Annotated in this window: 51 protein-coding genes (2 of these 51 running past the window's edge); 31 read left to right on the plus strand and 20 right to left on the minus strand. The window is 62.8% G+C overall.

The features are described 5' to 3' along the window. The 3 genes from RE4_RS23830 to RE4_RS23840 all read right to left on the minus strand — a co-directional run. Positions 1–30: the beginning of an ABC transporter permease gene (locus RE4_RS23830; protein WP_060939466.1), read on the minus strand. Its footprint begins 744 nt before the window's first position; only the first 30 of its 774 coding nucleotides appear in the window; its start codon is at positions 28–30; its stop codon lies off the left edge, out of view. After that, positions 27–1,028 carry an ABC transporter ATP-binding protein gene (locus tag RE4_RS23835; RefSeq protein ID WP_060939467.1) on the minus strand — a complete coding sequence of 334 codons (1,002 nt, stop codon included), beginning with the start codon at positions 1,026–1,028 and terminating at the stop codon, positions 27–29. The genes RE4_RS23830 and RE4_RS23835 overlap by 4 nt, the downstream gene beginning before the upstream one ends. 68 nt (positions 1,029–1,096) lie before the next feature. Continuing rightward, a complete protein-coding gene (locus RE4_RS23840; protein ID WP_029538444.1) occupies positions 1,097–1,846 on the minus strand; it encodes a hypothetical protein in 750 nt (249 codons plus the stop codon). Between the two features lie 154 nt (positions 1,847–2,000). Here RE4_RS23840 and RE4_RS23845 point away from each other — a divergent pair, with 154 nt between their 5' ends. After that, the gene (locus tag RE4_RS23845; protein WP_003945129.1) at positions 2,001–2,411 is read left to right on the plus strand and encodes a VOC family protein; all 411 of its coding nucleotides are present in this window, start codon (positions 2,001–2,003) and stop codon (positions 2,409–2,411) included. 10 nt (positions 2,412–2,421) lie between these two features. Here RE4_RS23845 and RE4_RS23850 read toward each other — a convergent pair whose 3' ends face one another. Further along, positions 2,422–3,456 (minus strand): glutathione S-transferase family protein, encoded by a 1,035-nt coding sequence (locus tag RE4_RS23850; protein ID WP_029255797.1) that lies wholly within the window; start codon positions 3,454–3,456, stop codon positions 2,422–2,424. 35 nt (positions 3,457–3,491) lie between these two features. Beyond that, positions 3,492–4,181, minus strand: a complete 690-nt coding sequence (locus RE4_RS23855; protein ID WP_060939468.1) for a GNAT family N-acetyltransferase — start codon at positions 4,179–4,181, stop codon at positions 3,492–3,494. Positions 4,182–4,325: 144 nt separating this feature from the next. Here RE4_RS23855 and RE4_RS23860 point away from each other — a divergent pair, with 144 nt between their 5' ends. Then, complete coding sequence (locus tag RE4_RS23860; RefSeq protein ID WP_019749322.1) at positions 4,326–4,949, plus strand: PadR family transcriptional regulator; 624 nt, start codon at positions 4,326–4,328, stop codon at positions 4,947–4,949. 2 nt (positions 4,950–4,951) lie between these two features. Beyond that, complete coding sequence (locus RE4_RS23865; protein WP_019749321.1) at positions 4,952–6,436, plus strand: DHA2 family efflux MFS transporter permease subunit; 1,485 nt, start codon at positions 4,952–4,954, stop codon at positions 6,434–6,436. Here the strand turns inward: RE4_RS23865 and RE4_RS23870 are convergent. Further along, positions 6,396–7,754 carry an FAD-binding oxidoreductase gene (locus tag RE4_RS23870; RefSeq protein WP_060939469.1) on the minus strand — a complete coding sequence of 453 codons (1,359 nt, stop codon included), beginning with the start codon at positions 7,752–7,754 and terminating at the stop codon, positions 6,396–6,398. The two genes, RE4_RS23865 and RE4_RS23870, sit on opposite strands and share 41 nt — an antisense overlap. Before the next feature lie 40 nt (positions 7,755–7,794). Between RE4_RS23870 and RE4_RS23875 the strand changes: the two genes are divergently transcribed. From RE4_RS23875 to RE4_RS23890, 4 genes are all read left to right on the plus strand, one after another. Next, the gene (locus RE4_RS23875) at positions 7,795–8,595 is read left to right on the plus strand and encodes an enoyl-CoA hydratase/isomerase family protein (RefSeq protein ID WP_021344976.1); all 801 of its coding nucleotides are present in this window, start codon (positions 7,795–7,797) and stop codon (positions 8,593–8,595) included. Positions 8,596–8,688: 93 nt separating this feature from the next. Then, positions 8,689–9,882, plus strand: a complete 1,194-nt coding sequence (locus RE4_RS23880; protein WP_029538443.1) for a class I adenylate-forming enzyme family protein — start codon at positions 8,689–8,691, stop codon at positions 9,880–9,882. A 35-nt stretch (positions 9,883–9,917) separates the two neighbouring features. Further along, the gene (locus tag RE4_RS23885; RefSeq protein WP_019749317.1) at positions 9,918–10,679 is read left to right on the plus strand and encodes a crotonase/enoyl-CoA hydratase family protein; all 762 of its coding nucleotides are present in this window, start codon (positions 9,918–9,920) and stop codon (positions 10,677–10,679) included. 7 nt (positions 10,680–10,686) lie between these two features. Continuing rightward, positions 10,687–11,652 carry an adenosine deaminase gene (locus RE4_RS23890; RefSeq protein WP_060939470.1) on the plus strand — a complete coding sequence of 322 codons (966 nt, stop codon included), beginning with the start codon at positions 10,687–10,689 and terminating at the stop codon, positions 11,650–11,652. 3 nt (positions 11,653–11,655) lie between these two features. On the opposite strand, the gene RE4_RS23895 is transcribed toward RE4_RS23890, so the two are convergent. Beyond that, positions 11,656–12,969, minus strand: a complete 1,314-nt coding sequence (locus RE4_RS23895; protein WP_019749315.1) for a D-arabinono-1,4-lactone oxidase — start codon at positions 12,967–12,969, stop codon at positions 11,656–11,658. A gap of 78 nt (positions 12,970–13,047) precedes the next feature. Between RE4_RS23895 and RE4_RS23900 the strand changes: the two genes are divergently transcribed. Continuing rightward, positions 13,048–13,695 carry a TetR/AcrR family transcriptional regulator gene (locus tag RE4_RS23900; protein WP_020908434.1) on the plus strand — a complete coding sequence of 216 codons (648 nt, stop codon included), beginning with the start codon at positions 13,048–13,050 and terminating at the stop codon, positions 13,693–13,695. Positions 13,696–13,765: 70 nt separating this feature from the next. Beyond that, complete coding sequence (locus RE4_RS23905; RefSeq protein ID WP_020970184.1) at positions 13,766–14,941, plus strand: amino acid deaminase/aldolase; 1,176 nt, start codon at positions 13,766–13,768, stop codon at positions 14,939–14,941. A 45-nt stretch (positions 14,942–14,986) separates the two neighbouring features. On the opposite strand, the gene RE4_RS23910 is transcribed toward RE4_RS23905, so the two are convergent. Beyond that, positions 14,987–18,430: a TM0106 family RecB-like putative nuclease gene (locus RE4_RS23910; protein ID WP_060939471.1), complete on the minus strand. Its 3,444-nt coding sequence runs from the start codon at positions 18,428–18,430 to the stop codon at positions 14,987–14,989. A gap of 83 nt (positions 18,431–18,513) precedes the next feature. On the opposite strand from RE4_RS23910, the gene RE4_RS23915 reads away from it, so the two are divergent. Further along, positions 18,514–19,155, plus strand: a complete 642-nt coding sequence (locus RE4_RS23915; RefSeq protein ID WP_020970182.1) for an alpha/beta hydrolase — start codon at positions 18,514–18,516, stop codon at positions 19,153–19,155. A gap of 5 nt (positions 19,156–19,160) precedes the next feature. Here RE4_RS23915 and RE4_RS23920 read toward each other — a convergent pair whose 3' ends face one another. After that, complete coding sequence (locus RE4_RS23920; RefSeq protein WP_174531783.1) at positions 19,161–19,778, minus strand: cysteine hydrolase family protein; 618 nt, start codon at positions 19,776–19,778, stop codon at positions 19,161–19,163. Positions 19,779–19,870: 92 nt separating this feature from the next. Between RE4_RS23920 and RE4_RS23925 the strand changes: the two genes are divergently transcribed. From RE4_RS23925 to RE4_RS23935, 3 genes are all read left to right on the plus strand, one after another. Then, entirely contained in the window at positions 19,871–20,572 is a 702-nt protein-coding gene (locus tag RE4_RS23925; RefSeq protein ID WP_021344968.1) for a FadR/GntR family transcriptional regulator, read from the plus strand. After that, complete coding sequence (locus RE4_RS23930; RefSeq protein ID WP_060939473.1) at positions 20,569–21,939, plus strand: FAD-binding oxidoreductase; 1,371 nt, start codon at positions 20,569–20,571, stop codon at positions 21,937–21,939. Before RE4_RS23925 ends, RE4_RS23930 begins: the two co-directional genes overlap by 4 nt. Before the next feature lie 88 nt (positions 21,940–22,027). Further along, the gene (locus RE4_RS23935; protein WP_060939495.1) at positions 22,028–23,014 is read left to right on the plus strand and encodes an NAD-dependent epimerase/dehydratase family protein; all 987 of its coding nucleotides are present in this window, start codon (positions 22,028–22,030) and stop codon (positions 23,012–23,014) included. Between the two features lie 56 nt (positions 23,015–23,070). On the opposite strand, the gene RE4_RS23940 is transcribed toward RE4_RS23935, so the two are convergent. The 4 genes from RE4_RS23940 to RE4_RS23955 form a co-directional block, all read right to left on the minus strand. Next, on the minus strand, positions 23,071–24,858 hold the full coding sequence (locus RE4_RS23940) for an AMP-dependent synthetase/ligase (protein WP_060939474.1): 1,788 nt from the start codon (positions 24,856–24,858) through the stop codon (positions 23,071–23,073). A gap of 139 nt (positions 24,859–24,997) precedes the next feature. Beyond that, on the minus strand, positions 24,998–25,696 hold the full coding sequence (locus RE4_RS23945; protein WP_019749306.1) for a DUF8548 family protein: 699 nt from the start codon (positions 25,694–25,696) through the stop codon (positions 24,998–25,000). Between the two features lie 126 nt (positions 25,697–25,822). Then, complete coding sequence (locus RE4_RS23950; RefSeq protein WP_024487772.1) at positions 25,823–26,449, minus strand: phosphoribosyltransferase; 627 nt, start codon at positions 26,447–26,449, stop codon at positions 25,823–25,825. A 55-nt stretch (positions 26,450–26,504) separates the two neighbouring features. Further along, a complete protein-coding gene (locus tag RE4_RS23955; protein WP_060939475.1) occupies positions 26,505–27,332 on the minus strand; it encodes a carbon-nitrogen hydrolase family protein in 828 nt (275 codons plus the stop codon). Positions 27,333–27,434: 102 nt separating this feature from the next. Here RE4_RS23955 and RE4_RS23960 point away from each other — a divergent pair, with 102 nt between their 5' ends. Continuing rightward, a complete protein-coding gene (locus tag RE4_RS23960) occupies positions 27,435–29,210 on the plus strand; it encodes a DEAD/DEAH box helicase (RefSeq protein WP_003945121.1) in 1,776 nt (591 codons plus the stop codon). Positions 29,211–29,311: 101 nt separating this feature from the next. Here the strand turns inward: RE4_RS23960 and RE4_RS23965 are convergent, their stop codons facing one another. The 4 genes from RE4_RS23965 to RE4_RS23980 form a co-directional block, all read right to left on the minus strand. Further along, a complete protein-coding gene (locus RE4_RS23965; RefSeq protein WP_060939476.1) occupies positions 29,312–31,210 on the minus strand; it encodes an ABC transporter ATP-binding protein in 1,899 nt (632 codons plus the stop codon). A 92-nt stretch (positions 31,211–31,302) separates the two neighbouring features. Then, positions 31,303–31,893 (minus strand): AMIN-like domain-containing (lipo)protein, encoded by a 591-nt coding sequence (locus tag RE4_RS23970; protein ID WP_019749302.1) that lies wholly within the window; start codon positions 31,891–31,893, stop codon positions 31,303–31,305. A gap of 56 nt (positions 31,894–31,949) precedes the next feature. Continuing rightward, positions 31,950–32,360: a YchJ family protein gene (locus RE4_RS23975; RefSeq protein ID WP_060939477.1), complete on the minus strand. Its 411-nt coding sequence runs from the start codon at positions 32,358–32,360 to the stop codon at positions 31,950–31,952. 22 nt (positions 32,361–32,382) lie between these two features. Next, complete coding sequence (locus tag RE4_RS23980; RefSeq protein ID WP_060939478.1) at positions 32,383–33,945, minus strand: long-chain-fatty-acid--CoA ligase; 1,563 nt, start codon at positions 33,943–33,945, stop codon at positions 32,383–32,385. Between the two features lie 260 nt (positions 33,946–34,205). On the opposite strand from RE4_RS23980, the gene RE4_RS23985 reads away from it, so the two are divergent. The 5 genes from RE4_RS23985 (at position 34,206) to RE4_RS24005 (ending at position 40,454) form a co-directional block, all read left to right on the plus strand. Then, on the plus strand, positions 34,206–34,979 hold the full coding sequence (locus RE4_RS23985) for an ABC transporter ATP-binding protein (RefSeq protein WP_003945134.1): 774 nt from the start codon (positions 34,206–34,208) through the stop codon (positions 34,977–34,979). 4 nt (positions 34,980–34,983) lie between these two features. Then, entirely contained in the window at positions 34,984–37,518 is a 2,535-nt protein-coding gene (locus RE4_RS23990) for an ABC transporter permease (RefSeq protein WP_060939479.1), read from the plus strand. A gap of 67 nt (positions 37,519–37,585) precedes the next feature. Further along, a complete protein-coding gene (locus RE4_RS23995) occupies positions 37,586–38,032 on the plus strand; it encodes a hypothetical protein (RefSeq protein WP_020970172.1) in 447 nt (148 codons plus the stop codon). 107 nt (positions 38,033–38,139) lie between these two features. Continuing rightward, positions 38,140–39,315: an acyl-CoA dehydrogenase family protein gene (locus tag RE4_RS24000; protein ID WP_007736177.1), complete on the plus strand. Its 1,176-nt coding sequence runs from the start codon at positions 38,140–38,142 to the stop codon at positions 39,313–39,315. 8 nt (positions 39,316–39,323) lie between these two features. Continuing rightward, complete coding sequence (locus tag RE4_RS24005; RefSeq protein ID WP_060939480.1) at positions 39,324–40,454, plus strand: acyl-CoA dehydrogenase family protein; 1,131 nt, start codon at positions 39,324–39,326, stop codon at positions 40,452–40,454. A gap of 57 nt (positions 40,455–40,511) precedes the next feature. Here the strand turns inward: RE4_RS24005 and RE4_RS24010 are convergent, their stop codons facing one another. Together RE4_RS24010 and RE4_RS24015 are read right to left on the minus strand one after the other, a co-directional pair. Further along, positions 40,512–41,858 (minus strand): DUF5691 domain-containing protein, encoded by a 1,347-nt coding sequence (locus tag RE4_RS24010; protein ID WP_060939481.1) that lies wholly within the window; start codon positions 41,856–41,858, stop codon positions 40,512–40,514. Between the two features lie 54 nt (positions 41,859–41,912). Then, the gene (locus RE4_RS24015) at positions 41,913–42,674 is read right to left on the minus strand and encodes a GntR family transcriptional regulator (protein ID WP_047888053.1); all 762 of its coding nucleotides are present in this window, start codon (positions 42,672–42,674) and stop codon (positions 41,913–41,915) included. A gap of 202 nt (positions 42,675–42,876) precedes the next feature. On the opposite strand from RE4_RS24015, the gene RE4_RS24020 reads away from it, so the two are divergent. The 10 genes from RE4_RS24020 to RE4_RS24065 all read left to right on the plus strand — a co-directional run bounded on the left by RE4_RS24020 (position 42,877) and on the right by RE4_RS24065 (position 53,699). Then, a complete protein-coding gene (locus tag RE4_RS24020; protein ID WP_060939483.1) occupies positions 42,877–43,635 on the plus strand; it encodes an inositol monophosphatase family protein in 759 nt (252 codons plus the stop codon). An 11-nt stretch (positions 43,636–43,646) separates the two neighbouring features. Continuing rightward, entirely contained in the window at positions 43,647–43,925 is a 279-nt protein-coding gene (locus tag RE4_RS24025) for a hypothetical protein (RefSeq protein ID WP_047888033.1), read from the plus strand. A gap of 1 nt (position 43,926) precedes the next feature. Then, the gene (locus RE4_RS24030) at positions 43,927–45,468 is read left to right on the plus strand and encodes a sodium:solute symporter family protein (RefSeq protein ID WP_024488216.1); all 1,542 of its coding nucleotides are present in this window, start codon (positions 43,927–43,929) and stop codon (positions 45,466–45,468) included. Further along, entirely contained in the window at positions 45,461–46,705 is a 1,245-nt protein-coding gene (locus tag RE4_RS24035; RefSeq protein WP_024488217.1) for a M20 family metallo-hydrolase, read from the plus strand. The genes RE4_RS24030 and RE4_RS24035 overlap by 8 nt, the downstream gene beginning before the upstream one ends. Then, a complete protein-coding gene (locus RE4_RS24040) occupies positions 46,705–48,111 on the plus strand; it encodes an amidase (protein WP_060939484.1) in 1,407 nt (468 codons plus the stop codon). Before RE4_RS24035 ends, RE4_RS24040 begins: the two co-directional genes overlap by 1 nt. Continuing rightward, entirely contained in the window at positions 48,108–49,064 is a 957-nt protein-coding gene (locus tag RE4_RS24045; RefSeq protein ID WP_060939485.1) for a phosphotransferase, read from the plus strand. The genes RE4_RS24040 and RE4_RS24045 overlap by 4 nt, the downstream gene beginning before the upstream one ends. A gap of 13 nt (positions 49,065–49,077) precedes the next feature. Next, complete coding sequence (locus tag RE4_RS24050; RefSeq protein WP_047888051.1) at positions 49,078–50,064, plus strand: choline/ethanolamine kinase family protein; 987 nt, start codon at positions 49,078–49,080, stop codon at positions 50,062–50,064. A 48-nt stretch (positions 50,065–50,112) separates the two neighbouring features. Next, positions 50,113–51,462, plus strand: coding sequence for an aspartate aminotransferase family protein (locus RE4_RS24055; protein ID WP_060939486.1), 1,350 nt, complete (start codon positions 50,113–50,115; stop codon positions 51,460–51,462). Positions 51,463–51,562: 100 nt separating this feature from the next. Beyond that, positions 51,563–52,792 carry a hypothetical protein gene (locus RE4_RS24060; protein ID WP_060939487.1) on the plus strand — a complete coding sequence of 410 codons (1,230 nt, stop codon included), beginning with the start codon at positions 51,563–51,565 and terminating at the stop codon, positions 52,790–52,792. A gap of 136 nt (positions 52,793–52,928) precedes the next feature. Beyond that, complete coding sequence (locus RE4_RS24065) at positions 52,929–53,699, plus strand: hypothetical protein (RefSeq protein WP_060939488.1); 771 nt, start codon at positions 52,929–52,931, stop codon at positions 53,697–53,699. A gap of 2 nt (positions 53,700–53,701) precedes the next feature. Here RE4_RS24065 and RE4_RS24070 read toward each other — a convergent pair whose 3' ends face one another. Further along, a complete protein-coding gene (locus RE4_RS24070) occupies positions 53,702–54,649 on the minus strand; it encodes an aldo/keto reductase (RefSeq protein WP_060939489.1) in 948 nt (315 codons plus the stop codon). A 183-nt stretch (positions 54,650–54,832) separates the two neighbouring features. On the opposite strand from RE4_RS24070, the gene RE4_RS24075 reads away from it, so the two are divergent. Both RE4_RS24075 and RE4_RS24080 read left to right on the plus strand, forming a co-directional pair. Beyond that, positions 54,833–55,258 (plus strand): hypothetical protein, encoded by a 426-nt coding sequence (locus RE4_RS24075; RefSeq protein ID WP_020908416.1) that lies wholly within the window; start codon positions 54,833–54,835, stop codon positions 55,256–55,258. Beyond that, positions 55,258–57,671: the 5' portion of a cation-translocating P-type ATPase gene (locus RE4_RS24080; protein WP_060939490.1), read on the plus strand. It continues 1,690 nt past the right edge of the window; 2,414 of the gene's 4,104 nt are visible here — the first part of the coding sequence; its start codon is at positions 55,258–55,260; its stop codon lies beyond the right edge, outside the window. Before RE4_RS24075 ends, RE4_RS24080 begins: the two co-directional genes overlap by 1 nt.

A 57,671-nucleotide genomic window follows, 5' to 3' on the forward strand; every position in this document is an offset into this window, starting at 1 on the left:
GAGTGTCTCCGCGCGCACGAGCGTGGTCATCTGTGTCCTCCGGAAGGTCCGTATGCGGCAGGGCCGTAATAGCCCGGTCCGGAACCGGGACCGGGTGGGCGGTGGTATCCGACCTGGGGAACCGCGTACTGCGGTGTTGTCATCGCGAGGAACAACTGCTCGAGATCTGCGCCTTCGGTCGCGACACCGAAGATCGTGACACCGGCGGCGGATGCCACCGGTGGGAGCACCGACGTGTCGGTGCCGCCCACGGCGAGCCGTCCGTCCTGCGTGATCTGGGCGTCGATGATTCCGCGAGCGGCCAATGCCGTGGCGAGGAGCGCTGGGTTGGAACACGAGACGAGCAGTCGACTGCGCTGGGAGCGACGAAGTTCGTCCATGGTCCCTTGGTAGACGAGTGAGCCGGCGCTGACGATGACCACGCTGTCGACGGTCGCTTCCACTTCACGAAGCGCGTGGCTCGAGATCAGAACCGTTCGGCCGGAACCGGCGAAGGTCTGCAGGAACTGACGTAGCCACGCCATGCCTTCGGGGTCGAGTCCGTTCGCGGGTTCGTCGAGGACGAGGATCTCGGGATCACCGAGCATCGCGGTGGCAAGGATCAGGCGTTGGCGCATCCCGAGTGAGAAGGTGCCGGTCTTGTGGGCTCCGACCGAACTCAGACCGACCATGTCCAGAACCTGCGCTGCGCGCTGAGTCGGCATGCCGATAGCGGCCGCGTAGATCTCGAGGTGTCCGAGCGCCGTTCGTTTCGGATGGAGACTGCCGACGTCGAGTACTGCGCCGACGGTCCGGGCCGGGTTGGGCAGCAAACGCATCGGAGTGCCGTTGATCGTGGCCGATCCCGACGTCGGTGACACCAGTCCGAGGAGCATCCGCAACGTGGTCGTCTTGCCCGAACCGTTCGGGCCGAGAAACCCGGTGATCGAGCCCGCCTGAACGTCGAAGCTCAGGTCGTTGACCGCGCGCGCCGCCTTGAACGTCTTCGTCAACCCACGAATCTCGATGGGGACAGAGAAGGATCCCATTGCGGTGTTCGTCAATGCTGCTCCCGGGTCGGCGGCGAATACGTGATGCGAGCCTACGGCCCGGACGGCTATCTGCGGATGGCCCGGCGTGACTCCGTCTGGGGAAGCACTGCGGCATCGTCGGCAGGCATCACGATCAGGTGATCGGTCCACCTGGCCGGTGCGGGTCCGAAGGCTTCGCGCGCATTCTTGACGACGCCCTTGCCGATGGCTCGGTTACCCGCACCGCCGATGACCGCACCGATTCCGGCGGGAACGAGCTTGCCGAGGATCAGTGCGCTGCGCTTGGCGGCGTATTTGGTCACGAATTTCCGCACGAGGGTGCTGTTCATTCCCCTCATCGTGGGTCCGGGAATCTTGCTCGTGATTGCCGTTCCCCAGTTCTTGGCCGTGATCCCGGTGGCCTTCTGGACGATCTCCATGCCGGATTCGCCGAGTGCGACTGCCAGGACCAGGGCGCGTCGTTGCTGATGATCCTGCACGGAGATTCCGTGCACAGACGCGATTGCCAATGTGAGCAGCGCCGACGCTTCGAGGAAGAAAGCCGATTCCGCACCGACTGCAGCGATGGACGCGACTGTTCCGACGCCCGGCACCGCGGCCGTGGCGCCGACGGCACTGCCGCTTCCGGTCACGGCGAGAATGAACATCTTCTCCATCCGCTCGACGATCTGAGCAGGTGACTCGTCGGGGTGCGCCTTACGGACGTGGTTGACGTATTTGGCCACTGCGGGCGCTTGCAGGCGGCTTCCGTTGTCGAGAACGGAAACGAGGACCTTCTCGATACGCCCGCTGTCGTTGTTCGTCGACTTGCTCATTGCTGCCCCTCCACAGTTGTCCTCCTCTGAAGCGAGGTGGACCGTATCTCGAGAATAGGTGAAGTTTTCGGTAGCGGCGGTGATCGCAGGGGCCATAGGCTCGTACGAGACTCGTTTTTCTTCGTGAGTTTTCCCAGGCAGGAGTTCGAGTGTTATGACCGCCACTTCGGAATCTCGTTCGACGACCATCTGGCCGACACTGCGCTACCTCGACGCCCGGGCTGCAATCCACTTTCTGGTGAGCACCTTCGGTTTCGTGGAGAAGGCCGTCTACGGCGAGGGAGACGTGGTGGACCACGCCCAACTCGACTGGCCGGGCGGTGGCGGCATCATGCTGGGTTCGCCGCGCACCGATTCGGCGATCGCCGGCCTGCCGCCTGGAATCGGTTCGGTGTACATCGTCGTGGACGACGCGGACGCAGCTGATGCACTCCACGAACGCGCTGTCGCGGCGGGCGCCACGATCACGCAGGGATTGCGCGACGAGGACTACGGTTCGCGAGGGTTCACCTGCCGTGATCCCGAAGGTGTGTACTGGAGTTTCGGCACGTACGCAGGGGAGTAGCCGCCGCGACCTATCTGGTGGCCCAGTGCTCTGCTGGAACCACTTCCGATGGGATGGGCGGGTGAGGCGGTGTGCCGTCCCCGAACGGTCGGCCACCCAACTGTTCGCGGCCGTGCGGTTCGAGCCAGTGCGTCAATTCCGGTCCCTTGGGCACGATTCCGGAGGGATTGATCTCGGAATGCACGATGTAGTAGTGCGCTTTGATCTGTGTGAAGTCGATGGTGTCACCGAATCCGGGAGTCTGGAACAGATCGCGTGCGTAGTCCCACAGCACCGGCATCTCGCTGAGTTTGCTTCTGTTGCACTTGAAGTGGCCGTGATAGACGGGATCGAATCGCGCCAGCGTGGTGAACAGGCGCACATCGGCCTCGGTGATGGTGTCTCCCACCAGGAAGCGTTGCCGGGCAAGACGTTCGGTGAGCCAGTCGAGGCGGGCGAACAGCGTGTCGTATGCCTCGTCGTACGCCTGCTGTGAACCGGCGAAACCGCAGCGGTAGACGCCGTTGTTGACGTCGCGGAACACGTACTCGGCCACTTCGTCGATTTCGTTTCGCAGAGGCTCCGGGTACAGATCCGGTGCGCCTTCGCGGTGGTACTTCTTCCATTGCGTCGAGAAGTCGAGGGTGATCTGTGGGTAGTCGTTCGTGACCACCTTGCCCGTCGCGATCTCCACCATGGCGGGCACCGTGATTCCCCTGGGGTATTCGGGATCTCGGGCGAAGTACGCGTCCTGTAGTCGCGGGATCTTCAGTACGGGATCGACGCCGCCCGGGTCGAGATCGAAAGTCCAGCTTCGCTTGTCGTGAACCGGACCGCAGATGCCCATCGACAGTACGTCTTCGAGGCCGAGCAGACGGCGGACGATGATGGCGCGGTTTGCCCACGGGCAGGCACGTGCCACGATCAACCGGTATCGCCCCGGTTCGACGGGGTAACCGTCGCGACCGTCCTCGGTGATCCGGGTCGGGATGTAGTTGGTGTCGCGTTTGAATTCACGACCCTCTTCGACGAATGTCGGTTCGCTCGCGCCGTCTTCCGTACTCATCTGCGGTCCCTCTCGTTCGAGTGTCATTTCGAGTGTCAACTGGGCAGGTGCACGTGTACCCGAGCGTATGCCCCCAGAACGTCGAATTTGGCTTTACGTGGAAGCGTCGCGGCGATCGCGCTGCCGCGACTCGTGCGTAGCTGCGGGATCAACCCGGAATCGAGAGCGTCCTCCGCAGCGAGAAGCGTTACTGCGCAGCCGATTCCGTGACGGCGATGCGCAGGAGCAGTCAGGGTCGTGAGATCTGCCACGAATCCCTGAAATTCGGAGTACGCCGCGCATCCGAGCACCTCGGTGGAATCGGTGACGGCGGTGAACCACCGCGTCCGGTTCTCGAGGTCGGCCGTGGTGCTGTCGTCGGGTGGGCACAGCGCAGCGACGGCGAGGGCGTCGTCGACCTCGTGGGAAATCAGCAGTTGCTCGTCGGGTGGCGCGTCCGTGTAGTCGCCGAGGAAAGCGAGATCGACGGGACCGGTGATTCGCCCGCCGTGATCGCCGGCGATCTCGAGGAGACACGCCGGTTGCAGTAGTGCGTCGACGGAGATGCCCTCTGTGCGCTCGATGAACCACTGTGGCCCGACGATCGCACCGGAGCCTGCCAGATCGAGAACGTGGATGTCGTCGCCGACGACCCGGGCCGTGTGCGCCGGACGCAGTGCCGAGTCGCCGAGTCCCAGCTCACGCGCCCAGGCAAGTCGGATGATGTCGAGGTGATGATCGTCCACTCGCTACAGGCTAGTCCGATTCGAACGGGTTGATCGAGACGGACAGAGGGCGTATATTCCATGTGGACTATTTCGGGTGGAATAGTCAAGAAATGGTCAATTGCGGCTCGTCAGTCAACTACGGCTTGTCAGGGAGGGGGACTCATGGGTGACGTGTCACTGACGCCTTTGGGAATCACCGTGCTGGGCCTGCTGTCCGAGCGTTCGATGCACCCGTACGAGATGTACCAACTCGCCTCGGTGCGGCGGGGCGATCAGCTGGTGAAAATCAAGCCGGGATCGCTCTATCACACGGTTTCCCGGTTGGAGAAGCAGGAACTTCTGGCTTCGATCGGGACCGATCGTGAGGGCAACCGCCCGGAGCGGACGACGTACGAGATCACTGCCCGCGGCCGTGATGCCCTCGAACATCAACTACGCGAGATGTTGGCGGTTCCGGTGCGGGAGTATCCGCGGTTGCCACTCGCGCTTGCCGAGATGCACAACCTCTCCGCATCGACTGCGTGTCAGATGCTTCGGATCCGTCTCGCGCACCTCGACAAGACGATTGCGAAATTCGAGGTCGACTACGAAGCGGTGAAGGCCGCGGAGAAACCACGAATCTTCACGGTGGGCGCGGACTACGCCCACGCACTGACCGTCGCCGAAAGAGAGTGGATCGGCGCGTTGGTGACAGACATCGAGAGCGGCGAAATGCCCTGGCTCTCACAAGAACTTCTCGACCGGCTGGCCGGCTCCGCAGGCTCGTCCGCACTACCTAAGGACTGAAGATGGAAAAGCAGGTCAATCCCTGGCACGCGCTGTGGGCGCTGTGTATCGGGTTCTTCATGATTCTGGTGGACAGCACCATCGTCGCTGTCGCCAACCCCGCGATCATGGAGGACCTCGGCACCGACATCAACAAGGTCGTCTGGGTCACCAGCGCGTACCTGCTGGCGTACGCGGTGCCGCTGCTCGTCACGGGCCGACTCGGTGACAGGTTCGGTCCGAAGAACCTGTACATGATCGGCCTCGTACTGTTTACCGGCGCATCACTGTGGTGCGGTCTGTCCGGCAGCGTCGAGATGCTCATCGTCGCAAGGGCTTTCCAGGGTCTTGGTGCTGCAATGATGACGCCTCAGACGATGGCCGTCATCACACGCACGTTCGCGCCGAACAAGCGTGGCGCCGCAATGGGTCTGTGGGGCGCCGTTGCCGGTGTTGCCACCCTGGTGGGTCCGCTTGCCGGTGGCGTCCTGGTGGACAATCTCGGGTGGGAATGGATCTTCATCGTCAACGTCCCGGTTGGTGTCATCGCCTTCCTGCTCGCCTGGAAGCTCGTTCCGTCGTTGCCGACCAGCGAGCACAAATTCGACATCCCCGGCGTGATCCTCAGCGCCGCAGGCATGTTCCTTCTGGTGTTCGGAATCCAGGAAGGCAGTTCGTACGACTGGAACGGATTCGTCTGGAGCCTGATCGGCGCCGGTGTGGTGTTGCTCGCGGTGTTCGTGTTCTACCAGTCGCGCAACAAGAACGAACCCTTGCTTCCCCTGGAACTCTTCAAGGATCGCAACTTCTCACTCGCCAATGTCGCCATCACCGCGATGGGCTTTGCGATCACGTCGATGGTCCTTCCGCTGATGTTCTACACACAGGCAGTTCGTGGCCTCTCCCCGACGCAGTCGGCGTTGCTGCTCGTTCCGATGGCAGTGCTGACCGGTATCTTCGCCCCGATCATCGGCAAGCTCGTCGACAAGACACATCCGCGCTACATCGCCGGCACCGGCTTCCTGCTGTTCGCCGTCGCCTTGGGCTGGCTGGCACTGGTGATGTCTCCCGACGTCGCGATCTGGGAACTGCTCTTGCCGATCGGCCTGATCGGCTTCGCCAACGCGTGCATCTGGTCTCCGCTCGCGGCCACCGCCACACACAACCTGCCTCCGATGCAGGCGGGCGCGGGCGCCGGCGTCTACAACACCACCCGGCAGGTGGGTGCGGTTCTCGGCAGCGCTGCGATCGGCGCTCTGATCACCGCGCGATTGGCGGCGCAGGGACTGACCGGCGGCAGTTCGGAAGCCGGCGTTGGTCACCTCCCCGAGTTCGTCCGTGAACCGTTCAGCACGGCGATGTCGGAGTCGATCTGGCTACCTGCGGGTGTGCTGCTCATCGGTTTCGTCGCGTCGGTGTGCTTCGCCCGGCCGCTGCGCGGGGACGCGCACGACGACGCGATGGCCGTCAGTGCCGAAGCGCGTCGGGAAACATCACTGCGCGATTGAGATAGTCGCTCGGGTCAAGGGCTCGCTTGATCGCCCACATCGTGGCTATGTCCTGCGCCGAGAGGGCCAGGTCCAGATAGTTGCGTTTGAGCGAGCCCACCCCGTGCTCGGAACTGACGTTTCCGCCGTGATCGCGAACCAGTTCGAGGACACTGCGATACACGATGTCGGCGTTCGGACAGTTCAGGACGTTGAGGTGGATGTTTCCCTCGGCGACGTGTCCGAACAGGATCGGAATTGCCTCGGGCGCTCGGCTCGCGATCACCGCCGTTGCGTCCTCGGTGAAGGTGGCAAGCGAGTCCAGCGGTAGCGCCGCGTCGAATTTCAGTGGGGGACCGAACAATCCGACCACCTCGGCGAAGCATTCGCGTGCCGCCCACAAGCGCGTCGAGCCGTGGGCGTCGACCGCCACGGCCGGGGTCTGCGGTGGGCCGATGCGTTCGAGCAGCTCGGCCAGGTCTTCCAGCGGATCGTGGGCCGCGGACACCTCGGCGAGGAGGTACCACGGTCGCCCCGTCGGAACCGCGGCGTTCAAATGGCGTGCGGCCAGTTCGAGACCGCGCCCGTCCAACAATTCGAGTGCGTCGACGCCGTCGAGAGTGCGCAACACTCGCCCCGCCTCGACGACGTCTTCGAGTGTGTCGAAACCGGTCAGCGACGTCACGCGGTAGGTCGGTATCTTCCGTAATTTCAGGTCGACGGAAGTGACCACCCCTAGAGTTCCTTCGCTACCGACCCACAGTGCGGGCAGGTTGTATCCGGAGTTGTCCGACAGCACTTTCGGTGACCGACGCACAGTAGTTCCGTCGGGGAGTACCACCTCGAGGCCGAGCACCTGTTCGGCCATGTTCCCGTATCGAACCGTGTGCAGGCCACCGGCATTGGTGGACACCATGCCGCCGATCGTCGCAGTGTCCCGCGAGGCTATGTCGACACCGAACTTCAAACCGGCGGCGGCCGCCGCGGAATGTACCTGCGCGAGTGTCACTCCCGCCCCGACGGTGATCCGCCCGGCGGCAAGATCGACGTCGCCGATCGCCGCGAGGCGTTCGGTGGAGAGCAGGACGTCGTCGTGTTCGGGCACCGTGCCGGCGACCAGGCCCGTTCGCCCGCCCTGAACGGTGACCGGTACACCGCGGGAGCGGCACACGTTCAGCAGTGCAGCGATTTCGGCTGTATCGGCCGGTCGGACCAGGGCGCAGGCACGGCCCGCGTACCGGCCTGTCTGGTCGGTCGAACGGGTCGTCAACACGTCGGCGTCGGTGACGACGAACCGGTGTCCCAAAACGTCCGCGAGCGCATTTCTCAGACCGTCCACCCGACGATCGTAGGCCGGTTCGATGTGGCAGTGTGGCGGGATGACTGCTCCCGAATCGCATCCCACCCGTCTCGAGCGCTTCACCACCGATGGTGGTGCCGAGGTGGCTGTCCTGACGTTCGCGCACGGACCACTCAATCTGTTCGATCAGGCCATGTTCGACGCGGTCATCGCCGATGTTGCGGCGCTGACCGAAAACCCACCGCGCGCGGTGCTTCTGCGCGCCGAGGGCAAGGTCAACTCGGCCGGCGTCGACGTCCATGTGTTCGACGGCCTCGACCCGGAGCAGGGCGCGGAGTTGTGGCGCCAACTGTTCGCCCAGATCTGCCATCCGCTCGAGGCGTTGCCGTGCCCGGTGATCTATGCGGCGCACGGGTTGACGCTGACTGCTGCATTCGAGATCTCCTTGGCCTGCGACATCATCCTCGCGGCGCCCAAGGCGAAGTTCGGACTGGTCGAGACAGTGGTCGGACTGACGCCGTCCATGGGTGGACCGCAGCGTTTGGCCGAGCGTGCCGGTTCCGGACGGGCTCGGGAGTTGGTCATGACCGGCGACCTCTACGACGCCGTAACCCTGCACTCGTGGGGCGTCGTCAATGCAGTTCACGACGATGTCGATGCTGCGGCGCGTGCCCTGGCGACCAGGCTGGCGGACGGACCCACGCGAGCCCACGACGCCACCAAGCAGATCGTCGCGGCCTGGCGTTCCGGCGGGATCGCTCATGCGGATTCGGTGACTCCCGGAGTGTCCGGTGCGCTGTTCGCCACCGATGACCTACGCGGCGCTGTCCGCAGTTTCCTCGACGTCGGACCGGGCAAAGCGGTCTACTCCGGAAAGTAAGTTTGCGACGATTATCGCCAGAGACCTCCACGAACTGTGATCCACGTCATATAGTCGAATGGCCGGTGGGTTGTCAGTGACGTGGAGGTATCGATGCGGTCGACGCTTGTGGAATACCCGTGTTCGAATCAGCTCCTCGCCGACGCCCGCGTCACCCGCGCCGGTGACGGGGTGCTTCGGTACAGCCAACTGGACCCGTCGTTGTCCGAACTACTGGACATCGCCGTCCATCGGTTCTCCTCACGCGTCGCGGTCGAGGAGGTCGACGGCGAGCAGGTCACCTTCGCGGAGCTGTGGGCCGAGGCGTCGCGGGTCGCGGGAGGGCTGAAGTCGCGAGGCGTCGAGATCGGTGACCGTGTGGCCATTCGTGTCGCCGCTGGGGTGAGATGGATGGAGGCGTGCCTCGGCGTCATCCTCGCCGGCGGCGTTCCGGTCTCCGTCGGTGTGCACTTGAGTGATGACGCGGCGGACTTCGTCATCGCGGACAGTGGTTCGGTGTTGGTGCTCGACGGGGAACTCCCGCACGGTGTTCCGTTCATCGACGACGGCGCCGCCCCGGACGAGATGGCGGTCCTCGCGTACACCGCGGATTCCTCGGGCGAGATGCTTGGCGTCGAGTTGAGTAACGAGAACGTGCTTTCTGCCATCGTCGGAATTCTGCACTCGCGTGACTACGGCGTCGAAGGTGTGCGGAATCTGCTGGTGGACAACGACTTCAAGTCGGTGCGGCAGTTCGTGCACGTGCTCGCGACGTTGGTGGTCGGTGGAACGGTGGTCCTCGCCGGGGACTTCTGGCGTGAGAGTGTGCATACCGTCGACATCGTGACCGGGCGGCCCGAGGACTTGCTCGAGCCACGGTTGCTCACGCTCGGACCGGCGGCACGTGCCGGTTCGAGGTCGGTGCAGTGGATCGATTGCAGCGGGTCGCCGATCACGGCCGAACAGGAATCCAAGCTGCTGACTCTGTTCCCGGCCGCTCGGCATGTGATCGGGTGGGGTAAAACCGAAACCTGTGGGGCTGGTCTCATTCTGCCAACCGAGTCGGCGCCCACCCACCTCGGAAGCGTCGGAATCGCTTTCGGTGGAATGGAAGTGGCGTTGTACGGCCCGGATGCGCCAGGTGGTTTCGGCGAGTTGTTGTGCCGTGGACCGAGTGTCACGCGTCGGTATTGGAACTCGCCGCAAGCGACCTCGACGAGGTTCACCCAGGGGTGGTTCTGCACTCACGACACCGCGCAGATCGACCCCGATGGCTTCGTCCGTATTGTCGAACGCAACGTCGCGTAGTCACGCGAGCGTGGTCGACAAACGAGAGGGACATCATGGCGGACGAGGTTCTCACCGAGCGGCGCGGGCGGACACTGATCATCACCATCAACCGGCCCGAGGCGCGTAACGCCATCAACTCGGCGGTCAGTCACGCGTTGGCCGCCGCGGTCGAAGAGCTCGATGCGGACGACGATCTGTCCTTGGCCGTGCTGACAGGAGCCGGCGGAAACTTCTGTGCCGGTATGGATCTGAAGGCATTCGTGGCCGGCGAGAACGTCCTCGTGCCGGGACGCGGTCTCGGATTCACGGAAGGGCCACCGCGTAAGCCGATCATTTCGGCGGTCGAGGGCTTCGCGTTGGCAGGCGGCACGGAACTCGTGCTTGCCACCGACCTGGTGGTGGCGTCGTCCGAAGCGAAGTTCGGTATCCCGGAGGTCAAGCGAGGACTGGTTGCAGGTGGCGGCGGATTGTTGCGCCTGCCCAAGCGGATTCCGTACCAGAAGGCTCTGGAACTGGCGCTGACCGGCGACAGTTTCACCGCCGAGGAGGCATACCGCTACGGCTTCGTGAACACGTTGACCGAACCGGGCAAGGCGCTCGACGGCGCACTGGAGCTGGCTGATCGAATCACCCGCAACGGACCGCTCGCGGTAGCGGTCACCAAGGAGATCATCGTCAAGGCCGGCGGTTGGTCCGACGATGAAGCTTTCGCGAAGCAGTTGCAGGTCATGGCGCCGGTATTCGCATCCGAAGATGCACGCGAGGGTGCGACGGCGTTCGCCGAGAAGCGCGCCCCGGTCTGGAAGGGGCGGTAACACCGACATGGCTACACCTGTCGCAGAACTGCACATGCACATCGAGGGTTCTCTGGAGCCCGAACAGATTTACCGACTTGCCGAGCGCAATCGAATGGATCTGCCGTACAAGGACATCGACGATCTGAAGTTGAGGTACGAGTTCACCGACTTGCAGTCGTTCCTCGATCTCTACTTCGCCAACATGGCCGTCCTGCGCACCGCGGAGGATTTTGCCGACCTGACGCGAGCGTACTTCCGCCGGGCGGCTGCGGCCGGCGTCGCGCATGCCGAGTTCTTCTTCAATCCACAGGCGCACGTAGTCCGTGGTGTTCCGCTGACCGAGGTCCTGGACGGGATCATGGATGCGGTGGCATCGAGCGAGCGCGAGTTCGGGCTCAGCAGCGCGGCAATCGCCGCCATCCTCCGAGATCAGCCCGTCAAGGACGCCGAGGAGATCTTCTCCGAGATAATTCGCCTGCAGGCTCCGATCGTCGGGCTCGGACTCGACTCCGCGGAGGTCGGCAACCCGCCGTCACTGTTCGAGGACGTGTTCGCCCGCGCGCGTGCCGAGGGTTTGCACGTTGTCGCTCACGCCGGTGAAGAGGGACCGCCCGAGTACATCTGGCAGGCACTCGACATTCTCGGCGCCGAGCGGATCGACCACGGAGTCCGGGCACTCGAGGATCCTGCCCTGATCGAGCGTCTGGTCGACGAGGAGATTCCACTGACGGTCTGCCCGTTGTCGAACGTTCGTCTGCGGGTGTTCGATTCGCTGTCGGATCATCCGCTTCGATCGATGCTCGAGATGGGTTTGATCGTCACGGTCAACTCCGACGACCCGGCCTACTTCGGGGGATACGTCGACGACAATTTCACCGAACTGGGCCGAGCCTTGGGTCTGACCGAGGCCGAGCGAGACACCCTCGCCCGGAACTCGATCAAAGCCTCGTTTGCGAGCGATGCACGAAAAGCGGAACTGCTGCGGCGCTGACCGTCAGTCGCCGAGTACCTGACGCAAGTATTCGTTGTCGAACACACGATTCGCGTCGTACTTGTCTCTCACGGCGACAAAGTCGTCGAGTCGGTCGTACGTAGGACGCAGGTCGTCGACGGTCCGGTTGTGCATTTTTCCCCAATGCGGCCGGCCGTCGACGGCGCGGGCGATGGCTTCCACTGCGGCGAAGTATTCGGTTTCGGGTCGTCGGTGGTACTGGTGTACGGCGATGTATGCGGTGTCGCGTCCGTGAGCAGTCGAGAGCCAGAGGTCGTCGGCGGCAGCAAAACGTACTTCGACGGGGAACGCGACGTTAGTTCCGGACTTCTTCATCCAGCGGTCGATTTCGTGGAGTGTCTCGGTGACGTGTTCGCGGGGGATCGCGTATTCCATCTCCTTGAACTTCACCCGGCGCGAAGACGCGAATACTCGGTAGCTGCGATCGGTGAACTCCCGGGCGCCGAGCAATCGAGACGACACGTTGTTGATTCTCGGGATCGCGGCCGGTGCCAGGGTGGCAACGCGGTTGACACCTTCGAAGAGTGTGTTCGAGAGGAGTTCGTCGTCGACGAACGCGCGGACCTTGCCCACTGGATCGGGTTCGGTATCTCCGGGCAGTCGCGTATTGCTCTTCGTCAGGACACGGTCGGTGTGCGGAAACCAGTAGAACTCGAAGTGGTCCAAGCCCAGACGATCGCTCTCGAGGGTGTCCAGTATGTGAGACAGCGTGTCGGGTTCCTCGATTGCGCGAAGTGTGAATCGCGGGACGCAGGCGAGAGTGATCTTCGAAATGATGCCGATTGCGCCCAATCCGAGGCGGCCTGCTTCGAACAATTCGACGTTTTCGTCAGCGCTTGCGGTAACGACGGATCCGTCGGCGAGAACGATCTCGATTCCGCGAATCTGTGTGGCGATACCGCCGAATCGTGCGCCGGTGCCGTGTGTGCCGGTGGACGTCGCGCCGGCCAGTGACTGGACGTCGATGTCACCGAGATTGGCCATCGCATATCCGCGTTGCCACAAGGCGTCGTTGAGAGCATGAAGGCGAGTGCCTGCAAAAACAGTGACCAGCGCACCGTCGTCGGTCGGCGTGATCGAGTCGATTCCGCTCAAGTTGTCCAGGCTGACGAGGACACCGTCGGTGACCGCGACACCGGTGAACGAATGGCCGGCGCCGACGGCCTTCACGCGTTGGCCGCGCGCCGCGGCCTCGGCGACCAACGACGAAAGTTCACGGGTATTTGTCGGCGTCGCAAAGCGACGCGGCGCGGCACTTTGAGTGCCCGCCCAGTTCTGCCAAGTGTCCGAAGCCATTACGCAATAATGTACTTGGACGGTCGTCCAGGCAAGTATTGCGCGAAGATTTTGTCATTTGCGTTCTACGATCATTGGATGCTGAACAGGCTTCCGGCGGACGAACGCCGCACACAATTGGTCGAGTCCGCTTTGTCTATTGCGGAACAGCGCGGTGTCAGTTCTGTGACGGTAAGGGCGGTGGCAGAGGAGGCCGGCGTATCGCTCGGCGTCGTTCATTACTGCTTCGAGAGCAAGGAAGCGCTGATCGCGGCAATGGGTGAAACGCTCATTCTGCAGCTCAGTGCGTCGATGCAGTATGCGTTCGCGCAGGTCCGCCATGCGCCGGATCTCAGTGGCGTGCAGGGGCTCAGGGAATTGCTGCATATCGGCCTGACCGGAATGTGGCCGACCATCGAAGCAACCCCGGATCGCCAGTTGTTGACCTACGAAATTACCGCGCAGGCACTGCGTAGTCGCAATCTCGGAGCCGAACGTGCTGGGGCAGTTGCATTTGAGCAGTACCGAATCATGGATGAGCTCGCGGTGTCGTTTCTCGAAGAGTGCGCCAAGATATCGGGCACGGTGTGGACGGAGCCGTTGAGTTCGATTGCGCGACTGAGTCTTGCAATGATCGACGGTCTTGTTCTGCGATGGCTGGTCGATCGCGACTCCGACGCGACCATTGCCGAGTTCGGAGAGATGGTTCAGGTAATCGCCAATAAAGCAGTGGTCGCGCCTCAGTAGAACCGCCATCCTGGACATACGTCCAGGATTGGTGATTGACTGGTCGCACGCCGCGACGATTGGATCATCTGTGACCAGGACCCTTGATCGACTCACTGCTGCCACGCGAGAACTCGACCCGCCTCTGGCTGCTCTGGATCTGACCACACTGCGCAGTAATGCAGCCGACCTGGTGCGCCGCGCCGGTGGAACCCCGGTGCGAGTGGCGAGCAAATCGGTTCGTTGTCGTACGGTTCTTACTGAAACTCTCGGTGACACACTGACTGCATCCGGCGGGTTCCGCGGAATCATGGCGTACTCACTGCGCGAGGCTCTGTGGCTGGTCGGGCTCGGCGCACGGGACATCCTGATGGGATACCCGACCGCCGATCGTGGCGCCATCGCGGATCTCGCTGCCGATGACACCGCCCTCCAATCGATCACCTTGATGGTCGACGACGATGCGCAGTTGGATCTCATTCGTTCGGCGTCGACGGGAGATGCGCCTGTCCGGGTGTGTCTCGACGTCGATGCGTCACTTCGGATCGGTCCGATCCATCTGGGTGTACGACGCTCGCCGCTGCGCGAACCTGCCGCGGTCGCCGCACTCGCGGCGCGTGCTCGCCAGCGCGGATTCTCAGTTGTCGGAGTGATGTTCTACGAGGCCCAGATCGCCGGCCTCCCGGACACCAGCGCTCCGATCGGTTGGGTCAAGAAGGCCTCTGCACGCGAACTGGCGTCCAGAAGGGGCGCTGTGGTCGCGGCCGTCACCGATGCCGTGGGTGCACTCGAGATCGTCAACAGCGGCGGTACGGGGTCGCTGGAGGTCAGCTCGGCCGATCCTGTGGTGACCGAGGTAACAGCGGGCTCCGGACTGTACGTACCGACCCTGTTCGACCGCTACCGTGCCTTCCGTCCCGATCCGGCGCTGTTCTTCGCACTGTCGGCCGTGCGCAAGCCGACGCCGTCGGTCACGACCCTTTTCGGCGGCGGATACATCGCGTCGGGACCTGCCGGAGCCACCCGCGTTCCGTCACCGGTCTGGCCCGCTGGTCTCAAACTGCTCCGCAACGAAGGAGCCGGCGAAGTCCAGACACCGGTCACCGGGAAGGAAGCCGGAAACATCGCGATCGGCGACCGCGTATGGTTCCGTCACGCCAAAGCCGGCGAGCTGTGCGAGCGCTTCGACCGCGTGTATGTGGTCGAAGCCGACGGCACCCGAACCTCGGTTCCCACCTACCGCGGCGAAGGGCAGTGTTTCGGGTAGGACAGTGTTTCGGGTAGGACAGGCTTTGGGTGTGAAAACATTCGGCTAGCTCGTCAACCTCATGAACGCGCCCAGCTCCACCAACCCTGCGGGCGTGCTCGGCATGTACTGCGTCAACGCGTGTGATCGGACGATGATCGCGCACCACTTGCCGCGGGAGACAGCAACATTGAGGCGGTTCCGCGACAGAAGGAACGACATTCCTCGCGGGGCGTCCTCGACGGCAGATGCGGCCATCGACACGATTGCCACCGCGGCCTCGCGGCCCTGGAACTTGTCGACGGTCCCGACCTCGACCTCCGTGAGACCGGCTTCGGTGAGATCGCGCTCGACGGTACCGACCTGGGCGTTGTATGCCGCGACCACGAGGATGTCCGACTGCTCCAGGGGCCGGGTTCCCTCGAACTCGCTCGGATCGGTCCATGGCGTACCGAGAAGGCCCTGGATCTGGCGAACGATTTCCTGGGACTCTTCCGGGGAGTACGTGGAATTGCCGCGGTGATCGACGAACACCGTGTGCACTCCGGCAGCGAGTCCGTCGAGTTTCCTTGCCGCACTCACGGTTTCCTGAGAATGGAGCTTGCCCTCGTACGACAGTGCGGACACGGGCGCACACAGATCCGGGTGCATCCGCCAAGTCTTCTCGAGGAAGTAGCCGAGTTCGGGTGGCAGTGCGCCGTGTCCCTCGGCGAGCCAACCGAGCGCCGATTCGTCGACAGGTTCGGGGTGAGTACCTTGGCTCACCTGCGGCAACTGCTGCGGATCGCCCAGCAGCAACAGGTTTCGCGCGGAAATCGCGACGGCAATGGTGTTGGCGAGCGCGAACTGGCCCGCCTCGTCCACCACGAGCAGGTCCAAGCTGCCCGCCGGAACACGATCGGTGTTCGCGAAGTCCCACGCAGTGCCGCCGATGACGCAGCCGACGCCTTCGGCCTCGGCGATGAATCCCGCATATTCTTCGGATGCGATGTCCTGCCATTCTGCGGTCTTGCTGCGGCTGCCCTTCTTCGCGACCAGTGCAGGGTCCACGCCGGCCTTCAGAATGCCGCCGAGCATGTTCTCGACCACCGAATGTGACTGAGCCACCACTCCGATTCGCCACTGATGTCGTTCGATCAGTGTCTTGACGACACGAGCACCCGTGTACGTCTTGCCCGTACCAGGGGGACCCTGTACTGCCACGTAGGAATCATCGAGGTCGAGAAGTGCGGCGGTGATGGCGTCCGCGTAGTTGTTGTCGCCGCCGACGGGCGGGAGCGGTGAACCCGAGCGTGTCCTCGGGGTGCTGCGCCGGAGAATGTCGACCGCTGCTACGGGTGGCAGTTCGGGCAGGATCTCGCTGGCGCCGGATGCGGCAGCGGCGATGGACTTCTCCATGCGTCCGGTGGGAATCGGACGACCAGGTGCCAATGCGACTGGAGCATCCAGGTATTCGTCACCGCCGAGCAGTTCTTCGACGGTGACCACGTCGAGTCCTTCGGACTTGACCACGGCCGTGACCTTGACGCTGCTGGTGCCGCGTTGGGTGGGGTTCTCGCTGGCAACAGCATCGGGGGAGGGGGTTGCGTAGAGAGCGAACAGATCACTGCCCGGGCTCAAAGACGTTCCGGTGCCGAAACTTCCGGTCAGCTGAATGTGTCGACGGAACTTCTTCTGACGTGGGGTGCTCTTGTGCCAGTCCGCCTCGATTTCGGACTGTTCGACCACCATGACGTCGCGGATGTCCACCAGGTCTTCGATCGGTGTGACCAATCGGTCGAAGTGGGCCCACCAGTACGGCTTCCGCTCACGATTGTGGTACCCCACCGCAGCAGCCAGTAGAGCAGCTGCCTGCTGATCGGGGGTACGCGCCGAACCTGCCTTGTGTCCTGCGAATTCGCGGAGCGCGATCTCCGATTCGGTGAGCTCCTCGAGTGGAATCTTGATCTGCCCGGTCGGCTCACGAAGTTCGACGCCGTGTTCTGCGGCGCGCTCGGCAAGCCAATCACGCAGGCGCAGAGTGGATTCGCAGTCGTACTCGTTGTAGTCGGAGATGCCCTGAAGAAGTTCCCTGGCCTGGTCGGCTTGTCCTCCGTCGCGCAATTGGCAGTAGTCGGCATAAGCGACAACCGAAGCGGCGGCATTGGTCACGTCGCCGTCGCGGCCGTGCTCACCCATGTACAGCGGCTCGAGTTTCTTGATGCTGTACGAGCGTTGTCCGATCCGCAGGCAGGCGCGGACGATCGGGTACAGGTCCACGAGCACGTTCTCGCTGAGCAGCGTGTCCACCGTTTGCTCGCCGACACCGTGACGTGCGGCCAAGCGCAACAGCGCCGATTTCTCGTACGCGGCGTAGTGATAGATGTGCATGCCGGGGTGAGCTTCTCGGCGCGCGGTGACGTAGTCGAGGAAGTCGAGGAGTGCCTGGCGTTCACCGTCGCGATCGTGTGCCCAGAACGGCTTGAACACGTAGTCGTCCGCCGGTCCTTCGACCACACCGAAAAGGTATTCCAACCCCCAGTCGGTGGATCCGTCCTCGGCCCAGAGGGGATCGCCCTCGAAGTCGAAGAAGATGTCGCCGTCGTCGGGGACGGGTAGTCCGCCGAGCGCCGAGGGTTCGTAGACCTCGAATTCGGCGTCGCCGGATTGTTCCTGACGAAGTTGAACCGCGGCCTGTGCACGGAGTTTGTCGAGTGTTTCCCGTCGAATTCCCTCGACAGGGCCGGTGCTCGCGGCGAGTTCGTCAATTGTCGTGATCCCCGAGACGATCAGCTGTTCACGCTGATTGCCGCGGACGCCCGCAACCAGCAGCAGGTCCCGATGACTTTCGACTTCGACGCTGCAGGTGTTGCATCGACCACAACGCAGGTACCGATCGTCGAGCCACTGTGTCGGTTTCCCCTCAGCACGGTGCTCGTCGAGGACTCGTTCGAGTTCAGCTCTGCGTGCTGCGAATACCGGCGCGATGTCTCCGATGTCGTGCGACGACGTGCTGCCGTCGCCGAGCAGTAGATGAACCTGATCGGAGGCGGCAATTGCATTGCGCTCCAACGCATCCGCGTATGCGGCGAGTTGTAGAAGTGCCGACACCTTGGCGTGCCGGGAGAGCTTGCTGTCGTAGACCGCGTAGGTGTCGCCTTCGCGGACGAGGAAATCGCAGAACCCGAGGAATCGGCCGTCGAAAAAGGTTCCCTGATAGATGACGGGCGCGCCCGATCGTGCTGCCTCGACGGTGGCCAACGTGGCAGCGGTCAGGCCTGCGCGTGAGTGTTCCGGTCGCGGCATGACGACGACGCCGTCTCCGTGTTGATCGATGAACTTCTGAAGCTGTTCGCGCTCGTGCGAGTCGCCGAGGCTCGACGTCCGCTCGAGCATCGGATCTGCCTCGACCGCCTCGGCTGAGATCAGACCGGTGCGGGCGTCGAGTTGCCGCAACAGTGCGAACTCGCACGAGGCCGCGGCCGAGAGGTCACTGGCGCTGTAGACGATCTGATCATCGAGTAGGAACACACGGAGATTGTGCCATCGCTCACCGACAAGGCAACCCACCAGTAATCGCCCACCGCCCGCGGATACCCGTAGGAGAGTGCAGAATGACGAGCATGCCCTTCTTCGACGGACGAACCGGTCAGGTGCACTTTCGGCATTGGCCGGCGGCAGGGGGCGCAGTGCCCACTGTGTCTTTGGTCTTTCTGCACGGCCTCGGTCAGCACAGCGGGCAGTATCACCGTTTCGCGGGTGCAATGACGGCGTCGGGGATCGACGTGTGGGCGATCGATCACACCGGGCACGGTTTGTCGGAGGGTGATCCGGGAGTCGGGGCTCCGCTCTCCGATCTTGCTGCCGATGCAGCCGCGCTGGCTGACATCGCCTTGGCGGAACTGCCCGAAGTTCCGCAGGCGGTGATGGGTCATTCGTTAGGTGCCGTGACTGCGCTGACGGTGCTGGCTCATCGCGATCACGAATTCGCGTCCGCCGTGTTGTGCGGCATCCCGCGCAGCGCGGTGGAGCAACACGGGTGGGCGGAACTCTCCGACGCGGGCATCCCAGTCCTGGTCGTTCACGGTACCGACGACCGGATCGCCCCGGTTGATCCCGTCCGGGACTGGGCGCGGACGCTGCGCAACGTCGAGATGCGCGAGTTCGAGGATGCCGGTCACGACCTGCTGCACGAGAAGGTTCACGCCAGTGTCACCAACGTCAGTCGTGAATTCCTTCTCGCGCATTCCAGGTAGTCCTCTCAGGAGAGCGCGCCGAGCACCTCTTTCGACGTGACGGGGTGCGAGAACATCGGGTAGTCGTAGGTGATCGCGTTCTCGTGTTCGGCGACCGAAGTGCCTGCCACGCAATCGGTGAGTGTGATGACCCGGTAACCGTTCTCGTATCCGGTGCGCATGGTCGATTCGACGCAGCAGTTGGTCAGGAAGCCGCCGAGAAGGATCGTGCGAATTCCTTTGCTGCGCAGAATGAAATCGAGGTTGGTGCTGGCAAAAGTGTCGAGTCCGCGCTTGCCCTCGATGACGATGTCGCCGTCTTTCGGGGTGAGTTCGTCGACGATCGCAGCTCCCCAGGAACCCTTCACGAAAGCCTTGCCGTCGACGACGCCCTTGAGGATGCCGTACGGATGCGAGGTGATTTCGTTGTACCCCTCGGCGAAGGTGATCGGTGCGTGCATCACGGTGACACCTGCCGCCCGAGCCGCATCGACCAGCGCAGTGGTGTTCGCGAGGAGTCCGTTCGATTCCATGACAGGAGCGACGGCCTCGTGAAGAACACCGCCCTCGGTGGTGAAGTCGTTCTGGTACTCGATGAGCACGACGGCAGTGGTTGCTGGATCCAATTCGAGCTTGTCGGTCATGGTCGACACCTTGTCTGTTGTGGTCCGGGTCACGAATCTTCTCAATTAAACAGTTTGTCAGACAAGCAGGCAAGGGGTGGTAGCGTCGCGGCATGGATACGACTCCGTTGTCGCGCATGCCGCTCAGCCTTGCCGTGTCGGGAAGAATCCGTGCTGCCATACTCGACGGCTCGCTTCCCGTCGGCGAGGCGTTGCCGACCGAACAGGAACTCGCGCAGACGTTCTCGGTGGGTCGATCGACGGTGCGCGAGGCACTTCGTGTCCTGCAGGCACAGGGATTGTTGACCGGCGCGGACACCACCTCTACTGCCAGGCCTCGGGTGACGCACGAGCACACCGCCGATTCTGCGGCCACCGCTCTCAGTACGGCACTGCAAGTGGGCGCGGTTCCGCTCGGCGATCTTGTCGAATTGCGAGTGCTGCTCGAAGCTGCTGCGCTGCGAACCGTCGCCGTCGTGCCAGACGACGCCCGGGCTGCGATCGAGCGAATGCGCATCGCAACACTTGCCGACGACTCGGTCGCATTCCACGACGCCGACGTCGACTTTCACGTTGCGCTCGCCGGAGCGGGCGGGAACAAGGCGTTCGGGTTGGTCATGACGGTTCTCCGCGACAGCATCGCCGGCTACCTGCTGAGCGAACTCGACTCGCGCGAGAACTCGGCGGCCACGCTCGGCGCACTGCTGGCAGAGCACGAGGGTATCGCCGACGCGATCGAGCGCGGCGCAGCTGACGAGGCCGCCGATTTGGTCGAGCGCCATGTGCGCGGATTCTACGAAGGACGAACGGAATGACCACGAGTATCGATCTGTTGGGCGAACGCTTGCAGAAAGCGGTGGGGGACAGGGCGACAACCGATCCCGACCGGATGGGCGCGTACGTCCGGGATCAATCACTGCTCACTGCAGCCGGAAGGCCCGCCGCGCTGGTCAAGGCGAAGACGGTCGACGACGTCGTCGCGGTTATGACAGTGGCGCACGAACTCTCCGTTCCGGTGGTGACACGAGGGGCAGGTACCGGGTTGGCCGGCGCTGCCAATGCGCTCGACGGGTGCATCGTCTTGAGCGTCGCGGGCATGGATCGCATTCTCGAGATCGATCCTGCCGCGCGCACCGCCACGGTGGAGCCCGGAGTGATCAATGGTGACCTGGCGGAAGCTGCTGCACAGCAGGGTCTTTGGTACGTACCGGATCCGGGAAGCCGGGCCATCTCGAGTATCGGCGGCAATCTGGCGACAAATGCAGGCGGCATCTGTTGCGCCAAGTACGGCGTCACCGGTGATCACGTCGCGGCCCTGACGGCGGTACTCGCCGACGGGCGTGTGGTCCGTACCGGTGCACGGACGCGCAAAAATGTTGCGGGGCTGGACCTGACACATCTGCTCGTGGGCTCGGAGGGAACGCTCGCGGTCATCGTCGAAGCCACGATGCGGTTGCGTACGGCGCCCACTGCGGCGACCACCGTCGTCGCCTTCTTCGATTCCGCGGAGTCCGCGATCGATGCCGTCCTCGCCGTGTCGGCAGTGGCCGAACCGTGTCAGATGGAGTTGATGGACGACGTCACCATCGGCGCGGTCAATCGGCTGACGAAGATGGGGTTGGACGAATCGGCCGGGGCGATGCTGCTCATCCAGTGCGACGGTAGGTCGGCGGCCGCCGAGGCAGCGGACTGCGCCGCGGCGTGCGAAAGTGCCGGGGCTCGAGAGGTTTTCCACACCGACGATCCCGTGGAAGGTGAAGAGTTCACTGCCGCCCGCCGGATGGCGTTGCCAGCTCTCGAGGCGTTGGGCACGGTACTTCTCGACGACGTCGCGGTGCCGGTGCCGGCGTTGCCGTCCATGTTGGAATGCATTCGTGAAGCGGCCGATCGCCACGGTGTCACGATCGGAACCTTCGGCCACGCCGCCGACGGCAATCTCCACCCGACCATCGTGTTCGACGCTGCCGAAACGGGAGCGCAGGATCGTGCGCGCGGAGCTTTCGACGACATCGTTGCCGGCGCACTGGCGTTGGGCGGAACGATCAGCGGTGAACACGGTATCGGGGTTCTCAAAGCGCCGTACATGGCAGATATGGTCGGCCAGACCGAACGCCAGTTGATGCTTGCGGTGAAGGCCGCATTCGATCCGAAGAGCATTCTCAATCCCGGACGGGGTATCTGAGCGCTTCTTCCGACCCTCACTCGTCGGAAATTGCGCTACCAGACGAACTTGTTGCTGCACGACGCTTTTTCGAGTGACGATGGCCGTCATGAAGTTGCTGATGCTCGGAGGAACACGGTTCCTCGGCCGTGCCCTCGTCGACGACGCCCTGGCACGGGGCTGGGAAGTGACAGTGCTCCATCGGGGGCTCACCGGAGCGCCACCACCTACCGCGGAGGTTCTGTTCGCGGATCGTACCGATCAGCGAGCGATGGTTGAGGCGCTCGGTGATCGTCGATGGGATTTTGTCGTCGACACCTGGTCGGGTAGCCCCCGAGTGGTCGGTGAGAATGCACGCGTCTTGCACGGTCACGTCGACCGGTACGCATACATCTCCAGTGGATCCGTCTACCAATGGGGCTTGCACGTGGACGAGGGCTCGCCGGTGGTTGCCGCATCTGCGACGTCCGATGACAACAGCGATTACGCGTCCGCCAAACGCGGGGCCGAACTCGCTGTCCTGGAATCCTTCCCGGACGCGCTGCTCGCGAGGGCAGGGTTGATCCTCGGTCCGCACGAGGACATCGGGCGGTTGCCGTGGTGGTTGCAGCGCATCGCTGAGGGCGGACGCGTCGTTGCTCCCGGAGCGCCGACCAGACCGTTGCAGTACGTCGATGCCCGCGACATCGCATCGTTTGTCCTGTCCGGACTGGCGGCCGAAATCAGCGGGACGTACGACGTCATCAGTGCGTCCGGGCACACCACTACCTCCGGGCTCCTCGAGGCGTGCGTGGACGCCACCGGTTCGGGTGCGGAGTTGGTGTGGATCGACGAGGACCGACTTGCAGTAGCGGGAGCGCAACCGTGGACACAACTGCCGTGTTGGGTCCCGCAAGAGGGCGAGTTCGCGGGTTTCCTCGAAGCCGACACTGCCAAGGCGGCGCGGGCAGGGTTGCGGTGCCGTCCCGTCGAAGACACCGTGCGCGATACCTGGGAATGGATGCAACGGGAAACTCTGCCGACCCAGCGGGAGGATCGTGCGGTGCACGGCCTTCCATCCGAGATCGAAAAGGAACTACTCTCCGCCGGAGAGTGAAACGAGTCTGGCCCGGTTCGCATTCGAACCGGGCCAGACTCGTGAAAGACGATCGATCAGGCGTACAGGTCGCTGATCTTGGTCTTGTGAGCTTCGTGAATGATGTTGCGCTTGAGCTTGAGTGTCGGCGTCAATTCACCGGTCTCCTGGGTGAAGTCGACCTCGAGGATCGTGTACTTCTTGATCTGCTCGGGGTTGGAGACCTTCTTGTTCGCGTCGGCAACGGCCGAGTCGATCTCGGCGATCAGGTCGGCGTTCTTCACCAGATCCGCGATCGCGGTGCCGGCGGGCAGGCCGTTGCGCTCGACCCAACCGGGCAGAGTCTCCGGATCGAGGGTGATCAGTGCGCCGATGAACGGCTGACCGTCGCCGACGACGAGGCACTGGCTGATCAGAGCGTGCGCACGCAGGGAATCCTCGAGGCCTGCCGGTGCAACGTTCTTGCCTCCGGCCGTGACGATGATTTCCTTCTTGCGCCCGGTGATGGAGACGTAGCCCTCGTTGTCGATCGATCCGAGGTCGCCGGTGTGGAACCAGCCGTCGACGATCGATTCGGCCGTCGCCTTGTCGTTGTGCCAGTAGCCGGCGAAGACGACCGGGCCCTGCAGGAGGAGTTCGCCGTCCTCGGCGATCCGTGCTGCATGGCCGTTGATCGGCTTGCCGACGGTGCCGACGCGCTGCGCGCTCGAGGTGTTGACGGTGATTGCGGCGCTGGTCTCGGTGAGTCCGTAGCCCTCGTAGATCGGGATGCCGACGCCGCGGAAGTAGTGGCCGAGACGCGCGCCGAGGGCGGCGCCACCGGAGACTGCACGCTCGCACTCGCCGCCCAGAGCTGCGCGCAACTTCGAGTAGACGAGCTTGTCGAATACCGCATGCTTGAGCTTGAGTGCCAGCCCGGGGCCACCCTTTTCGAGGGACTCGCTGTATTCGATGGCAGTGGCGGCAGCCTTGTCGAAGATGCTGCCCTTACCGCCGTCGACTGCCTTCTGGCGAGCCGAGTTGTACACCTTCTCGAACACGCGCGGTACCGAGAGGATGAAGTTGGGCTTGAAACCGGCGAACTGCTCGAGGAGCGTCGTCAGATCCGACGTGTGGGCGACGGTGACCTTGGCGTCGAAAGCGCCGAAGGAGATAGCTCGCGCGAATACGTGGGCGAGCGGCAGGAACATCAGCGTCTTCTTGCCGGGGACCATCGACTCCGGCATCGCCAGGCGGCAGGCGTTGGACTCGGCGTAGAAGTTGGAGTGCGTCAGCTGGACGCCCTTGGGGCGTCCGGTGGTTCCGGAGGTGTAGATCAGGGTCGCGGGCGAGGCAGCGGTGACCTGGTGACGACGAGTGTGCAGTTCTTCGTCGGTGATTGCCGAACCGCGACTGGACAGCTCGTCGATAGCACCTGACTCGATGACCAGAACCTCGCGGAGGGCTTCTGCACCGTCGGTGACTTCCTTGTGAGTCTCCGCGTGCTTGGCCGTTTCGACGACCAGAAGTGTTGTCGCGGAATCCTCGAGGATCCACTGCGCCTGATCAGGGGAGGAGGTCTCGTAGATCGCGACGGTGCATCCGCCGGCAGTCCAGATGGCGTAGTCGAGAACGACCCACTCGTAGCGAGTTGCTGACAGGATAGCGACGCGGTCGCCGAGCTCGACGCCCGAAGCGATCAGGCCCTTGGCAACTGCGGAGACCTGCTTCGCGAATTCAGCTGCAGTGACGTCGACCCATACACCGTTCGACGGCCTCTTGAACGGCACGAATGTGGGGTCTTCTTCGGCGTGACGGAACACGGAGTCGGCCATGGATACGTTCTCCGGAATTGAGAACGACTGTGGAACTGAGAACTCGCGCACTATTGACCCCTCCAGTGACTACTGACATTTCTGATGTGCATTGCATCACATTAGTCGTCATTTTGCACTGTCGTTACTATTCGGTAGAACTGGTCGGGCGCTGACCTGCAGTTTGGTGTGACCGCCTGTTTACAGGTACTCAGGCGACGTGTTGGAGCATGCGGCCGTGCACGGACAACCACCGGCGAATTGCGTAGTCCAATCGGTCCGGATCCACTCCGAGTTGCTCTGCAGTAGCTGCAAGGATCTCCGAGGTGTCTCCTGGCAACTCGGTGGTGCCGAGTGTTGCGCTGATGAACGTGTCGGCAGCGGTACCCAGATCGGTGTGTGGAATTCCGGCCAACATCAACAGGTGTGCCCAGGTCACTTCGGAACCGTCTCCGCAGGCGTCCACCCAGGCAAGGTGAACCGCATCGAGAGCGTTGTCGGAATCGGCAGCAGAGAGCAGGTCCTCGACGCTGTTGATCCGCAAGTGATGGAGTTTCTCGGCGACCTGTTGGATGTGACGTGCCTCGATCGGGACACCCGTCGCCGTGTAGCGACGCTTGTACGAGCCGATCTTGCCTGCCCACTGGTCCGAACTCCCGGCTTCCTCGAAGGTGCGGAGTAGTTCGCGTGCGCCGTCCGTGACGGGTTTGTCTTCGCGGGCTTTCCGGTAGGCCAGGTAGCGATCTACGACGGTCACTTCGCTGTGACCCGACGTGGACTGAACGGATTCGATGATGCACAGGGCGAGGCTCTGTCGATAAGCGTCTGACGCAACCCAGGCGGAAGGGTCGCCCAGGCGGTCACGGCACGCAGCTGCGACGGCGTCGACGGTATCGGTCGAGATGGTCACGGTTCCTCCAGAAAGCCGAATTCTTTTTGTTCCATTTGGGCTATCGGCACCGAGGAGCGAAATGTTGCACACATCACAAATTCTCAGAGATCTCTTGGACTGCGCTCAGGCTGGAGGGGTGTCCTCTCAGGCGAGGAAGGTCAGCACTTCGTCGTCGCTGAGTTGATGAAAGTCCTCGAATGCAGCACCGACGCCGCCCAGCAGGGCAGGAACGAAGGGGCAGACGACCCGATCGGCTGAGCACGCGATCACTCTCATTGCTTCAGGGGAGGCAACTGGGACAGCGACGATGACGGAGGCAGCACCCGCGGTGCGCGCGCAGCGGCAGGCAACGGCGGCACTCGCACCCGTGGCCATTCCGTCGTCGACGATCACTGCGGTGCGTCCGTGGAGGGAAACCGGGGTCCGTCCCTCGCGCAGGAGCCGCGCTCGCCGTTCCAATTCGGTTCGTTCGTCGCGTTCGACGGCGACGAGTTCACTTTTCGAGACGCGAACCGCTGCGATGACGTCGTGATTGAGGACCCGCACGCCACCCTCACCGATGGCGCCCATCGCCAGTTCCGGGTTGTACGGACTGCCGAGCTTGCGCACCACCACGATGTCCAGCGGAGCGTTCAGTGCCGCAGCCACCTCGGCTGCGACCGGTACTCCGCCGCGTGGGAGTCCGAGAACGACAGGCTTGTCGAGACGCAAAGACTCGAGCCGCCCGGCCAGAAATTTGCCGGCGGAAGATCGATCCCGATACTGGGTCACTGCGTTGTCCTCGAGAAGCTCGAACCCCGACCTGTCCGACGCTACCCGCTGCAGGTCACCGCGACGAGACCGTGAACCTCCGCAGCGCGAGAGCGGGATTCTTCTCGCGTACTTCGGCGATGCGAGCGGCCGAAACAGTCGCGGCGGCAACCCCGACCTGCTCGCCCAGTGAACACATCACGACGCCCATCGGGTCGACGATCATGCTGGCACCCGCGCCGCCGCGCGCGCTCTGGTCAGCCGCTGCGATGTACATCGTGTTCTCGATGGCCCGGGCGCGTACGAGAGTGGTCCAGTGGTCTTCCTTGAGTGGCCCGGGCACCCACTGGGCGGGCAGGAGCAGGATGTCCGCGCCGACGTCGACGATGCGCCGGGTGACTTCCGGGAAGCGCAGGTCGTAGCAGGTCTGGAGGCCGAAGGTCAGGCCGTCGCACCCGAAAGTCTGCGGTTCCGTGATGTTGCCGGCACGGATCACGGCCGACTCCTGGTAACCGAATGCGTCGTAGAGATGCAGCTTCCGGTAGGTCGCCACCAGTTCGCCGTTCGGGTCCATCGCGACGAGGGTGTTGGAGATTCTGCTCACGTCGTCGATCCGCTCGTTCATTCCCGCTACGAGGAAGATTCCGAACTCCGCGGCGACCGCCGCCAATGCCGAACCGAATTCGCCGTCCAGGTCCTCCGCGGACTCGATCAGTCGTTCATCCGTCTTCGGTGCGGTGAACATCGAGTATTCCGGCGCCACGACAACTTTCGCGCCCCGTGCTGCTGCATCGGAAGCCAGTGATCGCAGTGATTCGAGGTTGGCTTTCTTGTCCGTCCCCGGGGCGAATTGGGCAATCGCGACAACGGTCTGGGCGGGGGTGGCAACGGTGGCTTCGGTCATGCTCCATACGCTAGGCGAAACCCGCTGGGAGGGTGGATCTGTCGTAAATGCACCCCCGGTATGTCGTCGTGTCTATACTCTATCCGCTAAACTGCTGGTCAAATGAGTGATATTGAGCGTGACCCCGAACCCCCAACATTTGCCGACCTCGACATCGATGATCGGGTACTGAAGGCACTGTCAGACGTGGGCTACGAGTCGCCCTCGCCGATTCAGGCTGCCACCATTCCGCCGCTGCTCGAAGGCAAGGACGTCGTCGGTCTCGCACAGACCGGTACCGGCAAGACCGCAGCTTTCGCAGTTCCAGTCTTGTCGCGGATCGACACGTCGATCAAGCAGACCCAGGCGCTGGTGCTTGCTCCCACGCGTGAGCTGGCGCTTCAGGTTGCCGAGGCATTCGGCAAGTACTCCGCGCACATCCCCGGACTCAACGTGCTGCCGATCTACGGTGGCCAGAGCTACGGCGTCCAGCTGTCGGGCCTGCGCCGCGGCGCACACGTCGTCGTCGGTACCCCGGGTCGTGTCATCGACCATCTCGAAAAGGGCACCCTGGATCTGACCAATCTCAAGTACCTCGTTCTCGACGAGGCCGACGAGATGCTCAAGATGGGGTTCCAGGAGGACGTCGAGCGCATCCTCCGCGACACCCCCGGCGACAAGCAGGTCGCCCTGTTCTCCGCAACGATGCCCGGCTCGATTCGCCGGATCTCGAAGCAGTACCTGAACAATCCGGTCGAGATCACCGTCAAGTCCAAGACGTCGACCGCCTCGAACATCACGCAGCGCTACATTCAGGTTGCTCATCAGCGCAAGCTCGATGCACTGACCCGAGTCCTCGAGGTCGAGGCATTCGAGGCGATGATCATCTTCGTCCGTACCAAGCAGGCCACTGAAGACCTGGCGGAGAAGCTGCGGGCCCGCGGGCACTCGGCTGCCGCGATCAACGGCGACATCGTCCAGGCACAGCGTGAGCGGACCATCGGTCAGCTCAAGAACGGCGCCCTCGACATCCTTGTCGCGACCGACGTTGCCGCTCGAGGCCTCGACGTCGATCGAATCTCCCACGTCGTCAACTACGACATCCCGCATGACACGGAGTCGTACGTTCACCGCATCGGTCGTACCGGCCGCGCCGGTCGTCAGGGTGACGCGTTGCTGTTCGTCGCTCCGCGTGAGCGTCATCTGCTCAAGTCCATCGAGAAGGCGACGCGTCAGCCGCTTGCGGAGATGCAGCTTCCCAGTGTCGACGACGTCAACGCCCAGCGCGTGGCCAAGTTCGGTGACTCCATCACGGAGAGCCTGGCCTCGGAGAATCTCGCGATGTTCCGCAAGATGATCGAGGACTACGACCAGGAACACGATGTTCCGCTCATCGACATCGCTGCCGCTCTGGCATTGCAGTCGCGCGACGGCGAAGCATTCTTGCTTTCTCCCGAGCCGCCGGCACCGCCGCGTCGTGAGCGCGAGCCGCGTGAACCGCGTCCCCCTCGTCGTTTCGACGACGGCCCGGCTCCTCGCTCGCGTGGACCCGAGGGCCAGGAGTTGGCTGCATACCGCATTGCAGTCGGCAAGCGTCACCGCGTCGTTCCGGGTGCCATCGTCGGTGCCATCGCCAACGAGGGTGGACTTCGTCGAAGCGACTTCGGGCACATCAGCATTCGCCCGGATCACAGCATCGTCGAGCTGCCGGCCGACCTCTCCAACGAGACTCTCGAAGCTTTGCGTCGCACACGCATCTCCGGCGTCCTGATCCAGCTGCAGCCTGATTTCGGCCCGCCGCAGGGACGTCCGAGTGGCCGTGGCGACCGTGGTGGCCGGGACGATCGCGGTGGACGTGACGACCGCCGCGGTGGCGGACGCGATCGCTACAACGACTGACCTACAGCTTCAACGACCGACATAAAGACTGAAACAGGCGCTGCCCTCCGCGAGGAGGACAGCGCCTGTTTTCTGTGTGGGGGGCAAGGCGCTGCGCGGTATCAGATCGGCGTCGGTGCGAGGGCGCCGTTCTTCCGGGCGTTGGTGTCGAACTGCGTGCGGTACAACTCGGCGTAGCGGCCACCGCGCGCGAGCAGTTCCTCATGGTTGCCGCGCTCGACGATCTGGCCTGCTTCGACGACAAGGATCAGGTCGGCGGAACGGATCGTCGACAACCGGTGAGCGATCACCACCGCAGTCCGCCCGGCGAGTGCTTCGCCAAGTGCTTCCTGAACCGCGGCTTCCGACGTCGAGTCGAGATGCGCGGTGGCCTCGTCCAGGATGACGACGCGAGGCTGGGCCAGGAGCAGTCGTGCGATGGTCAGGCGTTGACGCTCGCCGCCCGAGAGGCGGTAACCGCGTTCACCCACCACGGTCTCCAGTCCGTCGGGCAGCGACGCAACCAGGTCGGTGAGCCGTGCTCGCTCCAGAACCTCGCGCAGATCTTCTTCGGTGGCATCCGGTCGCGCAAGGAGCAGGTTGGATCGAAGGCTCTCGTGGAACAGGTGCCCGTCCTGCGTGACCATGCCGACGGTCTCGCGGATGGAATCGGCACTGAGGTCGCGGACGTCGACGCCGCCCAACTCGACCGAACCGGAGTCGATGTCGTAGAGGCGCGGAATCATCTGCGCCACGGTCGACTTTCCGGCGCCGGACGTGCCGACCAGGGCGACCATCTGTCCTGCTTCGGTGCGGAAAGACAGGTTGTGCAACACGTCCTCCCCGCCGCGGGTGTCGAGGATCGCGACTTCCTCCAGAGAAGCTAGTGACACCTTGTCGGCAGACGGGTAAGCAAAAGTGACGTTCTTGAACTCGACGGACACCGGGCCCTGCGGCACCGTGCGTGCATCGGGCTTCTCGGTGATGAGCGGCGCCAGATCGAGAATCTCGAATACCCGCTCGAAGCTGACCAGGGCGCTCATGACATCGACCCGGGCGCTGGCCAGTGCGGTCAACGGTGAGTACAGCCGCGTCAACAACAATGCCATCGCCACGACGGCGCCTGCGTCCAACTGTCCGCGCAGCGCGTAGAAGCCGCCGAGTCCGTAGACGAGGGCAAGAGCAAGGGCCGAGACCAGCGTCAGTGCTGTGACGAAGACGGACTGCAGCATTGCGGTCCGGACTCCGATGTTGCGCACACGCCTGGCGCGAACCGCGAACTCCGCCGACTCTTGCGACGGGCGGCCGAACAGCTTGACCAGAGTCGCGCCGGGAGCGGAGAACCGCTCCGTCATCTGGGTGCTCATGAGCGAATTATGGTTGGCTGCTTCACGATTGAGTGCTGCAAGTCTTGCGCCCATGCGCCGTGCGGGGATGACGAAGATCGGGAGAAGTAGCAGCGCGAGGACGGTGATCTGCCAGGAGATCCCGAGCATGACGATCAGCGTGATCACCAGGGTGACCAGGTTGCTGACCACTCCGGACAAGGTGTCGCTGAAGGCGCGCTGAGCGCCGATGACGTCGTTGTTGAGACGGCTGACCAGTGCTCCGGTTCGAGTTCTGGTGAAGAACGCGATGGGCATCTTCTGGACGTGATCGAAGACGGTGGTGCGCAGATGCAGGATCAGGTCTTCGCCGATGCTGGCCGAGAGCCACCGGGTCAACAGTCCCAGAGCGGCTTCGAGAAGTGCTACCAGTGCGATCAGGGCGGCAAGTTTGACGACCACGTCGACGGCGTCGCCGCCGACTATCGCGTTGACCACGCGCCCGGCCAGGACGGGTGTTGCCACGGCAAGCGCAGCAGTGACGACACTGAGTACGAGGTACCAGCTGAGGTTGCGTTTCTGTGGAACTGCGAACGTCGCGATCCGCTTCAGTGTCGCCTTCGAGAACGGGCGCCGATCTTCTTGCGCGTGCATCGCGTTGTACATCGCGTTCCACGCGGTGACTTCCATACTCATGACTTCGCCCCTCCGGTCGCCGGCCACGAAGATTACGTGGCCGGTACGACACGAAGGTAGAACCTCAACCAAACTTCAGGTCAAGTGCGGCCTCAGCGGGCCACGTCGACCACCACTCGCGGAGGGTCGCTGAGCGTCGTGACCGTGAACGGCTGCTTCTCAGTCACGCCGATGAACGACTGGGTGACTCCCTCGAAGACGTTGGACCCGTTGACCTCGGTCACGACTCCGCCGACGCCGGGGACCGGGTTGGGGCCGGAGTACTGCTCGACTCCGCTGTCGAAGGGATAGGCGGAACCGTCGATCAGGACCTGGATCACTGCGGCACCCTTGATGTCCACGGGCTTACCGCTGCCTTCCTGTGTCGCCGCGTCGACGTACTTGACGCGCCATCCGGGTGTGCCGGTTCCGCCCATTTCGTAGACGACACGATCGAATCCGTCGTGCTCGCCCACTCGGATGTCGACGACGGTGAGCTTGGATTCGGTGCCCGCAGCCGACGTCTTGTCGGAGCTGTCCGTCGGGACTGGTTCTGTGGTCGACGCTGCTGCACTCGAGGTCGAGGTGACGGCCGAGGTGGCTGCCGTGGGAGTGGTCTCCGCGTCCTGCGAACAGGCAGTCAGGCTCACGCCCACTGCGATGGCAGCGACAGCGGCAAATGATCTCGTCCGGTTCGTTGTCATGACTCGATCGTAGGGCTCGCGTTATCGGGATCCGCGGCGGCGGTGCCCGGAGTTACCTAACCGATATCGCCGTCGACGTAGAGCCACTTGCCTTCTGTTCGCGCAAATCGACTGCGTTCGTGGAGCATTCCCCGCTCGCGCCCGAATGTGTAGTGAGCGCGAAATTCCACGACGCCGTCGGAATCGAACAGCCCGCCCCATTCGGTGTCCAGGATCTCCAACCGGAGCCATGTCTGGTCGGGGTCGAGATCGAGTTCGGTGGGGCGATGGTCGGGATGCCAAGTCTGCGTGAGATATTCGTCGTTCATCACAGCGAAGGCCGTGTAACGCGAACGCATCAGGGTTTCGGCAGTCGGTGCGTGCGCTTCACCGCTGATGTACTTTCCGCAGCATTCGGCCAACGCGTTGCCGCTGCCGCACGGGCACGGATCGGTCGGATTGGGTGTGGTGGGGCGGCGCGAAGTCACCGCCCCATTACAGCACGCGAACTCAGACCAGTTTGTGTTCGCGGTTGTCCCAGTACGGTTTGCGGAGGTCGCGCTTGAGGATCTTTCCGGTGGGATTGCGGGGAAGGATCTCGACGACGTCGATACTGGTCGGGCACTTGAACTTTGCGAGGCGTTCCTGTGTATAGGTGATCAGTTCGGCTTCGTCGATCTGCGCTTCGGCAGTGAGAACCACGACTGCCTTGACGGTTTCACCCCACCGGTCGTCGGGAACGCCGATGACCGCGACCTCGGCGATTGCCGGATGCTCCACCAGTACTCGTTCGATCTCGGGGGAGTAGACGTTCTCGCCGCCGGTGATGATCATGTCCTTGAGGCGGTCCTCGACGAAGACGAAGCCGTCGGAGTCGGCGCGGCCCATGTCGCCGCTACGCAGCCACCCATCTGTGGTAATCGTTTCGGCCGTCGCCTCGGGCTTGCCCAGGTATCCGGGTGTGCACTGTTCGGATCGCCACCACAGTTCACCGGTGGTTCCGGTGGGCACGTCCTCGAGCGTGACGGGGTCCACCACACGCATCTCGACGCCGGGGATCGCCGTGCCTGCTGATGCCATGCGCTCGACCTGCGACTCGTCGCGGTGAACGTCCGGCATCAACGCGGTAATGACACCTGCCATTTCGGTCATGCCGTAGACCTGGACGAATTCGGTGTCCGGCCAAGCCGCGAGGGCTGCTCGCAACAACGGAAGGGGCATGGGGGCGGCGCCGTAGGTAATGCGTTTGAATGCCTTGAAGGCGGCGACGGCCTGCTCGCCTGCGGCCAGGACTCCGGCAATGACCGGTGGGACGAGAAAGGCGATGTTGGCTCCGGCGGCGAGACCGGCGAAGATCGACGGTCCGTCGGCTTCTCTCGTGAAGTAACAGCGCCCACCCGTGTGAATTGCCATGATGGCGTAGCACGTTCCGCCGACGTGGAACATCGGCATCGCGATCAAGAATCGGTGATCCTCGTGGGCCGGCAGGATTTCGAGCACATTGTTGCTGTGCGCGAACAGGTTTCGATGCGTGAGCTGTACGCCTTTGGGGCGACCGGTCGTCCCGGAACTGTAGAGAACCAGAGCGGTGGCATCGGGGCTCACCTCGGGGCGGGAGTGCAGCGGTGCGACCTCGTCGATCCACGGTTCGAACTCGTCGTGTTCACCGCCGACGGCGAAGATCGATTCGACGGCCGTCAAGCGGTCGCGCATGGCGACGATCTGGGGGAGTAGTTCGCTGCCGACAAACAGAATGCGAGCGCCACAGTCCGCGAGGACGTAATCCAGCTCTTCGCCCGAAAGTCGCCAGTTGGGAATGACATTCGCGGCGCCGAGCAGTGAGGCGGCGTAGGTGACTTCGAGGCAGGACAGATGATTCTTGTCGACGAACGCGACAGTGTCGCCGGCGCCGATGCCGGATTCGGCGAGGGCGGCGGCGATACGCAAGATGCGGTCTCGCCACTGGGCCCACGTGTATTCGGTCCCTTGGAAGGTCATCGCTGCTTGATCAGGCTTGACCGTCGCCCAGTGCTCTAGCCGATCGAAAATGATTCCAGCGGTGGCGTCGGACATTCGGCCGCCTCTCTCGTGTGATTGGTGTCACAAGGTTAATGTGCGCCCGGTCTTCGTATCGCTGTTTCTCGTCAATGCGCACAAGCAGAGAGAGCACATTCCCGCGACCCTGACCGGCTCGGCTGCAGATATCAGGGTGGTCCCCGATGGCGAGCGCGCCCGACACCCGACAGGATGGAACCAACCATTGCGGGCGTCCGTGTTTTCACGGGCGCCCGTCACGCCCACAAGTAGTACCGAAGTGAACAGGAAAGGCGATCATGAGTTCGCACGCCCAGGATGTCGCGGCCCGCGCAGTCGGCCTGTCCAAGACCTACGGCACCGGAGATACCCAGGTGCACGCACTCAGTTCGGTGTCCGCAGATTTCGCCCGCGGTGAGTTCACGGCGATCATGGGGCCGTCCGGTTCCGGTAAGTCGACGCTGATGCATTGCCTCGCCGGTCTGGATTCCGCAAGTTCGGGTTCCGTTCTCATCGGCGACACGGAACTCACGACGCTTTCCGACAAACAGATGACCCAATTGCGACGCGATCGCATCGGTTTCGTTTTCCAGGCGTTCAACCTGGTGCCGACGCTGACGGCGCTCGAGAACATCACGTTGCCGCTCGACATCGCGGGACGCAAAGCGGACCCGACCTGGCTGAACAGCGTCCTGACCAAGCTGGGTCTCGGGGATCGCCTCGATCACCGGCCGGGAGAGCTCTCGGGTGGTCAGCAGCAGCGTGTGGCGTGTGCGCGTGCCCTGGCGGGTCAGCCGGAGATCATCTTCGGCGACGAGCCGACCGGAAACCTCGATTCGAAGTCCTCCGGGGAGGTGCTCTCGATCCTGCGGGCGGCCGTCGACGAGTTCAACCAGACCGTGGTGATCGTGACGCACGATCCGCGGGCAGCGGCGTATGCCGACCGGGTGGTGTTCCTCGCGGACGGCAAGATCGTCGACGAATTGCGCGAGCCTACGGCGGATTCGGTCCTCGACCGGATGAAGCGTCTGGACGCTCCGCAGGCGGTCGTGAACGTGGAAGCCGGGGCTTGAGCACATGGCTTCGGTAAGCAACTCGCCGATGCGCAAGGTTTCCCTGCGCAACTTGGCGGCACACAAGGTGCGACTTGCGCTGACGGTTCTCTCCGTGGTGCTTGGCACGGCTTTTGTCGCGGGGTCGTTCGTTTTCACCGACACCCTCCAGAAGACTTTCGATTCGATCTTCGAGAACACCGCCCAGGGCGTCGACGTCCGGGTATCGATGGAAGAGCGCAACACCAGTGGCGTTCCGGTCGAGGATGTCGACAAACTTGCCGCAGTCGACGGCGTCCGAGCGGTAGCCCCGGCCGTCAGTGGACAGATCGTCCTGATCAACGCAGACGGCGGCGCTGTTCAGACCGGCGGCGCGCCGAGTATCGGTCAGTCCTACCTACCGCCGGGCCAGGCGATTGCCGAACCCGACACCTTCGTCGAGGGCGCGCCTCCGACGCAGACCGGTCAGGTCGCGCTGAACACCAGCGCCGCCGAGCGAGCCGGACTGAAGGTGGGGGACTCCGCCAAGGTTCTGGCACCGGCCCGCGGAATCGTGGACGTGACGTTGTCCGGCATCTACGAGGGGGCGGGCAGTGACACCGGCGGGTTCATCGGCGCGCTCTTCACCGACGAGCAGGCCCGTGGACTCTTCACCGACGGCCAACACGTCGAGTACATCGACGTCGCGGGCGACGGGGTGTCGCAGACGGAACTGCAGCAACGCGTCGAGCAGGTTTTCCCCGATCTCAAGGTGCAGACCGGCGACCAGGTTCGTGAGGAGACCAAGGCCGAGGTCGACTCGGCGCTGAGCTTCATCAACTACTTCCTGTTGGCGTTCGGCGCGATTGCTCTGCTCGTCGGAACGTTCATCATCTACAACACCTTCTCGATGATCGTGGCGCAGCGTCTTCGTGAGCTGGCGCTGCTGCGTGCGATCGGTGCGAGCCGAGCGCAGGTCGGCCGTTCGGTGGTCACCGAGGCGCTCGTGGTCGGACTCATCGGCAGCATCATCGGTCTGCTCGGCGGTATCGGTCTCGCCTACGGATTGCGCAGTCTGCTCAACACATTCGACGTCGGTCTGCCGGAAGGCCCGCTCCAGGTGGGTGCCCGCACGATCATCGTCGCGTTGGTGGTCGGCGTCGTCGTCACGACGCTCAGCGCTTACGCCCCGGCTCGTCGTGCGTCGAAGATCCCGCCGGTAGCGGCCATGCGTGAGGAGTTCGCCTCCACCGGTGACTCACTGCGAGTGCGGACGTTGATCGGTGCGATTCTCGGCGTGATCGGTGTGGCACTGCTCGTGTTCGGCTCTCGCGGTACCGGCGGCGGCGCGGCGCTGATCGTCGGGCTCGGTGCATTCTCGTTGATCATCGCGGTTCTTCTCGGGGCTCCGGCGCTGTCGCGGCCGATCGTCGGCGCGCTCGGTGCCGTGTTCGCCAAGCCGTTCGGCGCCATCGGGCGATTGGCTCGTACCAATGCGGTGCGTAATCCTCGCCGCACGGCCGCAACGGCATTCGCGCTGACTCTCGGTCTGATGCTGGTGACGGTCATCGGAGTGTTCGGTTCTTCGGCCAAGGCGAGCATCAATGCTCTTGTGGACGTGGGTGTCTCGGCCGACTACATCCTGACCGGTCCCAACGCGATCGGTGTGCCGCGAGGTGCGGCCGACGCGGTCCGGCAGGTACCCGACGTACAGAGCGCGACGTCCTTGCACGGGGTGCGCGCGAAGGTCGACGGTGAGGACGAGCAAGGCGCTTCGTTCGACGGACCGATCGAAGGCGTGCTCGAGTACAAGATCCTCGAGGGCACGGTCGATCTGACCGGCAACAACATGCTCGTCTCGAAGTCGACTGCGGATGACAAGGGCTGGACTGTCGGCTCGACGCAGACGTTGACCGGTCCTGGCGGCGTCGAGTACCAGACCGTTGTCGCGGGAGTGTTCGAGGACAACCAGCTGATCGGCTCGTGGATCGTCTCGGACGAGGCGTACCGGAAACTGATGCCGGCCGAGAGTCTCCCGGACTTCGTGGTGCTGGTGAAGGCGAAGCCTGGTGCGGATCTGACCATGCTGCGATCCGAGCTGGAAACGGCCACGGAGAAGTACGTCGTCGTCCAGGTGCAGGATCGTGAGGAGTTCAAGGGAACTCAGGGCCAGCAGATCAACACCTTGTTGGCGATCCTCTACGGACTGCTTGCACTCGCGGTCGTGATCGCAATCCTGGGCATCATCAACACCTTGGCACTGTCGGTGGTCGAGCGGCGACGAGAAATCGGAATGCTGCGAGCTGTCGGCATGCAGCGCGGACAGATGCGACGCACGATCTACCTCGAGTCGGTGCTCATCGCGGTGTACGGCGCGGCGGTCGGAGTTGTTCTCGGCATCGCGTTCGGTTGGGCCTTCGTGAGCACTCTCGCGGATCAGGGCCTCGACAAGATCACGATCCCGTGGGGTCAGGTGGTCGGAATGCTGATCGGCTCGGGTGTGGTCGGTGTCTTGGCGGCGCTGTGGCCGGCCAACCGAGCGGCCAAGACGAAGCCACTGGAGGCGATCGCAGACATGTAGGGCCTTCGGCCCCGTGCGCACTTTTGGTAGCGGAAACAGCCGAAAGTGCGCACGGTACCGTTGCCACATGAGCACCCTTCAAGAAGTCGGCGAACGTGAATCCTGGCGCTGCTGGCTGTGTGACGAACCGGTCGATCCCGACATGTCCGTCAATGATCCGCGCGGCCCGAGCATCGACAGCATCAACACCGCAAAAAAGGGTGGCAAGACAAAAGGTGGCGTCGAACGCTTGGCGCACCGCGCATGCAACACCAAGAAGGGTGCGGTCAAACCTGTTGTGGAATGGCCGGATCGGCTGTTCGTCGTGGATCCCGCTCCGATCATCGGGGTCGTCGAGCAACTCGAGCGCAAGGGTGGCCGCGTCGCCGTCGCTCGCTGTCCCGGCAAGGACGACGCCCAGGAAGCGTCGGATTGGTTGATCGATCGGTTGTCACGTTTGGCTCCGTCGTTGAACGTGGAAACGAGCATCGACGCCGCGGGCGGGGGCTACCTGTTGGTCCTCAAAACCGTGTAGAAGGTCGGCCCTGAGTGCCGTCTTTCGCGGTACCTGTTCCGCCTCCATGGTCGTCGGGGTACGGTCGAACCGAACATGAATCCGGTTTCGAGTGCGAAGGAATCCCGATGAACCTGGCATTGACCGACGAGGAACTAGCGTTCCGCGACGAGATGCGGACGTTCTTCCGTACGCAAATCCCCGCGGACATCAGGGAGGCGTACGCCCACGGCGAGGAGTTGGGGCGCGACCGTATGGTCGAGGCGCAGCAGATCCTCAATGCTCACGGTCTGGCGGTACCGCACTGGCCGGTCGAGTGGGGCGGCAAGGACTGGACCCCGGTCCAGCACAACATCTGGCTCGACGAACTTCAGCTAGCGTCGGTCCCCGAACCGTTGGCGTTCAACGCCAACATGGTCGGTCCGGTCATCGCAGCCTTCGGCTCGCAGGAGCAGAAGGAGAAGTTCCTTCCCGCGACCGCGAACCTCGACATCTGGTGGTGCCAGGGATTCTCCGAACCCGAGGCCGGCTCCGACCTCGCTTCGCTCAAGACCCGCGCGGTCCGCGACGGCGACGACTGGGTCATCAACGGTCAGAAGACCTGGACGACGCTGGGACAGTACGCCGACTGGATCTTCTGCCTCGTGCGTACCAATCCCGATGCGCCGAAGCGCCAGGCAGGTATCTCGTTCATCCTCGTAGACCTGAAGACGCCTGGAGTCACGGTCCGCCCGATCAAGCTGATCGACGGCGGCTACGAGGTCAACGAAGTGTTCTTCGAGGACGTCCGCGTTCCGGGAGAGAACCTGGTCGGTGAAGAGAACCAGGGCTGGGGCTACGCCAAGTTCCTGCTCGGAAACGAGCGCACCGGTGTCACCCGCGTCGGTTTCTCGAAGGTTCGTCTGGCCCAGGCCAAGGCCCGCGCTGCCGAGGTCAAGGTCGGTAACGGGACCCTGCTCGAAGATCCGCTCTTCGCTGCTCGCCTCGCCGAACTCGAAAACGAATTGCTTGCCCTCGAGCTCACTCAGCTCCGGGTGGTCGCCAGTTCCGCTGACGGCCAGCCGAACCCGGCGTCGTCACTGCTCAAGCTTCGTGGCTCCGAATTGCAGCAGGCGAGCGTCGAATTGCTGATGGACGTGGCCGGCCCTGATTCACTGCCGTACGACGCGGGCAGCGACATCGCCTCCGCGAGCTGGGCACAGCACACTGCCCCGACGTACCTGAACTACCGCAAGGTATCCATCTACAGCGGATCGAGCGAAGTGCAGCGCAGCATCATCGCCTCCTCGATCCTCGGATTGTGAGGCGTGGCATGGACTTCGAACTGAACGACGAACAGAAGCTTCTCCGCGACACCACCAAGGACCTCCTCTCGCGTAGCTACGACGCCGAAAAGCGCAACGCGATCATCGACTCCGATCCAGGGTGGAGTCCGCAGGTCTGGAAGCAGTTGGCCGAGGTCGGCTTGCTCGGCCTGACATTCTCCGAGGACGACGGCGGCATGGACGCGGGCCCGGTGGAAATCGGTGCGGTCATGACCGAGATCGGTCGACGCTTGGCCCCCGAACCGTTACTCGACGCGGTCGTGACGCCGGGCGGGCTCATCTCCGAAGGAGGCAGCGCAGAGCAGCGCTCGTCGATTCTTCCCGGAGTGGCCGAGGGCACCACGTTCCTCGCGTTCGCCGATCAGGAACCCGGAATTCGTTGGCCGGCAACCGAACGGGCCACCGCGGCGGCGCAGGTCGACGGCGGCTGGACCATCACCGGTATCAAGAATCCCGTTGGCCACGGTGCGACGGCGGACATCCTGGTCGTGAGCGCTGCGCTCCCCGGCGGTGGCGTCGGACTGTTCCTCGTCAAGAGCGATGCCTCCGGCCTGGTACGCAAGTCCTATGCCTCTCACGACGGGTTGCGTGGGGCGCAGATCGAGTTCACCGATACTCCGGCCGAAGCACTCGGTGACGGCGGTGACGCTTCTGCTCTGATCCAGGCCGCTCAGATCCGTGAGCAGGCCGCGCTGTGCGCCGAGGCTGTCGGAGCAATGGAAGAGGCGCTGCGTCTGACCACCGAATACCTCAAGACGCGTAAGCAATTCGGTGTTCCGCTCGCAAAGTTCCAGACATTGACGCATCGTGCCGCCGATCTGTACGTCTCGCTCGAGTTGGCGCGCAGCATGAGTCTGTACGCAACGATGTCCCTTGCCGACGGCGTCGTGGATCCGGTGATCGCTTCGCGGGTGAAGTTGCAGATCGGGCGCTCGGCTCGGCTCATCGGCCAGGAAGCGATCCAGATGCACGGTGGTATCGGTATGACCGCCGAATACCCGGTGGGTCATTACGTGAGTCGCCTCGTCGCCATCGAGCACACCCTCGGCAGCACCGAAGACCATCTCCGGGTGTTGGCCGCCGGCGTGGCTGATCACGAGATGGTCAGCGTCGTCTGATCTTTCACGATCAACCGAAGGGTCGCATTCCGTTCGCGGAGTGCGACCCTTCGTCGTTCAGCGGTGAGAGCGTAAGACGTCCAAGCGGAGTCGACGCTGCTCGATGTTGACCGCACTGTCGGTGAACGCTTGTTGCCAGCCGGGGTCGCTCGTTCTGGACGCGGCGCTGCGGAGCAGTGGTATCGCCTCGAAAGGGAAGCGCGCCTGCACGCTTCGCAGAGTGGAAAAGTGACTGTGTCGCGAGTGAATGCCCAAGTCCTCACCCGTCGCAGCATGCTCCATCGCTTCGTTCTCCAAGGCGTTCAACAACTTTTTGGCGACGGCCAGGGGCCATGGACGGTCGATGCCGTCGAGTAGTGCGCTGCCGTCGACGCCCAAAAGGTATTCGTCCGCGTGGCCGGCGACGATGTATTCGACGCGCTCGCGTGGGTCCGCGATGGCGACGATTCTCCGGTCGGTCGTGCGCCCGTCCCGCTCCAGAAATGCCGACGCCCACGCTGTGTTCGTCTGAAGAACTGTTGCAGCAGTCCATGATTCGATCATCACGGTGCGCCATTGCTTCTCGATGGGGATGGTGAGGGCCTCGCGTGGCGAACCGGCCATCGATTCCCACAGCGTCAGTGGAGTGGCGGTCACGACTTGCCGTAACCACCAGCGCCGGATGCCTTTGTTCTTGTAGTGGACGTCTTCGATGCCGTCACGAAATGCGAGGTCGTCGAGCGAGCCCGGCAATCGGACGGCAAGGCGCGGTCGCAACGGCTTCGTCTCGAGCCGGACCCACGACTTAGCCCGAGTAGCCATGCGAGAGGCAAAAGGAGATCGGGGGAGTTGCCGTAGTAGTTGAATTGCACGCTCACGAACCCGCACGGCTGGATCGTCGAGTGCACGCTCGAGGAGGGTGTGATCGTGTTCACCCAGTCCGACCTCGAGGTGATCGAGGAAGTGCAGGCGGTTTGCGGTGGGCTCGTCGTCCCAGGCGATCTCGAGCTCCTCGCTCGCCAGTTCCGGGTCGACCGTACGTATGTAATCGAACCAGGCCGTACGGTCGTTCGGATCGGGCGATAGCCACAGTTCGTCCCGGCGTGACCCGATCCGCCGCAATTGGGCCCAATCGGGATTCTGCTCCGCCAGGTACTGCCCGCGTCGGCCGGCGAGGCGAAGGAGCGCCTCGCGGTGCTCGGGATACTTCAGCGCGGCTTCCATGAAGAGCGGAACACTGGCCGCGGGCGCGAGGAATCCGCGTTGGTCGGCCATCGCGAACCAGTCCGCGAGAGTCCAGGAACGTACCTGCAACAACGACTGGAGTTGTTCGATCGCGAGATCGGGAAGTAGTGGTTGAACCGCTGGAGGAGTCCGCGGTGCGCGCGAGTGACCTGCTTGCGCGTCTGATCGCAGGGAGGTCACCCGCCTACGGTATGGCAGAGGTGCGTCGACTTCGGGAGCAGGGTCTGCCCGGGCTCACACGCGGTGTCCAGGCCGCGTACTCACACTCAGCCGTGTTCGGTCGGCACGGAACAGGTCTACCGAGTACTCGACGGGACGTTCGTGCTGGTCGTAACCGATTCGTTCCAGCTTGAGAACCGGGGCCGGCATCGGTTGTCCGAGAAGCATCGATACTGAGGAGCTGACCTCTGCCAGTTCGATGGATTCATCGGTGGCCGAGATGTCGATTCCGAATTTACAGCGCAGGGCTTCGTAGACAGAGTCCATGTGCGTTCGGAGCAGATCGCGGCAACCGGGATCGCCGAGATACATCCGTTCCAGAGACAGTGTGTCGCCGTCGGCAAATCGTAAGCGCAACAAGGAAATCACATCGCGGTCCGGCGAAACTCCGAGTACCTGAGCGGCTCGCGGGCTGGGCCGCTCCATACGTGCTGACAGCACCCTCGTGCCATCTTGGAATCCTTGTTCCTGAAGCATTTGCGGAACGCCCATGACTGTATTCAGATTTCGGGACAGGCGTCGGCTCGCACACAGGGACCGTGCGTCTTCCGGGGTGGGGGTGACCGCATGGACGTTTGTGAGAAAGGCGCCGCCTGCGCGCCCTTTGACCCGATGTACCAATCCGTCACGTTCCAGCGCATCGAGTGCGCTGCGCACTGTCGTTCGAGATGTTCCCAGTCGTGCTGCCAGTTCGCGCTCGGGCGGGAATTTCCCCACTGAGCGACCTTCGAGTTCCTGAGCGAGCCGCAACAGCGCAGATCGAGTCTGCTCCATCATCGACATATGGCGTGACCTCGCAATACGGCAGTTCGTTGAACCCTCAAACTAGTGAGGCACTTGATCCATCACAACACGAAGTGTGATCTGTAACACGCCGTTAACAATTGGTGAGAGAACCAGAAATGGTCTAGCCCGAATCTCTGAGGAGTCCGAAGTCGTCGCTTTCGGACTCCTATTCAGGGAATGGAGGGCACCAGCAGTGAATCGAATCCTTTCGACCCGTGCCGAGATCGCGTTGGCGATCACTCGAGAAGCAGGAGATCTCGCCAGGCACTGGTTCGACAAGTCGACGCTTCGGGTCGACACGAAGTCGGACGGATCGCCCGTCACACAGGCGGATCAAGAGATCGAACAGATGATTCGCAACGCTCTGTCCGAGAACTTTCCCGACGACGGGATCATGGGAGAAGAGTTCGACGACATTGAGGGTTCGAGCGGTAATCGGTGGATCATCGACCCGATCGACGGAACGAAGTCGTTTGTCCACTCGGTGCCGCTCTATGCGAACCTTCTCGCGTACGAAGAGGCCGGTGAAATCACGTTCGGGGCGATCAATCTGCCTAGTGCCGGCGTGCTCGTGTCAGCGGAAAAAGGCGGTGGATGCTGGAGAAACGACGAGCCGGCCGCTGTCTCCGACCGGACAGATCTCGACGGCGCATATCTGATGGCCACGTGGCTCGAGGACTGGAAGCCGGATACGATCCGCGATCTCAACTCGCGAGGCGTCATTCTCCGCACCTGGGGCGACGCGTACGGCTATGCAATGGTCGCCTGCGGGCACGCCGATGCGATCGTCGACTACACGACCAAGGCTTACGACCTCGCGCCGATGCCGGTGATCATCGAAGAGGCGGGTGGTCGTTTCTCGAGTCTTGACGGTCGACGGAACTTTGACTGTGGCAACGGAATTGCATCAAACGGTCATCTGCACGACTCTATTCGCCAGCTCGTCAACTGAGGGAAGGTCCGATGAAGGATTTCATCCGCGGGCTCAGTCACCGAATGATCATGGTGTTCTTCGGGTCCGTTTACGGTATTGCGCTGCTGTTTGCACTTTTCCCGCCCCTTTATCTCTGGGGCAGTGGAGTTTCGACGCTAGTGTTCGGAATCCCGTTCAGCATCATGTACTGGATTCTCGACGCGCTGGTTCTGGGGTTGGGACTGTGGGGCCTGTACCTGGTCGAAGACCTCCGCGGTGAACTTGACGAAGAGCTGGCACTCACGCCGGCCGGTCCGAATGGAGAATGACATGGCGATCATGCTCGGAATGCTGGCGTTGTTCTATGCCGGAGTGCTCTTCATTCTCTATGCGACCCAACAGAAAACGAAACCGACGTTCGAGGAGTACTCGGTCGGTGGTCGTAGCTACGGTCCCTGGTACGTGGCGATGTGTTACGTGAATTCCTGGTGGCCTGGCGCGGTGTTCATCGCATTCTTCGGGATGGCCGCGGGTGCAGGAGTTTTCGGATTTTACGGCCTTGCCTACTCCAGTCTCGGTGTCGCGATGATGTACTTCATGGCGACCAGAGCATGGCGGTGGGGCGCTCGATACAATCTTCGATCTCAGCCGGATCTTCTTGGTTTGCGGTTCAATTCACGATCCGTGAAGATGATCGCCAGTCTTATCGGAATCGTCTCGGTATTCCCGTGGGTGGTTCTCGGAATGCAGGCGTTGGGGGAGGTATTTCAATACGCGAGTGAGGGTCGATGGTCGGTGACCACCTGCCTGCTTGTCGGATTGGCGCTGATCCTGATCCGTCAGTACTGGACAGTGAAGATGGGTATGCGTGGGTTGATCATGACCGATGCGTTCCAGGGGATCGTCGCATATGTGATTGCAGCACTTGTCTGTCTAGTTCTTTTGTCCGGTGTCGCCGGCGGCCCGATCAGTATGAGTGCGCTGGCGCAGGTCCCGATCGAATTTCTGCGGGTACCTGGCGACGGCGATGCTTATGGGCCGTTCTATCTCTTCAGTCTGATCTTTACCGGCGTAGTCGGATCGCTGTGCTGGCCGATGAGTTTCCAACGGATCTACACGGCTTCGGGAGTCCGTGCAGTGAAGGCGGGGACTATCCGTACCGTGCTGATTTCGAGTGTGTTTTACACGCTGTTGATGCTGTTGGGTATCGCAGCGTCCCAGATGCCGGAAGTTATCGCCAACCCTCAGGCCGCGTGGTTCACGATCATGGAGTCGTACGGGGGAACGTGGCTCCTAGGCCTGGGCGTGACAATGGTGTTTGCGGCGTCCATGGGGCACATCGATGGAAGCGTTCAGGTGTGCGGTCTGCAAATTGCGAACGATCTCGTCAACTCGGACAAACGCAATCTCTCCGACTCCGCGCTGACCGTTGTCGCCAAAGTCAGCATGGTGGGCTTCATGGCGCTGGCAGGGGTAGTTGCCTACGTGACGTATGACATGACGCGGTTGCAACTCCTCGCACAAATCTCGTATCAAGGCGTTGTCCAATTGGCCGTACCGCTGTTCTTCGGAATCTTCTGGCGCGGTGGCAACAAATACGGCGCAATCTCGGGAATGCTCTCCGGTTTCGGTATCGCGCTGGTGTTGACCTTCATCTACCCGGATGACATTGCGGGACTCGGCTCATTGACCGGCGGTGTGGTCGGAATGGCTGTCAACCTCGTAGTTTTCCTAGTGGTCTCTGCTCTGACCGGAATCTCGAATGCCGAGCGAATTCGGGTAGGCGAGATGTTCGATATCGCTGCACGTTCGGTAGTGCCGAATCAAGCCTCGGCGGTGGAGGATTCGTCGGTGGGGGTATCGAATGTCTGAATTCCTCGCAGACTTCGACACGATGTCGGGATTCGGTGCTACCGCGAACGGTGGAGTCGAGCGTCAAGCTGGTAGCGAAGCAGACGGACTGACCAGGGACTGGTTCCGTATGTGGTTGACGAAGAACGGTTTCCGCTGCCGAGTAGATGCCGTGGGCAACCTGTTCGGTTCCTTGGAATGGATAGAGGGGGCTCCCCACGTGTTGGTTGGCTCGCATCTCGACAGCCAGCCGAAGGCAGGCCGCTTCGACGGGGCCTACGGCGTTCTCGCCGGGGCGCATGCGGCGACCACTGTTGCTGAACGAGTAGCCGCTGGAAAGATCAGACCCGCATTCAACCTCACAGTTGTCGACTGGTTCAACGAGGAAGGATGTAGGTTCAGCCCTAGTCTGATGGGTAGTGGAGTTTTCACGGGGAAGTTCACTGCGGAGAAGATCCTCGACGTCGTCGATGCTGACGGATGTACAGTCCGCACCGCACTGCGGAACATCGGCTATCTCGGTGCGGACGAGCCACCGATGTGCAAGGCGTACGTGGAAATCCATATCGAGCAAGGTCGGGTTCTCGAAGACGAAGAGATCTCGATCGGCGTGGTCACGGCCAACTGGGCGGTGCGCAAGTATCGCGTTCGAATTCGTGGTGAACAGGCACACACCGGGGCCACGCTGATCGAAGACCGCCGAGACGCCCTCCTCGGCGCAGCGCAGATGATCGTGGCGACTCGTGAGGTGGCGTCGGCGTTCCCTCCAGGAGTTGTTCTCACGTCGATCAGCAAATTGACAGTCGAGCCGAACTCGCCCGTAGTGGTGGCGTCCGACGTAGTCATGGCGGTTGACATCCGGTCAAGTGATGAAACAACTCTTGCCAAGGCTCATGAGCTGTTTCTCCAGGCGAGAACCGATATCGAAGCCCGCGGCGAAGTCTCCGTCGACGTCGAGTCTGGCTCGCTGCGCCCCAGCACGCCTTACCATCGCGCCGGTATCGAGTTGTCCGAATCGATTGCCGACGGATTGGGTCTGAGCGCCCGGAGAATGCTCACCAGAGCGGGGCACGATTCGATCAATCTCAAAGACTTGATGCCGACGGTGATGTTGTTCGTGCCGAGCGTCGGCGGCGTCTCGCATTCGGAGATCGAATACACCGAACCCGAAGATCTGTTGGCTGGGCTGAACGTGTTGACGGGTGTACTCGAACGGCTTGTAGTAGAAGGATTGTCGTCGGAACAGGAGCAGTCGTGATGGACAAGGTACTTCCTCAGAACATGTCGTCCCTCGTCGAGGGGTACCGAACAGGTGAGTTCACACCCCTGGATGCATTGGGCGCGACCCTCGAGTTGGTCGATGCCGTGAATCCGTCGATCAACGCAATGGCAATGGTCGATGCAGACGGCGCACGGGCCGCGGCCGCAGAATCGACGTCGCGATGGGCTAGCGGCAACGCGTTGAGCAGTCTCGATGGAGTTCCGGTCACCATCAAGGACAGTGTGAATGCTGTCGGCATGCCGTGGCGTCACGGGAGCGCCGCTCACACGAATGTTCCTGATGCAGAAGTTGATTCACCGCCTGCGGCGCGATTGAAGGAGGCAGGTGCCGTCATCGTGGGCAAGACGACGATGCCGGACTTCGGCATGATGGCTGCCGGAGTCAGTTCGCTGTACGGCATCGTGCGCAATCCTTGGGACCTCTCCCGCAATACGGGCGGGTCGAGCGCGGGAGCGGGTGCGAGCCTTGCGGCCGGCATCGGCTACGCCGCTGTCGGGACGGATATCGCGGGGTCGGTGCGTCTGCCGGCCGGACACTGTGGCTTGGTTGCGCTCAAACCGACTCAGGGGAGGATTCCGCATCTACCGTCTTCGATGATGCGCTCACCTGGTCCGATGGCCAGGACAGTTGATGAGGCCATCGCCATGTATCGGGCTATTGCGCGCCCTGACCGCCGTGACGCGTGGTCGCTCCCAGCGGAATCCATTGAGGAATCACGGTGGGAGGCAGACGTACGAGGACTGAGAATCGGGGTGATGACCGACATGGGATATGGATACGAAGCAGACGCTGCGGTTGTGGCAGTGGTAGACGCCGCGGCGCAGGTATTTGCCGTTGCGGGGGCAAAGGTGACGAGGGTGACCCCGCCGTTCTATTCCGATCCATACGCACCATTGGATCGCTTGTTCCAAGTGCGCGCCCGGGCGGAGTGGGAGTCGATACCTGAGGAACGACGAGGGGAGGTGATCGGTGCAGTATCCGCGTGGGCCGAACCTGCGTCCTTCGCGAGCGCTACCGATTATTCACGCGATCTGGAGGCGGTCAATGCGGCGCAGATGCGGATCCAACGGCATCTCGAACCGTATGACTTCGTGATCAGTCCGGTAATCCCCGTGGTGGGTTTCGCCGCTGATACGGTCGGCCTCGACCCTGAACGGCCCTTGGCACATTGCAGTTTCACCGCGTGGTTCAATCAGACTGGGCAACCAGCGTCGACGCTGTGTTTCGGAATGCTTGAAGGGTGTCCGGTAGGAGTGCAGATCGTCGGGTCTCGATTTGCGGATACAGATGTTCTCGCGATGACTAAATGGCTCGAGGACAGACGACGATTCGATATGAATTGGCCCGATCTTGCGCTCGGTGTGTCGGGAGGTGCTCGATGATCGACACGAAACAGCTTGTTCGGCAAGAATTGTCGGTAGGCGGACTCTTTCTCGACACTCACATGGCTCTGGACGCGGGATCGCCTGTGATGGCGAGTCCGAGTTGGTGGGGCGCGGATTCAGCTCATTGGATCGTCGAGGGCGCGGCGCCGAACTCGGGTGGCGACGATCGGGTCTTCGTCAAAGTAATGCAAGAGCATTCGCTCGACTACGTTGACGTCGGAGCCTCATTCCAGGCCGCCATCTCGGCCGGGCTCGCGGGTATCGGACCTCGTGTCCGTCACTCGAATGCGGCAACGGGAGTGCTGGTGATGGACGATCTGGGGCAGGCGGCATCGACGGCAACGCTTGATCTCTTCGATGACCCGAAGGCGATCGAACGTCTGGTGGAGTTACGGCGGGCCGTCCACACATTGCCTCCATTTGCGCGCACAGCAACGGTCTTCGACGATCTTGATGCCGCACTGCTCATCGCGCAGCGCGCTGGCTCATCACTGCCGAATGACCTCGATTGGATGCTTCGGACCTTGGAACCCGCCAGATCGCGAATAGCGAGTCGCGGATTCGATGCGGTTCCGTGCCACGGCGACGGCAATGTTTCGAATGTGATGGTCATGAAAGACGATGCATCGTTGAGATTGGTTGACTGGGATTGTGCGGCGATGATGGATCCGTTACAGGAACTCGGCGTCATGCTCGCGGAACTGACCCCGTCAGATTTCGACGCGCGCCCTGTTTTTGAATTGTATTGGGGAGATTGGGATTCAAGCCTGTTTGATCGCAGTCGAGTCTACGGAATCGCAGACTCGGTGAAGTGGGGTCTGATCGGTTCCTACGTCGACGCACTTCGACCCGGAACCCTGGAGTACTCGAAGTTCGCAGATTGGCAGTTCCTACGCGCGCGAATCGGCTTGCGCGATCCGCATTTCGACGACCGAGTCCGCAACCTGTGAGGCAAGGATGACCATGACCGAGAACACTCAGCAACCTGACCTTGCGCACTGCGCAGCCGACGAGCGTGTATGTGGTACTGCTCGAACGGATTTCGAGAGGGGTGTCGAAGAAGCCTTGGCGTCGATCTCCGACTGGCGCGGACGGGAGATCCGGTACTCGCCGGTGCACGGTGGCCTTCAGAACAGCAATTGGCGAATCACTGTCGGGGGAATCGACCGCCGGTACTTCTTGAAAATTCCCGGTGCCGGAAGTGAGTCGTTTGTCGATCGCGTTGCGGCGAATGAGGCCGCGATGCTGGCGGGTTCGCTGGGAATAGCTCCGGAGATGATTCTGTTCGATCGTCGAACGGGAATCGAGGTGATCGAGTACATGGAAGGGTATCGCGGCTGCACCAACGGAGATCTCAAGCGTTCGGAGGTCGCGTTGCAGATCGTCGACCTGTATCGGACACTGCACTCGGCCCCGCTGATGTCCCTTACGAAGACGATTTTCGACATGATCGACGAGCATCTCGATCAGGCGCGCGAACACGGTGTGATGCTTCCTCGGGACTTCGCCCTGATCGAGCGTGAGTATCACACCGCAAAGTCTGCCTTGTTGGCTTCCGGTCTGGATCTGGTTCCGTGCCATAACGATCCGATGCCAGGAAACTTCTTGTATTCGGACGGTCAGCCGCTCAAACTTGTCGACTACGAGTTCGCCGCCAACAATGACAGAGCCTATGAGTTGGCGATCTTCGTGACCGAAATGTTCTTCGACGAGCGGCGAACGCTGGAACTGATCGAAGCCTTTTACGGGAGTAAAGACTGGTCGGTCGTGTCACGTGTTCATTTGTTCGGGGCGTTGGCAGACGTCAAGTGGGGCCTGTGGGGGTGCATCAACAATCGACTCAATTCCGGTTGGGACTTCGACTATCACAAGTACGGAGTGTGGAAGCTGATGCGCGCCCGGGCAAAGATGTCCGATCCACGATGGGCCTTGTGGCTTGCCTCGGTCTGAACGGTGCAGTTGGACAGTCTATTTCGTATACACACTTCGGAGGATTTGATGACGGCTCACTTTCAGGATGCGAGCACATCGCGTGTCTCGCCACTCGACGTGAACGGCTACGTGCCCGCGAACGCTCCAGGACTCGATGCGCGAACTCGAAATCTGATCAAACGTAGGGCCGACGTTCTCGGTCCGGCATCGCCGTTGATGTATCGAAAACCAGTGGAAATTGTTCGGGCGCAGGGTCTTCGACTTCACGATCGCGACGGCACCACGTATCTCGACATGTACAACAATGTAGCGAGCGTCGGACACGCGCACCCCAAAGTCGTTGACGCTGTGCGTAGACAGATTGCCGAATTGAACACTCACACCCGTTATCTGAATGAGGCGCTAGTCGAGTACGCAGAAGATTTGGTCTCCACGTTCCCGAATCGGCTCTCTACTGTGATGTTCACGTGTACGGGTTCGGAGGCCAACGATCTCGCCTTGCGAATTGCGCGGGAAGCAACGGGGAAGACTGGTGTCATCGTCACCGAAAATGCCTATCACGGCGGCACGATCAATATTGCCGCGTGCTCGCCATCAATGGGTTCTGCTGCCTTTGGCGATGCGCAGTGGGTACGCGTCGTGCCGTTGCCGGACGCACGCATTGTCGAAGAGGCGGACCGAGAATCCTGGTTTGCAGATCGCGTTCAGGAATGCATCGACGGACTGAACCGCGATGGCATCGGACTGGCGGCACTACTTGTCGACACGATCTTTGCTTCCGACGGAGTACTGACCGACTCGTTCCTCGCGACGGCTGTCGATCGGGTTCGCCGGGCTGGTGGCTTGCTTATCGCAGATGAGGTTCAGCCTGGCTTCGGTCGGCTGGGGTCCAGTCTGTGGGGGTTTACGCGGCACGGAGTGGACGCAGATCTGGTCACTCTCGGGAAACCGATGGCCGGCGGGGTACCGCTCGCCGGAGTGGTACTCGGTGACAACTTGGTTGGGCTGACCGCAGGCGAGCTCCGGTACTTCAACACGTTCGGCGGCAATGCGGTGTCGATTGCTGCGGCGCAGGCGGTGCTCGATGTGATTCGGGAAGAAGAGCTGATGGAGAACGCCGCAGTGATGGGAGATCGACTAGCAGATGGCCTGCGCACGTCCGTCCACCGCAACCCGAACGTGGGTGCGATTCGCGGCGCAGGGTTGTTTGTCGGGGTGGATGTGGTCGACGCGGACTCGGGTGAGCCGGACCCGTCCGGTGCACTCGACATTGTCAACGGATTACGTGCGCACGGAGTGTTGATATCGGCGACGGGTAAGCACGGCAATGTACTGAAGATTCGACCACCGCTCCCCATATCCGCCTCGGATGTGGACGAGTTCCTGACTCGGTTCGAGATCGTGATGGCGGCTTAGCGAAGCTTGATGGCTGCGTAGCGGGCAGATAGGAGCGCGTTCGGGCGCGTGTCGGCAGATTCTGGAACAGTGGTAACCGGCACCCAGCAGGAGGCGTGAGATGACGGATGGCCGTGAGATGGCAGACGGAAATGGCGACGTCTTTGTCGTGGCGTCGGTGACCGAACGGCGAACGCTCATCTCCACCCGAGTCAGGGAGTGGTGTGCGGCGGGGACCGTCGAGTCGAACCGGCCGGAGTTGTCCGACGATGTCGCATTGCTGATCGCCGGCGGCTATGCGGACGAGTCGACGCGGTCGATCCTGGCGAACCGGCGCACTGTCGGACGTTCGTTCCCGGAGATCGGCGGATTTTCGGAGTTGAGGTATCTCACCGACGAGCTTGCCCGCACCAGGCGTCGACTGCTCGCGACACGCATCGGTCCCGTTCAGGTTGTCCTCGAACGGCGGGTGCAGACGCTGGACAAGCGCGTTCAGTCGATGCGATCGGCGATCGTGCATTCCAATCGTCATTTCGCGAGCAGCGTCCGTGCCATCCGCAAGGACCGCCGCGACGGTCTCCATCTCGACGTCGAGCAGCGCGAGGCTCTCTTTGCCGGGCTCACCCGCACGCCGGTTCCGGCCAAGCTGCCGGTGGGTCTCGGTGTCGTGGCCAGCAGTGGAAACGCAGCACTCGACAAACTCGCCGCCCAGTTCGGGAAGGTCCAGGGAACCGGTGTCATCGCCGATGCCGGAAGACGTATCGCGGAAGTCCTCGACGGACTGGTCGATTCCGAACCCGAAGGACGCGCCGGTGAGTACGACGCACTGCTTTACCTCGCCGGGAATCTTTTCGACCGGATCGAGAGTTCCAGCGCGTGGCATTCCGATCACTTCGTCATTCAACGTAATCAACTGGACTTGGCAGACGAGATCACGCAGATCGCGGTCGATACCGTAGCGCTGCGTTCGATACTCGCAGAGCTGGACGACGCGGCTGCGCTGGCACGCGACGAGGGAACCCGAGCCGGAATCGCTTCGCGAAGGGAGGCACTCGGCACGGTCTGGGACCAGCTGGTCGAGCGCGTCGCGGCGCTCGCGCGGATCGGTGACCTGGTCGCACGGGCCGAGGATCAGTTGAGTTCGCAGCGCGCGGTTGCGCATGCAGCGAGCCTCGACAGCCGGATCGACGACCTACTCGCGCGCTCTGGTTCACGTGAACTTTCGGCTGCCAACACGCACTACGTCGGGGATCAATTCGACGGTGTGGAAGAACTGATGTTCGCTCACCGGGCGGCTCTTTACGGGGACATTGCACTGCTGACCTCCGGGAACGAGCGTCGGGCGCCGTAGTCAGGCTGTCGCCGGAGCTGTAAGGTCGAAGGTACTGACCGGCCGCACGATCGAAGAACAGGCCGAGAATTCGCTCTTTGCTCGACCCCGATGCCGATCCGGTGATGCGGGCGTACCCGCTCGAGACAGGTCGATCATGGAAGACACCGCAAGCCGCGGCATCAATGCGTTCATTTCCGAAGCTACGCAGCGTGGGGGCAAGGCTGTCCGCCTCACGCACTCACGTCGTAATCCCGTCGAGGTGACGGGCGCAGACGGCATCAGCCGAATCGTCCGAGTGCGTTCCAAGCTCGACGGTGACTGGCAGGCCAGGCGTCAGGACGAGTCGCTCGAGAGCGACGACACGCGCTCCGAGTTCTGGGTATTCGTCGACCTGGCTGCAGACCCGCACGAGTTCTTCATGCTGCCCTCCAACGAGGTCGCGGACGACATCCGTGCCGAGGTCGACCTGTGGATCATGGACAGCCCCGGACGCAATCGCACCGGACATCACGCGATTCCGCGCGGACGCGTCGTACACGGTCACGATCGTTGGGATGCGCTGGGCCTGGCCGCGGTCAAGGATCCGAGCATTTACGTGGAGGCCCCGGTTGCGACCAAGCGCAAGACGTCGCCGGTCGCCGCGAAGAAGCGTCGCGCCAGCGGTGTCGAGGAGATCGAAGTTGGCGACAATCGCCTCGAGATGACGGCTGATTGCCATGGATACCGTTGGGTCGGACGCTTCGACGAAAGCACCGAGGTCGTCGAGATCATGCGCGGACCGATGGAAGGCCGCCGATTCCCTGATCCGACCGCGGCCGCCAATGCCGTGACCGGTCACATTTCAGGCGACACCGAGAGCCATGACGGCTGGTCGTTCTGGACGATCAACAACACGGCCCTCGGCGCTCATCTCAAAACTGCCTGATTTCAGGCGCCGACTGCCGCCGACACCCGTTCGAGAGTGTCCAGTTCATTCGACGACAGCACCAGATTCGGGGCGTCCAGGAGCGCCGGGAGCTGCTCCGGCCGGCTGACGCTCGCGATCGGTGCGGTGATGCCAGGTCGAGTCAGCAGCCAGGCCAGCGCGACGGTCGAGATCTCGCTGTCGTGTGCCTGCGCGATTGTTGCCAGTTCCGTGACGACGTCGAGTCCGGCGTCGCTGAAGTATCCGGCGGTCAGCCGTTCGCGGGAGCTGCCTTCGATGTCCGCGCGGGTCTTGTACTTTCCGGTCAGGAAGCCGGAAGCGAGAGCGAAGTACGGGAAGACGCTGATGTTGTTGTCGGTGGCGATCTGCGCGAGTTCGGGTTCGTACGACTTGCGGTGCACCAGGTTGTAGTGCGGTTGCAGCGCGATGGGCGCGGCGTAACCGTTCTCCTCGGTGATCCGCAGCCACTCCCGGACGCGGTCGGGGCTGTAGTTGGAGATTCCGAGATAGCGAACCTTGCCCGCGACGACCAACGCATTGAAGGCTTCGAGAGTTTCCTCGAGCGGAGTCTGCGGGTCGTCGAAATGTGCGTAGTACAGGTCGATGCAGTCCGTCTGCAGGCGCTGCAGCGACGCCTCAGCTGCGGCCGCGATGTTGTCGGCCTTCAGTCCCTTGAAATCGGGATGGCTACCCACCTTGGTGGCGACGACGATGTCGTTCTGCAGTCCCCGATCGGTGATCCATTTCCCGATGATCGTTTCGGATTCCCCGCCGGAATTGCCGGGAGCCGACGCCGTGTACGAGTCGGAGGTGTCGATGAAGTTTGCACCGGCTTCGGCGAACGAGTCGAGGATCTCGAAGGACGTCTTCTCGTCTGCTGTCCATCCGAAAGGGTTGCCGCCCAAGCTAAGTCGGAAGATGTCGAGGTCCGAATTTCCGATGATCGCCACTGTGTGGAACTCCCGTCGATGAAGGTGGTCGCTGCATCCCGCACCGTACCCTCTCACGGCGCTGACGATGGCGCGCCCTCGCCAGGTTCGCCGAAAAATGTATCGGATCGTGATTGCCGCCGTCGGTGTTGGGTATGGCCTCAAATACTGAATTCTTCGATGGACTGCTGATAGGAGCGTCCGATGATGATTGTCGACGAAGCCACCCGGGTCGTTCGTGGTGTGGCAGACGCAACGACGACGGTGGCTGGAGCCGTCGGTGGTGGAGTGATCGGTGGAGTGACGGGCGGGATACGCGGAACGGCGGAGGGCGTCCGAGACGGAATTCGTGCGGGTAGTTCCTCGACGCCGACCGCGGTTCTCACGATGGCCGCCGTCGGCGCGGCGGGATTGGTGGAGTGGCCGGTGCTCTTGGCGGTCGGCGGCACGGCCCTGGTACTTCACGAATGGGATCGCAAGAGCGCGCGGCCCGATCGTGCGGTCAAGGCGGTTGGGCGCGCGACCAAGACGGAACCGGCAAAGAAGGAATCGAGCGGAAACTCCCACAAGGCGGCCAGTCGGTCGCAGGATCGAACTCACAGTTCTTCGCACACTCGATCCACTTCCTGATGTTCTCAGCGATGGCCCGGCGTGCGGTGTCGGTGGCAACTTTGCCGCCGCGCCTGGCGTTGTCGGGTCTGGCGTTGGTCGGTGGTTCGACGATTCCGCGAACCGCTGTCAGTGACGTGGCGCTGCGGACCGGCACTCTTGCGCTGGCGGGCGTCGGGATGATTCCTGCAGCAGCGGGATCGATTCTTCGTGCGCCGCGAATGCCGGGTTCCGCCTATGTCTCGGCGGCGGCGTCGGCGATCAATTATCAACCCCGGGTGCGTCGGCGAATCGAACAGCGCCTTGGCCGTTCGCTCACCGACTTCGCATTGGAGTCGGCGACGTCGTTCGCGGATGTTCTGACCTACGCGCCTGCGTCATTGGGCGTGGATTTCGGGCTGCGGACGATGCTGCTGCGCGAAACTCTGGCGGCGCGAAACTCTCGGCTGGTGTGGCGACTCGAACCTGGCGGTCGCGGTGCTTCCACGAGGCGTGACCCGAGTGGTCCGGGGGAGCGTTATGCCGGCAGGATCGCTGGGGTTCAGCTGGCGGCTGGGGCTGCACTGGCTACCGTGTCTGCCGGCGGTGACACCGTTGCGACGAGCATCAAGGTTTCGGCGCCGCGGCCGCTTCGGATGTCACGCGAATCGTTCGCTGCTGGTTTGTCATACGGTCTGTGGCGGACGCACCACGTCGCCGTTTCGGACCCCGCGGCTCTACGCATGCTTGATCGTGTCGATACCGTCCTCGTCGATCCGAGTGTCCTTTTCGACGACGCGCTCCGGGTTTCCGACATACGAGAGGTGTCCGAGTCGGACCGCGTCGTGGTGTGGGCACATGCCAGGGAAGCGCTTGACGCCGGCTCGCTCGGGGTCGGAAGACACCGCATCGACGGCGCCGAAGTTGTCGTAAGACCGGTGCGAAAAGGGTTGGCGGAATCACTGATAGGTGAGATACGCGCGAGCGGGGTCGCAGCGGCCACGATCGACGACGACGGGCTCGGATCACTGCGAAGCGGATTCGACGAGCTCTATCCGGCGCCATCGACTCCCGAAGCCGGCCTGCGCGAAGCTCTCTCGGCACTGGTGGCCGAGGGTCGGACAGTTGCGATCGTGTCGAGTAGGGCGATAGCGGGGCAGGCAGTGCTACGCATCGGGATTTCACCACCGAGTGGCGAGCACGTGAGTGCCGACATCCACACCGACTTGGCCGGGGCGTGGCGGGTCGTCCATGCGCTCTCGGCTGCCCGAACAGCGACGAGGCGCGGCGTCGAACTCTCCTCGGGTTCTTCGGCATTGGGTGCCTTGATTATGCTTCCGGGAATTCGAGGGGCTGGGCCGGGGCCGGTCACGGCTGGTTCGGCCGCGGGACTGTGGACCGGATACACCCTGTCCCGATCTGTGATTCAGGCTCCCGCCCCTGTCGGTGCTCCGAGCGATAGCTGGCATGAGATGGACGGTGATTCTGTCGTTCGCGAACTCGCCGAATCCGTCCGGCATACGCCGCAGCGCGCCGACGCTCGTGTGCGAGCGCCCGCACGCTTCAGGTTGATCCGTGACGGATTGTCGGCGTTGCGAACAGAATTGGCGGATCCACTCACGCCGGTGTTGGCAACCGGCTCGGCGGCCAGTGCAGTCCTCGGTTCACCGGTAGACGCCGTCCTGGTCGGTTCGGTTTTGGTCGGCAATGCCGCGATGTCCGCTGTTCAACGACTTCATTCGGAACGGGCAGTGCAGCGACTTTTGCGGACTCAGGAACCGGTAGCTCGGCGAGTAACCAACATTGGCGAGGTCGAGACTGCGGCAGACGCGCTCGAACTCGGTGACGTCGTGGCCCTCGAGTCCGGGGACATCGTGCCCGCCGATTGTCGACTGTTGATCGCCGAATCGCTGGAAGTCGACGAGTCGTCGTTGACGGGGGAGTCCATGCCCGTCGACAAGCAGACCGACCCGACCCCTGGGATGCCCCTGGCCGAGCGAAGGTGCATGGCCTATGCCGGGACAACAGTGCTTGCCGGCTCCGGTCGTGGCGTGGTCACGGCCACCGGAGCTCGAACGGTGACCAGGCGCGCCGATGTCGGTGTATCCCGATCCGGACCTGCTGTGGGCCTGACCAACAGACTGCGCGAACTCACCAGGGCGACTCTGCCGGCCAGTATCGGCGGCGGAGCGTTGGTGACAGTCGCGGGTCTGATTCGTGGTACCGGTCTGCGCCGCGCCGTCACCGGAGGCGTGGCCGTTGCCGTGGCCGCCGTGCCGGAGGGATTGCCTCTGGTTGCGACCCTTGCTCAGCAGGCGGCAGCTCGAAGGCTCACTGCAGCAGGAGTGTTGGTGCGTGCTCCACGTTCGATCGAAGCGCTCGGGCGTGTCGACGTGGTCTGCTTCGACAAGACCGGAACCCTCAGTGAGAACAAGCTACGGGTGGCCGCGGTCGA

Source organism: Rhodococcus erythropolis NBRC 15567 (assembly GCF_001552595.1).
GTDB lineage: Bacteria > Actinomycetota > Actinomycetes > Mycobacteriales > Mycobacteriaceae > Rhodococcus_F > Rhodococcus_F erythropolis.

Coding starts and splice junctions, on each gene's coding strand:
- RE4_RS23835 (WP_060939467.1), bottom strand. CDS start 1,028: ATGGGATCCTTCTCTGTCCCCATCGAGATTCGTGGGTTGACGAAGACG.
- RE4_RS23840 (WP_029538444.1), bottom strand. CDS start 1,846: ATGAGCAAGTCGACGAACAACGACAGCGGGCGTATCGAGAAGGTCCTC.
- RE4_RS23845 (WP_003945129.1), top strand. CDS start 2,001: ATGACCGCCACTTCGGAATCTCGTTCGACGACCATCTGGCCGACACTG.
- RE4_RS23850 (WP_029255797.1), bottom strand. CDS start 3,456: ATGAGTACGGAAGACGGCGCGAGCGAACCGACATTCGTCGAAGAGGGT.
- RE4_RS23860 (WP_019749322.1), top strand. CDS start 4,326: ATGGGTGACGTGTCACTGACGCCTTTGGGAATCACCGTGCTGGGCCTG.
- RE4_RS23865 (WP_019749321.1), top strand. CDS start 4,952: ATGGAAAAGCAGGTCAATCCCTGGCACGCGCTGTGGGCGCTGTGTATC.
- RE4_RS23875 (WP_021344976.1), top strand. CDS start 7,795: ATGACTGCTCCCGAATCGCATCCCACCCGTCTCGAGCGCTTCACCACC.
- RE4_RS23880 (WP_029538443.1), top strand. CDS start 8,689: ATGCGGTCGACGCTTGTGGAATACCCGTGTTCGAATCAGCTCCTCGCC.
- RE4_RS23885 (WP_019749317.1), top strand. CDS start 9,918: ATGGCGGACGAGGTTCTCACCGAGCGGCGCGGGCGGACACTGATCATC.
- RE4_RS23890 (WP_060939470.1), top strand. CDS start 10,687: ATGGCTACACCTGTCGCAGAACTGCACATGCACATCGAGGGTTCTCTG.
- RE4_RS23895 (WP_019749315.1), bottom strand. CDS start 12,969: ATGGCTTCGGACACTTGGCAGAACTGGGCGGGCACTCAAAGTGCCGCG.
- RE4_RS23900 (WP_020908434.1), top strand. CDS start 13,048: ATGCTGAACAGGCTTCCGGCGGACGAACGCCGCACACAATTGGTCGAG.
- RE4_RS23915 (WP_020970182.1), top strand. CDS start 18,514: ATGACGAGCATGCCCTTCTTCGACGGACGAACCGGTCAGGTGCACTTT.
- RE4_RS23920 (WP_174531783.1), bottom strand. CDS start 19,778: ATGACCGACAAGCTCGAATTGGATCCAGCAACCACTGCCGTCGTGCTC.
- RE4_RS23925 (WP_021344968.1), top strand. CDS start 19,871: ATGGATACGACTCCGTTGTCGCGCATGCCGCTCAGCCTTGCCGTGTCG.
- RE4_RS23930 (WP_060939473.1), top strand. CDS start 20,569: ATGACCACGAGTATCGATCTGTTGGGCGAACGCTTGCAGAAAGCGGTG.
- RE4_RS23935 (WP_060939495.1), top strand. CDS start 22,028: ATGAAGTTGCTGATGCTCGGAGGAACACGGTTCCTCGGCCGTGCCCTC.
- RE4_RS23955 (WP_060939475.1), bottom strand. CDS start 27,332: ATGACCGAAGCCACCGTTGCCACCCCCGCCCAGACCGTTGTCGCGATT.
- RE4_RS23960 (WP_003945121.1), top strand. CDS start 27,435: ATGAGTGATATTGAGCGTGACCCCGAACCCCCAACATTTGCCGACCTC.
- RE4_RS23965 (WP_060939476.1), bottom strand. CDS start 31,210: ATGAGTATGGAAGTCACCGCGTGGAACGCGATGTACAACGCGATGCAC.
- RE4_RS23970 (WP_019749302.1), bottom strand. CDS start 31,893: ATGACAACGAACCGGACGAGATCATTTGCCGCTGTCGCTGCCATCGCA.
- RE4_RS23980 (WP_060939478.1), bottom strand. CDS start 33,945: ATGTCCGACGCCACCGCTGGAATCATTTTCGATCGGCTAGAGCACTGG.
- RE4_RS23985 (WP_003945134.1), top strand. CDS start 34,206: ATGAGTTCGCACGCCCAGGATGTCGCGGCCCGCGCAGTCGGCCTGTCC.
- RE4_RS23990 (WP_060939479.1), top strand. CDS start 34,984: ATGGCTTCGGTAAGCAACTCGCCGATGCGCAAGGTTTCCCTGCGCAAC.
- RE4_RS23995 (WP_020970172.1), top strand. CDS start 37,586: ATGAGCACCCTTCAAGAAGTCGGCGAACGTGAATCCTGGCGCTGCTGG.
- RE4_RS24000 (WP_007736177.1), top strand. CDS start 38,140: ATGAACCTGGCATTGACCGACGAGGAACTAGCGTTCCGCGACGAGATG.
- RE4_RS24005 (WP_060939480.1), top strand. CDS start 39,324: ATGGACTTCGAACTGAACGACGAACAGAAGCTTCTCCGCGACACCACC.
- RE4_RS24015 (WP_047888053.1), bottom strand. CDS start 42,674: ATGATGGAGCAGACTCGATCTGCGCTGTTGCGGCTCGCTCAGGAACTC.
- RE4_RS24025 (WP_047888033.1), top strand. CDS start 43,647: ATGAAGGATTTCATCCGCGGGCTCAGTCACCGAATGATCATGGTGTTC.
- RE4_RS24030 (WP_024488216.1), top strand. CDS start 43,927: ATGGCGATCATGCTCGGAATGCTGGCGTTGTTCTATGCCGGAGTGCTC.
- RE4_RS24035 (WP_024488217.1), top strand. CDS start 45,461: ATGTCTGAATTCCTCGCAGACTTCGACACGATGTCGGGATTCGGTGCT.
- RE4_RS24040 (WP_060939484.1), top strand. CDS start 46,705: ATGGACAAGGTACTTCCTCAGAACATGTCGTCCCTCGTCGAGGGGTAC.
- RE4_RS24045 (WP_060939485.1), top strand. CDS start 48,108: ATGATCGACACGAAACAGCTTGTTCGGCAAGAATTGTCGGTAGGCGGA.
- RE4_RS24050 (WP_047888051.1), top strand. CDS start 49,078: ATGACCGAGAACACTCAGCAACCTGACCTTGCGCACTGCGCAGCCGAC.
- RE4_RS24055 (WP_060939486.1), top strand. CDS start 50,113: ATGACGGCTCACTTTCAGGATGCGAGCACATCGCGTGTCTCGCCACTC.
- RE4_RS24060 (WP_060939487.1), top strand. CDS start 51,563: ATGACGGATGGCCGTGAGATGGCAGACGGAAATGGCGACGTCTTTGTC.
- RE4_RS24065 (WP_060939488.1), top strand. CDS start 52,929: ATGGAAGACACCGCAAGCCGCGGCATCAATGCGTTCATTTCCGAAGCT.
- RE4_RS24075 (WP_020908416.1), top strand. CDS start 54,833: ATGATGATTGTCGACGAAGCCACCCGGGTCGTTCGTGGTGTGGCAGAC.